Origin of the sequence: Pseudomonas sp. PAMC 25886 (assembly GCF_000242655.1) — a bacterium.
GTDB lineage: Bacteria > Pseudomonadota > Gammaproteobacteria > Pseudomonadales > Pseudomonadaceae > Aquipseudomonas.
Genome location: NZ_AHHC01000036.1, coordinates 1 through 56,762 on the forward strand (window position 1 = coordinate 1; position 56,762 = coordinate 56,762).

The following is a 56,762-nucleotide window of genomic DNA, read 5'->3' on the forward strand; positions in this document are numbered from 1 at the left end:
AGGACGCCGGTTTAGCCGCGACGGGGCAGGGACGCCCCGTCGCGGCGGCCCGCGGGGCAATTCCGGAGTGAGGGAACACCGAGCCTTAGCGAGGTGCCGACAGGCGGGGCAGAGCGTTTTGGTTACTTTGCCGCTTTTGCAAAGTGACTCGCTGTAAGAGCGAAACCATAAGCCGCCGTTACCTAAATAACGGATATGTACTCAGTCACCCCTGAAGGTTTCCAGCAGGCAAAAAAAAGCGGCACACCGACCAAGTGCGCCGCAAAAATGCCGTAGAACACAGCAACAACGATTCGGTAAATCCAATCAGTCCAGCAGGGCCAGCGCCTCGGCGGTGGTTTCCTGGATACGTGCCCAGTCGCCGTTCTTGACCCACTCAGGGTCCAGCATCCAGCTACCGCCCACGCACATCACATTCTTCAAGGCCATGTAGCTCTTGATGTTGGCCGGGCCCACACCGCCAGTCGGGCAGAATTTCACTTCGCCAAACGGGCCGCCCAACGCTTTGATGGCCGCCACGCCACCGCTGACTTCAGCCGGGAACAGCTTGAAGCGGCGATAACCCAGGCCATAACCTTCCATGATCCCGGAAGCATTGCTGATGCCAGGCAACAGCGGAATCGGGCTGTGCACCGAGGCTTCCAGCAGGTCACGGGTAATGCCCGGGGTGACGATAAATTGCGAACCGGCCACTTCGGCCGCTTCCAGCATATGGCGATCCAGCACGGTACCGGCGCCGGTGCACAGCTCCGGACGCTGCTCACGCAGCACCTGGATGGCCTTCAGGCCGAACTGCGAACGCAGGGTCACTTCCAGTGCGGTCAAACCACCGGCGGCCAGGGCATCGGCCAGCGGCAGAATGTCCTGTTCACGGGCAATGGTGATCACCGGCAGGATCCGCGCCTTGGCGCAGAGGCTGTCGATCAAGGCAACTTTGTCCGCCATGGAAACGGTAGGTTGAGGGCTGTTCATCGCGGCTGATCCTTGGCTCATGGGCACCAGTAAATCTCTAAAGTAGGTTGCAAAAACGCGCGTATCGGCATGGCAGCAACGTCGTCACTGGCCAGCGCGGCGCTCAAGGTGGTCAATTTCGAGCTGCCGGAAATCGACAGCACGGTGTAGTGGGCGGTGGCCAGCAATGCCCGACTCATGGTCAGGCGCTGGTGCGGCACGGTCGGCGCCAGCATTGGCCAGCAACGACGGCTGCCATCCGGCTTCAGTGCATCAGCCAGGTTCGGGCTGTTGGGGAACAGCGACGCGGTGTGGCCGTCGTCGCCCATGCCCAGTACCAGCACGTCAATCGCCGGCAACTCGGCCAGCAGGCGATCGGCCTGCTCGGCAGCCTGCTCCAGGGTGGCGGCGACGCTATACAGGCTCAGGAACTTCGCCTTGGCCGCCGGGCCTTGCAGCAAATACTTTTTCAACAGGCCGGCATTGCTGTCGGCATGTTCCACCGGCACCCAGCGCTCGTCGGCCAGGGTGATGGTCACTTTGGACCAGTCCAGGCCTTGCTTGGCGAGGTTCTGGAAGAACGCCACCGGGCTGCGGCCACCGGACACCACCAGGGTCGCTTCGCCACGGGCGCTGATGGCCGTGCGCAGTTGTTCGGCCACGTCATTGGCCAAGCCGTCGGCCAGCAGCGCCGCGGTGCGGTACTCATGGGCAGTGACGCCCTGAGGCAGTTTCAGTTCAGATATCGCCATACCAAGACCTCCCGTCCCGCGTGATCAGTGCAATCGAGCTCATCGGCCCCCAGGACCCCGCCGCGTACGGCTTGGGCGCATCACCGGATTTTTTCCACCCGGCGATCAACTGGTCACACCACTTCCACGCGGCTTCAATTTCATCTTTGCGCACAAACAGGTTCTGGTTGCCGCGCATGACTTCAAGTAACAACCGCTCGTAGGCATCGGGAATCCGCGCGCTGCGATAGGTGTCGGAAAAATTCAGTTGCAGTGGCCCGCTGCGCAGTTGCATGCCCTTGTCCAGGCCCTGCTCCTTGGTCATCACGCGCAAGGAAATACCTTCGTCCGGTTGCAGGCGGATGATCAGCTTGTTGCTGATCTGCAAGCGCTGCTCGGGGGCGAAGATGTAGTGGGACGGTTCCTTGAAGTGGATGACGATCTGCGACAGCTTTTGCGGCATGCGCTTGCCGGTGCGCAGGTAGAACGGCACCCCGGCCCAACGCCAGTTACGGATATCGGCACGCAGGGCGACGAAGGTCTCGGTGTCGCTCTGGGTGTTTGAATTCTCTTCTTCGAGGTAACCCGGCACCGGCTTGCCGGCGCTGTAGCCGGCGATGTATTGGCCGCGCACCACTTGGGTGGTCAGGCCATCCGGGCTGATCGGCGCCAGGGCCTTGAGCACCTTGACCTTCTCGTCACGAATACTGTCGGCAGACAGGTCGGCCGGCGGGTCCATGGCGATCAGGCACAGCAGCTGCAGCAGGTGATTCTGGATCATGTCCCGCAGTTGCCCGGCCTTGTCGAAGTAACCCCAGCGACCTTCGATGCCTACCTGCTCGGCCACGGTGATTTCCACGTGGGAGATGTAGTTCTGGTTCCACTGGGTTTCAAACAGGCTGTTGGCAAAACGCAGGGCGATCAGGTTCTGGACGGTTTCTTTGCCCAGGTAGTGGTCGATGCGGTAGGTGCGGTTTTCCGGGAAAAACTGCGCCACGGCGTCGTTGACCTTGCGCGACGAATCGAGGTCCGAGCCGATGGGTTTTTCCAGGACCACGCGGGTGTTGTCCGCCAGGCCGACCTTGGACAGGTTTTCGCAGATCGCGCCGTACACCGCCGCCGGGGTGGCGAAGTAGGCAATCAGGCGTTGTTCGGTGCCGGCTTTTTCCGCCAGGGCAACATAGTCGTCGGCTTTCAGGAAGTCGACGTGCAGGTACGTCAGGCGAGCCAGGAAGCGCTGGGCGACGGTTTCGTCCAGTTCCTTGCCGACGTAGCTGCGCAATTCTTTTTCGATATGGGCCAGGTGCTGCTGCTCGGAACCCGCCTCACGGGCCAGGGCCAGGATGCGCGTGTCTTCGTGCAGGAGGCCCGCACCATCGAGTTGATAAAGGGCAGGAAATAACTTGCGCAGCGCCAGATCACCCAAGGCGCCAAACAGGGCAAAGGTGCAGGGTTCTACGGTTATCGAAGGCATGATGTTTGTTCTTTTATCAAGTTAAGCTACAAATACCTTTTTTTAAGGCATCACTCAAGGAAAAATGTAGTAATAACCACAACATTTTCCCAAAAAACGTATTCCGAGTGGTGGTGTTCAACTACCCTAAGTAGGATAGGCCACCGCAAAGGGCCGCTCGTCGACTGGTTGACGACCCTTATTTGCATCGTCGCCCTAAGGAAACATGAATGGACCGCGTGCGAAATCTACTGGAACAGATCCAGAAACGCCTCGAAGAACTGAACAAGGCTGAACGTAAAGTCGCCGAGGTCATCCTGCTCAACCCGCAGCAGGCGACCCGCTTCTCTATCGCCGCCCTCGCCCAGGCCGCTTCGGTCAGCGAACCTACAGTGAACCGCTTCTGCCGCTCGTTCGGCGTGAGTGGTTACCCTGAACTTAAATTGCAGCTGGCGCAAAGTTTGGCCAGCGGCGCGGCGTATGTCAGCCGCGCGGTAGGGGCCGATGATAACCCCGAGGCCTACACCCAGAAGATCTTTGGCAGCGCCATCGCCTCCCTGGACAGCGCCTGCCAGGCCCTGGACCCGAACCTGATCAGCAAGGCCGTGGACCTGCTGATCCAGGCCCGGCAGATCCACTTCTTTGGCCTGGGGGCTTCGGCGCCGGTGGCCATGGATGCCCTGCACAAGTTTTTCCGTTTCAACCTGTCGGTCACGGCCCATGCCGATGTGCTGATGCAGCGGATGATTGCTTCGGTGGCCCATACCGGCGAGTTATTCGTGATCATCTCCTACACCGGGCGTACCCGTGAGTTGGTGGAAGTGGCGCGTATTGCGCGGGAAAACGGTGCTTCGGTGCTGGGCGTAACGGCCGAGAACTCGCCACTGGCCAAGGTCAGTACCGTGAGCCTGAACATTCCGTTGCCGGAAGACACCGACATCTACATGCCGATGACCTCGCGGATCATCCAGCTGACGGTGCTGGACGTGCTGGCGACGGGCATGACCTTGCGTCGCGGGGTGGATTTCCAGCCGCATTTGCGCAAGATCAAAGAGAGCTTGAATGACAGCCGGTATCCGGTTGGGGATGAGTTCAACTAGTTCGAAATCTACGCGACTGTGGTGAGCGGGCTTGCCCCGCGCTGGGCCGCGAAGCGGTCCTATTAAGCTCACCGAGTTGATTCAGGTATATCTCGGTGGCTGGTTTCAGGGCCGCTTCGCAGCCCAGCGCGGGGCAAGCCCGCTCACCACAGGCCTCAGGCACCCACCCGCGCCTGCAAACTCAAATGCGCCCTCTCCCCCGGCGCCAGGCTCGCCCCGGCCATCGCCGACTCCACACACACAAACCCCGACGCCTCGTTGAAGCTCACCCCCAGCAACGGCCGGCTGCCCGGGTGCCACACCACCGTGTCGGCACTCTCGCCGGTATCGATGCACAACTCGCGCTGCCAGGCATGGTCCTTGAGGTGCAACTCGCCCTCGTGCTGGAACACCCGCTGACAGCCGCCATCGACCCGCAATTCACCTTCCTGCTGGCAAACCTGGCGATTGAGCTGGTCGTAGCCTTGCGCCCCATCGAGCCCAGACAGCGCTATCTCACCGACGTTGCCAATTCGCCAATAGGCGTGCAAAGCATGGCTCAGCTGGCACGGAAGTTCGTCCTGGTGCTCGGTGGCCAGGCGCAGTTCCAGGGTTTCCCCCAGGTGCGCATGCAGGTCCACCTGCCAATCGCATAGCTGCAATTGCCAGTGCAAACGCACGCCGTCGTCGTCGGTGCTGCTGTCCAGCAGTTTCCAGTCGATCAGCCGTGCCCAACCATGGGACGGCCACGCGTTTTCGCTGGGATGGCGGCCATACCATGGCCAACACACCGGCACGCCGCCACGAATGGCGCCGACCTGCGGCCACTTGGCCGCGCACCACAGCCACGGTTTCTGGCCCTTGGGCTGAAAGTGCAGCAATTGCGCGCCCTGGCGACTGAACACCGCCTGGCAGAGCGGGTGATCGATCACCAACACATCGCGCATCTGAAAGCGTTCCCAGGCGAATACCGGTCGCTCGCGCAGGGATTTGAAAAAGCGTTGCAGCGGATGCTCATGCATGTGCCACGGTCCTGAATATCTTTGAAGGAGCTGGCTTGCCTGCTCCCACACAAAAAAAAGCGGATAGCCATGGCTACCCGCAAAATGCGCACAGAGAGAAGGAGCTTATCGCAACAACGTTAGAACGTAGACTGAATTTTCAGGCCCGCGACTACCGCGTTGTCGACCTGCTTCACGCCGCCTGGGTTGGCGATGTATTGCAGGTTAGGACGCACGGTCAGCCAGTTGGTGACGTGGAAACCATAGTTCAGTTCGACGTTGTACTCAGTGTTACGCAGCGGTGCGTAGCCCGACTGATCGTAATCGGTGAAACCACCAGCGGCATTGAGCAACTCGGCGTTTTTCTTCACGTCACTGTTGGCGTGGATACGGGAGACACCGATACCCACGTCATCTTTGGTACGTGCGTCGAATGGGCCCTTGTACACAAGCATCAGCGACTGGTAGTTGTCGACCAGGTTGGTGTCTTTGTCGTGGAAGGTGACGTTGGCCGCGATGTTCAAGCCGCGGGAAGCGTCGCCATTGTGGGTGGTGAGTTGCTGTTGCAGAACGCCCCAGTAACCGCTTTTGCTGCTGCGAACACGGAAGGCTGCGCCCGTGGTGCCAGCATCGTTGCCGTTGACGTCTTCACGTACGTCGGTGGCATCGGCGGTGCTCTTGTAGTAACCCACACGGTATTCGCCCGGCAGGCCGTTGACCTTAGGCGACCAGACCAATTCCACCGGCAATACGGTGCCCTTGGTGCCGCTGCCGCTGAGTTTGAAGCCGTTGCCGTGCTCAAGCTGCGACGGGTTCTGGTTGTACGCACCGATTTGCGCATACAGCTCAGGCGTGATGTTGTACTTCACGCGGATAGCCGCCTGGCTGACTGGCCAGTTGTACCAGGTGTTTACATAGTTACCGACCTGGGAGCCGCAGAACGACAGGTTCTGGAAGTCGCACGGGAAGGTGTTGAAGTCTTCGCCTTCACCGAAGTAACCGAGTTTCACGTCCAGCTTGTTGTCGAACATCTGGTGCTGAATCCAGAACTGCGTCAGACGCACCATGTGGCCACGGCCGTCGACTTCTTGAGACGAACTCAAGGTGCCGGCACGCGGGTCACCGATACGGTCGTTGGAGATGTTCGCACCATTACGATTGGTCAACTGGATCTTGGCCTGGGTGTTGCTCCAGCCCCACAGCTTGTCCAGGTCCAGTGCTACGCCCAGACCGAACTGGTCAGCGTAACGGGCAGTTTTGTCGTTGTTGTAGCCACCGCTGAGGTTGCCACCGACTTCACCTACGTAATCCGCCTTGATGTCGATACCTTGCTCGATCAGCTTGGTACGCTCACCGCCCCAATCGCCGGTCATCCACTTGGAATCGGAGCTGAATGCATCGGCCGCCATCGCATTGGCGGACAATACCAGGGCTGCTGCTGCTGACAGTTGGCAGATCAGCCGGGTGTTGTTGTGTTGCTTTTTCATCCCTACATCCTCGTCTTTATTGTTATTAACTGTTTTTATCTAACGCGGTTTACTTCTTTGTCCCTGGTTCCCCGACAGGAGCGTGCCCGCTCCTGCCATTCAACGTCCCTTGAATTGAGCGACGTTGTCACTGCGCTCCTGTGCAGGCAACGAAGCGGCAGTGCCCAGACGCTCACCGGTCTTGGCGTCGAACAGCAACACCTTGGCCGGATCGAACTGCAGGGTCAGGGTCTCGCCCACCTGCGGCGCCACATCGGGCGCCAGGCGGCAGCAGACCTTGGTGTCATTGATTTGCACGAACACCAGGGTGTCCGGGCCAGTCGGTTCGGTGACTTGCACCTCGGCCCGAATGGTCGGTGCGCCGGTGGCTTCGGCTGCGGCCAGCACGATCTGCTCCGGGCGCAGGCCCAGGATCACTTCGCGGTCTTCAAGGCCTGCATCGTTCATGCTCAGCGGCAATTCACACCGGGCCTGGCCGCTGTCCAGCAGCGCCACCAGGCGGCCGTCCTTGCGTTGCAGGCGCAGTGGAATGAAGTTCATCGGCGGCGAACCGATAAAGCTCGCCACGAACAGGTTGGCCGGGTCGTTGTAGATCTCTTTCGGCGTGCCGAACTGCTGGATGATGCCGTCCTTCATCACCGCCACTTTGTCCCCCAGGGTCATCGCTTCGATCTGATCGTGGGTGACGTAGACGGTGGTGGTTTTCAGACGCTGGTGCATCAGTTTCATTTCGGTACGCATCTCGACCCGCAGCTTGGCGTCGAGGTTGGACAGCGGTTCGTCGAACAGGTAGATCTTCGGACGACGCGCCAGTGCACGGCCCATGGCCACGCGCTGTTGCTGGCCGCCCGAGAGCTGGCCCGGCTTGCGATTGAGCAGGTGCTCGATCTGCAGCAACTTGGCGACGCGCGCCACTTCTTCGTCGATCGCCGCCTGGGGCATCTTGCGAATCTTCAGGCCGAACTCGATGTTCTCGCGCACGCTCATGGTCGGGTACAGCGCGTAGGACTGGAACACCATGGCGATGTCGCGATCCTTGGGACTCATGCCGCTCACGTCCTGATCGCCGATCATGATCGCGCCGCCGGTGATGTTTTCCAGGCCAGCGATGCAGTTCATCAAGGTCGATTTGCCGCAACCCGAAGGCCCGACCAGGATCAGGAACTCACCTTCCTTGATCGACAGTTCGATATTCTTCAGGGTGTCCGGCAGGCCGGTACCGTAGGTCTTGTTTACGTTACGAAGTTCAAGCGTTGCCATGATTACCCCTTGACCGCGCCGGCCGTCAGGCCGCGCACGAAATACTTGCCTGCGACCACATAGACCAGCAGGGTCGGCAGCCCGGCGATCATCGCCGCCGCCATATCAACGTTATATTCCTTGACCCCGGTACTGGTGTTGACCAGGTTGTTCAGCGCCACTGTGATGGGCTGCGAATCACCGCTGGAGAACACCACGCCGAACAGGAAGTCGTTCCAGATCTGCGTGAACTGCCAGATCAGGCACACCATGATGATCGGTGTCGACATCGGCAGGATGATCAGGCGGAAGATCGTGAAGAACCCCGCGCCATCCAGGCGTGCCGCCTTCACCAGTGCATCGGGAATGCTGACGTAGTAGTTACGGAAGAACAGTGTAGTAAACGCCAGTCCGTAGACGATGTGCACGAACACCAGGCCCGTGGTGGTACTGGCCAGGCCCATCTTGCCGAGGGTGAACGAGGCTGGCAGCAGCACGGTCTGGAACGGCAGGAAGCAGCCGAACAGCAGCAGGCCGAAGAACAACTGCGAACCGCGAAAACGCCACATCGACAGCACGTAGCCGTTCAAGGCACCGATGGCGGTGGAGATCAGCACGGCCGGAACGGTGATCTTGATCGAGTTCCAGAAGTAACCGTCAACCGTGGCCCAGGCTTTCACCCAGCCAATGCCGGTGACAACGGAAGGCCAGCTCAGCAGGTTGCCGGTGCTGATGTCTTCCGGGGTCTTGAAGCTGGTCAGCAACATGACCACCAACGGCACCAGGTACAACAGGACAGCGAGGATCAGCACCGCGTAGATCGCGATGCGGCTCAGGCTGATGGCAGGTTTGCCGACAAGACTAGTCATTGCGCTTGGTCCTTAGCTCGGAGTACAGGTAAGGCACGATGATTGCGAGAATCGCACCGAGCATCAGAATCGCACTGGCCGAGCCCATGCCCATCTGGCCGCGGCTGAAGGTGAAGGAGTACATGAACATCGCCGGCAGGTCGGAGGAGTAACCCGGACCACCCGCGGTCATGGCCGCCACCAGGTCGAAACTCTTGATCGCGATGTGCGCCAGAATCATCACCGCACTGAAGAACACCGGACGCAGGCTTGGCAGCACCACTTTCCAGTAGATGCGCGGCATGCTCGCGCCGTCGATCTGCGCAGCACGGATGATCGATTGATCAACACCGCGCAGGCCGGCGAGGAACATCGCCATGATGAAGCCCGAGGCTTGCCACACAGCGGCGATCACCAGGCAATACACCACACGGTCCGGGTCGATCAGCCAGTCCAGGCGAAAGCCTTCCCAGCCCCAGTCACGCAACAGTTTGTCCAGGCCCATGCCCGGGTTGAGCAGCCATTTCCAGGCGGTACCGGTAACGATCATCGAGAGCGCCATCGGGTACAGGTAAATGGTGCGGATAAAGCCTTCGCGACGGATTTTCTGGTCGAGGAAAATCGCCAGCGTCACGCCGATCACCAACGTGATGCCGATGAACATGCCACCGAACACCGCGAGGTTCTTGCTCGCGACCCACCAGCGGTCGTTGTCGAACAAGCGCGCGTATTGAGCCAGGCCCACGAACTTGTAGGTCGGCAGGAAAGTCGAGTTAGTGAACGACAGCACAAACGTCCACAGGATGTAGCCATAGAAGCCCACCAGAACGATGAACATGCTCGGCGCCAGCACCAGTTTGGGTAGCCAGCGCTGCAGTGCATCGAACGGCGAGGCTTTGCTGAACACAGCAACAGAACTCATGGGAAAATCCAGTACAGGGAAAAAGGACTACAGGAACATGCCTTGCGGGGGTTAGGGGTCCCCCCGCAAGGCCATTCAGTACTAACCGTTACTTGGCCGACTTGACCGCGCTGTACAGTTGCTTCGCGGTGGCTGCCGGATCAGCGGCCGGGTTGTTGATGTAGTTGGTGACTACGTCAAAGAACGCGCCTTGTACGGCCAGCGTGGTCGCCATGTTGTGCGCCATGCTTGGCTGCAGGCCGCCGGTCTGGGCGTCTGCCAGGAAGTCCTTGGCGGCGGTCTGGGCGCAGGAGTCAAAGCCGTATTTGCCCATGTCTTTCAACATGTCGATACGAACCGGGATCGAGCCCTTGTTGATGCTGAAGACTTTCTGGAAGTTTTCGCTCAACACGACTTTGGCGATGTCCTGCTGACCGGCAGCAGTGCCTTTGTCCTTCTGCTTGAACACCGCGAGGGAGTCGATGTTGTAGGTGAACGCCTTGTCGGTGCCCGGGAAGGCTACGCACTCGTAGTCTTTGCCGGCGACTTTCTTGGCGGCGGTCCATTCACTCTTGGCCCAGTCACCCATGATCTGCATGCCGGCCTTGCCATTGATGACTTTGGCCGCTTCGAGGTTCCAGTCCTGGCCCTTGCCGTCGACGTCCATGTAGGTCGCGACTTTCTTCAGCTCGGTCAGGGACTTGATCATTTCAGGGCCGGTCAGGGCTTTTTCGTCCAGGTCGACCAGGGCTTTCTTGTAACCGTCAGCCCCCATTACCGAGAGTACGACTGCTTCGAAAACGGTGCTGTCCTGCCAAGGCTGGCCACCGTGGGCGAGCGGAATGAAGCCGGCTTTCTTCAGCTTGTCGCCAGCGGCGTAGAACTCTTCGAGGGTGGTAGGCGGTTTTTCGATACCGGCTTTCTTGAAGACTTCCGGGTTGATCCACAGCCAGTTGACGCGGTGAATGTTCACCGGCACGGCCACGTAATCACCTTCGTACTTCACGGTATCGGAGACTTTCTTGTCCAGCAGGGAGTCCCACTTTTCTTCTTTGGCGGGAACCTTCAGGACGTCGGTGTCGAGCAGCCCGGTGGACGCCCATTCCTGGATGTCGGGGCCTTTGATCTGGGCCATGCCTGGCGGGTTGCCAGCAACGGCGCGGCTTTTCAGTACGGTCATGGCAGTGGAACCGCCACCGCCGGCGACGGCACCGTCTTTCCAGGTGAAACCGTCTTTTTCAACTTGAGCCTTCAGGACATCTACTGCCGCTTTCTCGCCACCCGAGGTCCACCAATGCACAACTTCAACCGTCCCTTTCGAGTCGGCGGCAAAAGCACTGAGGGGAAACAACGAGGCAACGGAAATAGCTACGGCGAGGCGACTGATCGCTTTCATCTGAGTACCTTTTTTCTTGTTGTTATGCATGCAAGTCGGTGCTTGCGCTGCAAACGAGTTTAAACAGGGATTTTTCAGGTGCAGGTAACAAAGGGACGCCAAAATGTCACCACTTGGTGACATAACGCCCGGCGGCCACGGCACTGGCCATGCTCGGTGACAAGGGTAGACCCGGCAGCAATACAGACTGCCAGGCGTGGTAGAGGTCCGGCTTGCCACCCCAGATCTTGGCGCTGGGCTGGTTTTTCGGGCTCAGTTCGTGATGCCAGCTGCCGTGGGTTCGGTCGATGAAATGACTTTCACAGAACTCCCAGAAGCGCCGGTACCAGGTCTCGTAATGCAGCTCTCCCGTGCGTTTGAGCAACGCCTGGGCAGCGGCGCTGGCTTCGCAATGGGTCCAGTGCAGGCGCTCGCGCACCACTGGGCGCTGGCTCCAGTCGAGGGTATAGACAATGCCGGGGGCACCGTCGACCGCCCAGGCATATTCGCAGGCGCTGGCGAACAGGCCCTTGGCGTCGGTCAACAACCAATCAGGGGTGACGAGCCCGGCGTCCAGGCGCGCGGCCTCAAGGTGCAACACCAGCCGCGCCCATTCAAAGCCGTGGCCGGGGGTGATGCCGTACGGGCGAAAACCGTCGGCCGGGTTGTCTTCGTTGTAACCGCGCAGGGGTTGCCAGTGGCTGTCGAAATGTTCGATCACCATGTCCCGGTTTTCCGCCGCATGGGTATGAATAATCCGTTCGACGATGCGCAGCGCCCGGTCCAGCCAGCGGGTTTCACCGGTGACATCGGCCAGGGCCAGGAAGGCTTCGGTGGCGTGCATGTTGCTGTTGGCGCCGCGATAGGCTTCGACACCGCTCCAGTCCTGGGCAAAGGACTCGAGCATCGCGCCCTCCTCTTCGCTCCAGAAGTACTGGTCGATGATGTGGGTCGCGTCGTTGAGTAAGGTCTGGGCGCCGGGTGCGCCGGCCACTACCGCAGAGCTGGCGGCCAAGGCCACAAAGGCGTGCAGGTAGGCGGCCTTGCCGGTGTTGCCATCGCGGGCATCGGGCTTGGCGAACCAGCCGCCGTGGCGGGCGTCGCGCAGCGGGCCGCTGAGGGCCGCGACACCGTGTTCCACCAGCTCGGCATAACCGGGCAAGCCCAGGCCGTGGGCCATGGCGAAGCTGTGGGTCATACGGGCGGTGTTCATGGTTTCGGCGACGGCATCGGGCGGCAAGACGCCGTGGTCGTCGAGGTTGCCGAAGCCTTCAGGCAGCCTGGACGCCTTGGCGAATGACAGCAGGCGCTGGCCTTCAGTGGCAAGCCAGGCGTGATGGGCAGGTGCGTTCAGCCAACTACTGGCAGGCAGTGGTTGCGTGGTCATGATTAGCCCTTTTTATTATGTGCGGGATGACGGGAGTCTAAACAAGGGCGGGGCGAGGGCAAGTAACGAAGGAGGTAGGAAATGTCACCGAGTGGTGACATTGAGTGTGCTAGGGCCTGTAGGAGTCATGCGCATGACTCCTACAGGGGATCAACATCATGGCTGCCCGAGTGGAGTGATCCGCGCCGGCTGGTTGATCTGCTGCTGCAGGTTCTGCACCTGGCTCTGCAAGGTGGTGACGTTGCGCGTGGTCTGGATGCGGAACACGTCGAACTCCTTGTTGGTCGGGCCGTCGGAGGCGGCCGCGCGGCTGTCCTGTTCGCTCTTGAGGACCACAAGGTCTTGCTCCAGGCGGGCAATCGCGGCCGCAGGGTTGCCCTGCTTTTTCAGCGCGGCGACGTCGGCGGAGAGTTCCTTGAAATCCGCGTCCCGGGACTTGAGGGTTGCCACGGCATCCGTCAGCGCCTGGACCTGGCCCTGCAACTGCGCGTTGGCGCCGGCCAGTTGGGTGGTGCTGGTGGTCATTTGCTCCAGGCGTTTATCGAGGTCAGTCGCCTGGCCCGCCACACCCAACTGCTGCTTGCCCTGCTCCAGCAGCTGGGTTTCCAGCTGTTTGATCTGTAGCTTCAGGGCTTCACTGCCGTTATTCACATTGGCCTCGCTGGCCACCACCTTGCCGGAAATGTCCTGCAGGCGCCCCGCCGCTTCTTCGCTGATGCGCGCGAAGCTTTCCTGGGTCGCCACCAGTTGCTGGCCCATCAGGGAAATCTGCTGGAAGCTCCACCAGGCAAGGCCGGCAAAGGCGAACAGCAGCGCGCCGACCAATGCCCACAACGGCCCGGTACTGGCGCTCTTGACCTTGACGACCGGCGTTGGTCGGGAGCGCACGGACGTGGCTGGCGTAGGCTCAAAATCATCGTCGTCCGAGGTGTCAGCCCGCAGGCTGGGGACGTTGTCAAAGTCGTCGTTAGCATCGTTACGCATGAATCAACCTTAAATCCTTTGAGGTGGCATATGGATAGCCAAGCGCCGGAGTATAAACCCCTGGCCTGCCGCACTGATCGACCCCGGGTCGCAAATTCGGTTCCCGGTGTGTTGCCGGTTATTTAAGCCCCACGTCCTGGGCTTTCCACCAACTGCAAAACTCGTCGAGGGCCGCCCACAGGCTGACCTTGGGCTGGTAGTCGAGATAATGCCGTGCGCGGGTGATGTCGAGGGTGAAATCTTTGTTCATGACCTGCATGCCCAGCCGTGACAAAGCAGGTTCCGGGCGCCCTGGCCACATCGCGCAAAACGCCTCATTGAGCGCCGCAACACTGTAGGACAAGCCGTAGGACCGGTAACGGGTGACCTGAGGCATGTCCATTTGGCGCATCACGTAGTTCACCACATCCCACACCGGCACCGGGGTACCGTTGCTGATGTTGTAGGCCTTGCCCAACGCCGAGCCCGTCGCGAGCAAACCGCTGAGCAGGGCTTCATTGAGGTTGTGAACGCTGGTGAAATCGACCTTGTTCAGGCCATCGCCAACAATTGCCAGGCGGTTTTTGCGCTGCATTTTCAACAGGCGCGGGAAGATGCTCATGTCACCGGCGCCCGTGACAAACCGCGGGCGCAGGGCCAGTACTTCGAGGCCGAACTCCTGGGCGCCGAACACCTTTTGCTCCGCCAGGTATTTGGTGGCCGCATAGGGATGCTTGAAGCGCTTGGGCACTTGCTCTTCGGTCAGCCCCAGATGATCGCGGCCATCGAAGTAGATCGACGGCGACGACAGGTGTACCAGGCGCCCGACCCTTTGTTTCAGGCAGGCCTCCACCACGTTTTCGGTGACGAGCACATTGCCCTGGTGGAAATCCTGGTAACGCCCCCACAACCCCACGGCCCCGGCGCAGTGCACCACGGCTTCGACGTCGCGACACAACTCGCGCACCAGGTCCGGATCATTCAAATCACCCTGGATAAACTCGGCGCCGCGCCGTACCAAGTGTTCCACACCCTCGGCCCGCCGCCCGTTGACCCGCACGTCCAGGCCCTGCTCCAAGGCGAAACGCGCAAAACGCCCGCCAATGAAGCCGCTTGCGCCGGTGACCAGAATTTTCATGACTTACTCCGCATTCTTTCGTTTTTCATCGCTGTTGCCTTGACGCTGGCCATCACCCCAACGGCACCAACCATTGCCCCGTTGTGTGTGCCAGATGATCGGTCAGCAAGCCCAGCAATTGTCCACCACTGCGCCAATGATGCCAGTACAGCGGCACATCGATCGGCTTATCTGGCAATAACTCCACCAGAACGCCCCTTTCCAGCTGGTCACGCACCTGCAATTCGGGCACCAGGCCCCAGCCCAATCCGGCTTCCGTCAGGCGGATAAACCCTTCGGACGATGGGCATAAATGGTGTTCGAAACCACCGTCAACGCCCAGGGAAGCCAGGTAGCGATGCTGCAGGAAATCATCCGGCCCGAACACCAACGCCGGCGTGCGGGCCAGTTGATCGGCGCGTACGCCCTCGGGAAAGTGCCGAGCGACAAACGCGGGGCTGGCCAGCGCCCGGTAACGCATGGCACCGAGCAACAGGCTGCGGGCACCGGCCACCGGGCGTTCGCTGGCGCAAATGCAGGCCGCCACTTCGCCGGCGCGCATGCGCTTGAGGCCGACGGTCTGGTCTTCTACCACCAGGTCCAGCAGCAGGTGCTGCTCGGCGCAGAAGTCACTCACCGCCTCGGCCCACCAAGTGGCCAGGCTGTCGGCATTCAAGGCGATGCGCAGGCGCTCGGGCATGCCCTCTTCATCCAGCGCGGGCACCTGGCTTTGCAGGTCGCGCTCCAGCAGCCGTACCTGTTGCACGTGGTTGAGCAAACGACGGCCGATTTCAGTGGGGGTCGGCGGCGTGGCCCGTACCAGCACCGGCTGGCCGACTCGCGCTTCCAGCAGCTTGATGCGCTGGGAAATCGCCGACTGGGAGATTCCCAGCACCTGAGCGCCCCGCTCAAACCCGGCCTGTTCCACCACCGCTGCGAGGGCGGAAAGCAATTTATAGTCGAACATCAGTTTTCCTAATGAGCGATCAGCAATATTGGTTTTTCTTATACAGCTTTGAACGGGAGAATAGCCAGCATCGCTTCTTCTTATTCAAGGACCCTCCACATGGCTGGCGAAACCGCCCTGGCAACCCTGCTGCGCAGCATGAGCCCACACCTCAACGAGGGCGACTACGTGTTCTGCACCCTGGCCGACAGCCGCATCCCCGAGGGATGCGAGCTGATCGGCAGCTTCCGCGAGCAGGAAGGCCTGACGCTGATCGTCGAGCGCCAACAGGCTGAAAAGGCCGGGCTGGCGTTCGAGTATGTCGCGGCGTGGATCACCCTCAATGTGCATTCAGCCTTGGAAGCCGTGGGCCTGACCGCCGCGTTTGCCACAGCCCTGGGCACCGCCGGGATCAGTTGCAACGTGATTGCCGGCTACTACCACGATCACCTGTTTGTCGGCCGCGCCGATGCCGAGCGCGCCATGACAGTGTTGCGGCAATTGGCGGCGGGCGCGGAGTAAATCCTATGTGGCAAAGCTATATGAACGGCCTGCTGGTGGCCTTTGGCTTGATCATGGCGATTGGCACCCAGAACGCCTTTGTCCTGGCGCAAAGCCTGCGCCGTGAACATCACCTGCCTGTGGCGGCCTTGTGCGTGGTGTGCGATGCCATCCTGGTGGCGGCCGGTGTGTTCGGCCTGGCCACCGTGCTGGCGCATAACCCGGTACTGCTGGCGATCGCCCGGTGGGGCGGCGCGGCGTTCCTGTTGTGGTACGGCACCCTTGCCCTGCGCCGGGCCTGTTCGAAACAAAGCCTGGGCCAGGGCGAGCACCTCAAGGTGCGCTCCCTGAAGGCGGTGATGCTCAGCGCCCTGGCGGTGACCTTGCTCAACCCCCATGTGTATCTGGACACCGTCTTGTTGATCGGCTCCCTCGGCGCCCAGCAAACCGAACCCGGCGCTTACGTGGCCGGTGCCGCCAGCGCTTCACTGCTGTGGTTCATGACCCTGGCACTGGGCGCGGCATGGCTGGCACCGTGGCTGGCGCGCCCCGCCACCTGGCGGATTCTGGACCTGCTGGTGGCCGCCATGATGTTCAGCGTGGCCTATCAATTAATCAGCGCAGCGTAGATATTCCAAAACGCTCTGGAACCTCTATCCCACACAGTTGTTGCGTGGTTTTGCCGCACCCCCGGTGCTATGATCCAGCCCCTGCGCCGCAAAGAGTACAAACTCCCCGGCGCTTGTTTGGCCGCCCGTGATCGGCCTTGCGCTCACCGCAACTGACCTGATTAGGAGAATCATCATGGCTTTCGAATTGCCGCCGCTGCCCTACGCACACGATGCCCTGCAGCCGCACATTTCCAAGGAAACCTTGGAGTATCACCACGACAAGCACCACAACACCTATGTCGTGAACCTGAACAACCTGGTGCCTGGCACCGAGTTCGAAGGCAAGACCCTGGAAGAAATCGTCAAGTCTTCTTCGGGCGGCATCTTCAACAACGCCGCTCAGGTCTGGAACCACACCTTCTACTGGAACTGCCTGGCGCCAAACGCCGGCGGTCAACCTACCGGCGCACTGGCTGAGGCGATCAACGCCGCCTTCGGTTCGTTCGACAAGTTCAAGGAAGAGTTCACCAAGACTTCCGTCGGCACCTTCGGTTCCGGTTGGGGCTGGCTGGTGAAAAAGGCTGACGGTTCCCTGGCCCTGGCCAGCACCATCGGCGCCGGCAACCCGCTGACCAGCGGCGACACCCCGCTGCTGACCTGCGACGTCTGGGAACACGCTTACTACATCGACTACCGCAACGTGCGTCCAAAGTATGTGGAAGCGTTCTGGAACCTGGTCAACTGGAAGTTCGTGGCCGAGCAGTTCGAAGGCAAAACCTTCACCGCTTAAGTACTGCTTGCAGTAGAGAGAGCCCGGCGATTGCCGGGCTTTTTTGTGGGCATAACAATTTGTCATCCCTGCGCCGGAACTCACTAATAGTCTTTTGCCACGTAATCAACGAGAGGAATTGATCTCTCTTACCTGTCGGAGAAATAACAATGACAATAGGCGCACTGGCAGCACTTCCTGTAGTAGGCGACTTGTTAAAAGCAGCGATTCCTGTGGTTGGCGATATCGTCAAGGCGGTCACGCCATTGATCCAACCCTTCGCAGATGCCCTGGCTAAGAAGATAGGAGGCGAGGAGCAGGAGTCCCCAAGCAAGTCCATCGAGTTCTCCAAAGGCTTGGACGCTGAAAAGCTGACGATTACCTTCAAGTCCTAACAGCAACGCCACCCTTTATCCCTGCGCCGGGCCAGAGCGGGATGTTGCATGGCACAAACTGAAAAAAACAGCACGCAAGAGATGGCGGAAAGACCTCTCTCCGCCCCCTCTTGCGACACAGGATCGACAGGGATAAACAAGCCCTCATCAGAACTTGATTTGCTGCTGTTGATTCATAGCGCTCCCAGCAAAATTGCTTACAGCGCCCAACGCCTGTTTTGCGACGTCTGCCGCCATGCCTGCTGCCTGGCCTACCAAGGGAAGGACCACGGGTGCCAACGCTGCGGCGGCCGCTCCTGCTGCGATCATAAGTAAATACTCCGAAATAGAATGAAAGGCGTATTCCTCTCCCGACCTGAGTGAACCGTTGCGAAGATTTAGTTCCACTTTTCGTAACTTTTTGCGCCTGCCGCAATGTCCCTTTGACTGCCCTCACTGGATTGCCAATACTCATGGCATATTGAGGCTACCCGCATGGAACAAGGAATAACCCTTTGAAGCTGGAACTCAAAAACAGCTTGTCGGTGAAGTTGCTACGGGTGGTACTGCTTTCGGCATTGGCAGTGGGCGTGGTACTGAGCGCGGCGCAGATCGTCTTTGATGCGTACAAGACGCGCCAGGCCGTGGCCGGTGACGCCCAGCGCATCCTCGACATGTTTCGCGACCCCTCGACCCAGGCCGTCTACAGCCTGGACCGGGAGATGGGCATGCAGGTCATCGAAGGCCTGTTCCAGGACGATGCCGTGCGCATGGCCTCCATCGGCCACCCCAACGAAACCATGCTCGCGGAAAAAACCCGCGACCTGCAACAATCCCCGAGCCGCTGGCTGACCGACCTGATTCTGGGCCAGGAACGCACTTTCACCACGCCGCTGGTGGGGCGCGGGCCTTACAGCGAGTACTACGGTGACCTGAGCATCACCCTCGACACCGCCACGTACGGCAAAGGGTTTCTCGTCAGCTCAGTGATCATTTTTATCTCCGGGGTGCTGCGAGCGCTGGCCATGGGCCTGGTGTTGTACCTGGTTTATCACTGGCTGCTGACCAAGCCGCTCTCGCGAATCATCGAGCACCTGAGTTCGATCAACCCCGACCGCCCCAGCGAGCACAAGATCCCGCAGCTGAAAGGCCACGAGAAAAACGAACTGGGGATCTGGATCAACACCGCCAACCAGTTGCTCGAATCCATCGAGCGCAATACGCACTTGCGCCATGAGGCGGAAAACAGCCTGCTGCGCATGGCCCAATACGACTTTCTCACCGGTTTGCCGAACCGCCAGAAACTGCAGGAGCAACTGGACAAGATCCTGATCGACGCCGGCCGCCGGCAACGTCGGGTCGCCGTGTTGTGTGTGGGGCTGGATGACTTCAAAAGCGTCAACGAGCAGTTCACCTACCAGGCCGGCGACCAGTTGCTGCTGGCCCTCGCCGACCGCCTGCGCGCCCACAGCGGCCGCCTGGGTGCCCTGGCCCGACTGGGCGGCGACCAGTTCGCCCTGGTGCAGGCCGATATCGAGCAGCCTTATGAAGCCGCCGAGCTGGCACAAAGCATCCTCGATGACCTGGAAGCGGAGTTCGCCCTCGACGATGGGCACGAGCAAATCCGCCTGCGCGCCACCATCGGCATCACCCTGTTCCCGGAAGACGGCGACAGCACCGAAAAGCTGCTGCAAAAAGCCGAACAGACCATGACCCTGGCCAAGAGCCGCTCGCGCAACCGCTACCAGTTCTATATCGCCAGCGTCGACAGCGAAATGCGCCGCCGCCGCGAGCTGGAAAAAGACTTGCGCGATGCCTTGAGCCGTGAGCAGTTCCACCTGGTGTACCAGCCACAGATCAGCTACCTCGACCACCGCGTGGTGGGGATCGAAGCCTTGATTCGCTGGCAGCACCCGGAGCACGGCCTGGTGCCACCCGACCTGTTTATCCCGCTGGCGGAACAGAACGGCACCATCATTGCCATCGGCGAATGGGTCCTGGACCAGGCCTGCCGGCAACTGCGGGAATGGCACGACCTGGGTTTCACCGAGCTGCGCATGGCGGTCAACCTGTCGACGGTGCAACTGCACCACGCCGAGCTGCCACGGGTGGTCAACAACCTGCTGCAAATCTACCGCCTGCCGCCCCGCAGCCTGGAGCTGGAAGTCACCGAGACCGGCCTGATGGAAGACATCAGCACCGCCGCCCAGCACCTGCTGAGCCTGCGCCGCTCCGGCGCGCTGATTGCGATTGATGACTTCGGCACCGGCTATTCGTCCCTGAGCTATCTGAAAAGCCTGCCGCTGGACAAGATCAAGATCGACAAGAGTTTCGTCCAGGACCTGCTGGATGACGACGACGATGCGACCATCGTGCGGGCGATCATCCAGCTCGGCAAAAGCCTCGGCATGCAGGTGATCGCCGAAGGCGTGGAGACCGCCGAACAGGAGGCCTACATCATCTCCGAGGGCTGTCACGAAGGTCAGGGCTACCACTACAGCAAACCCCTGCCGGCGCGGGAGTTGGTGGCCTATTTGAAACAGGCCCAGCGCAACAACGCCGCCATTCTCTGAGGCGATGCCGGCCACCGGGAGCACGCGCACCGGTGGCCGGCAAATCGATACTAAATATTTCCTACTTATAACCCTTTACACAAAATGCAAATCTTTCGCATTATGTCGCAGTTTTGCGCGCCCCCCGCGTGCCCCATCAACAACCGAAGCAGGATGTTCGCCATGATTCGTATGCCCCTGGCCACCGCCAGCCTTCTCGCCATTGCCATTTCGCTCGCCGGTTGCGGTGAAGGCAAAGACAAGGCCGCCGCGCCTCAAGCCCCGGCCGCCGCCAGCACTACCGCCCCGGCGGCTGCCCCGGCAGGCCAGGTTGACGAAGCCGCCGCCAAGGCGGTGGTCGCGCATTACGCAGACATGGTGTTCGCGGTGTACAGCGATGCCGAGTCCACCGCGAAAACCCTGCAAACCGCGATCGACACCTTCCTCGCCAACCCGAACGACGACACCCTGAAAGCGGCCCGTACCGCCTGGATCGCCGCTCGTGTGCCCTACCTGCAGAGTGAAGTGTTCCGTTTCGGCAACACCATCATTGACGACTGGGAAGGCCAGGTGAACGCCTGGCCCCTGGACGAAGGCCTGATCGACTACGTCGACAAGACCTACGAACACGCCCTGGGCAACCCTGGCGCCACCGCCAACATCATCGCCAACAACGAGATCCAGGTCGGCGAAGACAAGGTCGACGTGAAAGACATCACCCCGGAAAAACTCGCCAGCCTGAATGAGCTGGGCGGTTCCGAGGCCAACGTTGCCACCGGCTACCACGCGATTGAATTCCTGCTCTGGGGCCAGGACCTGAACGGCACCGGCCCGGGCGCCGGCAACCGTCCAGCCTCGGACTACATGACCGGTGATGGCGCCACTGGCGGCCACAACGAGCGTCGCCGCACCTACCTGCGCGCCGTGACGCAACTGTTGGTCAGCGACCTGGAAGAGATGGTCGGCAACTGGAAACCCAACGTCGAAGACAACTACCGCGCCACGCTGGAAGCAGAGCCTGCGACCGATGGCCTGCGCAAAATGCTGTTCGGCATGGGTAGCCTGTCCCTGGGCGAACTGGCCGGTGAGCGCATGAAGGTTTCCCTGGAAGCCAACTCGCCCGAAGACGAACAGGATTGCTTCAGCGACAACACCCACAACTCGCACTTCTATGACGCCAAGGGTATCCGTAACGTTTACCTGGGCGAGTACACCCGCACCGACGGCACCAAAATGACCGGCGCCAGCCTGTCGTCCCTGGTGGCCAAGGCGGACCCGGCTGCCGACGCAACCCTGAAGGCTGACCTGGCATCGACCGAAGCGAAGATCCAGGTGATGGTGGATCACGCCAACAACGGTGAGCACTACGACCAACTGATCGCCGCCGGTAACGACAAAGGCAATCAGATCGTGCGTGATGCCATCGCCGCGCTGGTGAAGCAGACCGGTTCGATCGAACAGGCCGCTGGCAAGCTGGGCATCAGCGACTTGAACCCGGATAACGCCGATCACGAGTTCTGATCACTGTAGCGAGCGGGCTTGCCCCGCGCTGGGCTGCGCAGCAGCCCTAATGGCAAACGCCGAGTTCTTCCTGAAAGAACCCGGCGTTTTTTTTGGGGCCGCTATGCAGCCCAGCGCGGGGCAAGCCCGCTCACCACAAAAATCCCACTCACCACCGGGTTCATACGCTGTCAGCTGCGCCCCGGTTTACTTGCCCTGCACCGCAGGTAGAATGGCGCCTTTCCCTGTCACACCGAGCGGACCTCATGGCGTTGCCGACCTTACGGATAATCGGTTTCATTATCGGCATCTTCCTGATCACCCTGGCGATCGCCATGGTCATCCCCATGGCAACCCTGGTGTTTTTCGAACGCACCAGCGACCTGCCATCGTTCCTCTGGGCCAGCCTGATCACGTTCATCGCAGGCCTGGCGCTGGTCATCCCCGGCCGCCCGGAACACGTGCACCTGCGCCCGCGGGACATGTACCTCCTCACCGTGACCAGCTGGCTGGTGGTGTGCATCTTCGCCGCGCTGCCGTTTCTGCTGACCCAGCACATCAGCTACACCGACTCGTTCTTCGAAAGCATGTCCGGCATCACCGCCACGGGTTCCACGGTGCTCAGCGGCCTGGACACCATGTCCCCGGGCATCCTCATCTGGCGCTCCTTGCTGCACTGGCTCGGCGGCATCGGCTTTATCGGCATGGCGGTAGCGATCCTGCCGCTGCTGCGTATCGGCGGCATGCGCCTGTTCCAGACCGAATCTTCCGACCGCTCGGAAAAGGTCATGCCCCGCTCGCACATGGTGGCGCGCCTGATCGTGGCGGCCTACGTGGGCATCACCATCCTCGGCAGCCTGGCCTTCTGGTGGGCCGGCATGGGCCTGTTCGATGCGATCAACCATGCGATGTCGGCCATTTCCACCGGCGGGTTTTCCACCTCCGACGAATCCCTGGCCCACTGGAAACAGCCGGCAGTGCACTGGGTGGCGGTGGTGGTGATGATCATGGGCAGCCTGCCGTTCACCCTGTATGTGGCCACGCTGCGGGGCAACCGCCGCGCGCTGATCAAGGACCAGCAGGTGCAAGGCTTGCTCGGTTTGCTGCTGGTGACCTGGCTGGTACTCGGCACCTGGTACTGGTGGACCACCGACCTGCATTGGCTGGACGCGCTGCGTCACGTGGCGGTAAACGTCACTTCAGTGGTGACCACCACCGGCTTTGCGTTGGGGGACTACAGCATCTGGGGCAATTTCTCGCTGATGCTGTTCTTCTACCTGGGCTTTGTGGGCGGCTGCTCCGGCTCCACCGCCGGCGGCATCAAGATCTTTCGGTTCCAGGTGGCCTACATCCTGCTCAAGGCCAACTTGAACCAGCTGATTCACCCGCGCGCGGTGATCAAGCAGAAGTACAACGGCCATCGCCTCGATGAAGAAATCGTGCGCTCGATCCTGACGTTTTCGTTCTTCTTCGCCATCACCATCTGCGCCATCGCCCTGGCCCTGTCGCTGCTGGGGCTGGACTGGATGACCGCGCTGACCGGCGCCGCCAGTACCGTGTCCGGCGTGGGCCCGGGCCTGGGGGAAACCATCGGCCCGGCCGGCAACTTCTCCACCCTGCCGGACGCCGCCAAGTGGATCCTGTCCCTGGGCATGCTGCTCGGCCGGCTGGAGATCATTACGGTGTTTGTGCTGTGCATTCCGGCGTTTTGGCGTCACTGACGGGCGCTTCCTGCAACCGCGCCCGGTACTCGCCGGGCGTGGCATCGAACCAGCGGCGGAACGCCCGGAAGAAGTTGCTCGGGTCGGCAAACCCCAACAGGTAGGCAATTTCCAGCAGGGTCATGCTCGGCTGCGCCAGGTATTGCTCGGCCAATTCGCGGCGAGTGTCGTCGAGCAGGGTCTGGAAACTGGTGCCCTCCTCCTGCAAGCGGCGCTGCAGGGTGCGCTGGGACAGATGCAGCGTCTGCGCAACCACCTCGCGCTTGGGCTCGCCCTGGGGCAGCAACCGGCACAACACCTGGCGCGCCTTGTGGGTCACGCGGCTTTCGGAAAACCGCGCCAGGTACTCCCCGGCAAAACGATCATGCAGCAACGCCATCGCCTCGTTCGCCGTGGGCAACGGCGCTTCCATGTCCGCCCGCTCGAAGATCAGCGCGTCATAGGGCGCGTTGAACACCAGCGGTGCATGGAAGGCTTGTTTATAAGGCGCCAGGTCCGCCGGCTGATCGCCCTGCACCAGCACCTTGCGCGGCTGCAGGGTGCGCCCGGTCAACCAGCCGCACAACGCCAGCGCACTCGCCAGGGAGGCTTCGGCGCTTTGCCGGGTGGGCGGCAGGTGATCACCGTGTACGGTAAGAATCAGTGCATAGCCTTCAGGTAACAGTCGGAAACTCAGGTCGGCGCTTTCAGCAATGATCCGCTGATAACGCACCAGCCGCATAAATCCTTCGGCCAGGGTGTTGCTGGACATCAAGGCATAGCCGGCCACATGAAACGACGCCGGTCGCACCACCTTCCCCATGTTCAGGCCAATCGCCGGGTTGCCCGACAGCTCTACCGCGCGCTGCCAGAGCCGGGTCATGGAGTCCTGGGGGAAACGCGCATCGGGGTCGTTCAGCGCGGCGTAATCCAGGCCGAGCTGCTTGAACAAGGCACGGCAATCCAGGCCGTCCATCTCCAGCGCCTTGACTATCCCCATCGCCCAGCTTGCAGAAGTCGTTCGTTCGCTCATGGCGTTTTCTTAACAAGGAAGGCTGAAACGACAGCCAGGAATCCGAAGGATACTAAAGTGGCATCTATTGTCACTGGCTGTTACCACTGATGACTCTAGACTCAAATAAGCTCCCCGCCGAACATCTGTCGGGCAGAACAATAACCAGAGGGCCGACCACTGTGGAAAATGTCAGGCAATTCAACAGCTTCGCCGATTTCTACCCGTATTACCTGAGCGAACACGGCAACAGTACCTGCCGTCGCCTGCACTTTATCGGCACCAGCCTCGTTATCTTCATTCTTGCGTTCGCCATTGGCAAAGGCGCCTGGTGGCTGCTGCTGACGCTGCCGGTTGCCGGCTACAGCTTTGCCTGGATCGGCCACTTCTTCTTTGAAAAGAATCGCCCGGCGACCTTCCAGCATCCGCTTTACAGCCTGCTGGGGGATTTTGTGATGTACCGCGACATGATCCTGGGCAAGGTGCCGTTCTAGCCCCGTCCCTCAAAAACAATAAGAGAGGCTTTGATGAACCAGCAGGCCCGCTTCACCCATATGCAAGACGGCACCCAGGAAGACTGGGCGATCATCGCCAAGGATTTCAGCGCCTACGCCCGGCAATTGCCCGGCCGGATCCTCGCGCATCTGCGGTTGCTGGAGGGCGACTTCGGCGGTTTCCCGGTGGACCGCCTGACCCATTCGCTGCAAACCGCCAGCCGTGCCTGGCACGACGGGCGCGATGAAGAATATGTGGTGTGTGCCCTGCTCCATGACATCGGTGACACCCTGGGCTCCTACAACCACCCGGACATCGCCGCCGCGATCCTCAAGCCGTTTGTAAGCCCCGAGAACCTATGGATGGTGGAGAAGCACGGGATCTTTCAGGGCTACTACTTCTTCCATCACCTGGGGATGGACCGCCACCTGCGCGAGCAATTTGGCGACCATCCGCAGTACCGCCAAACCATCGAGTTCTGCGCGCAGTACGACGCGGCAGCGTTCGATCCGGCCTACGACACCCTGCCGCTGAGCTTCTTCGAACCGATGCTGGCACGGGTGTTTGCCCAGCCGAAGAACTCGCTCTACAAGGCCGCGATGGAGCGTCAGGGCTAAACCGGCAGCAACGTGCCGCCCTGGCCGGTCTGGGCGACTGGCTCGGGGCCTTTAACAATCTCCCGGGCCACGGTCAGGATGATGATGGCGGCGATGATGTCGAAAATCGCCAGCACCACAAACAGCGGGCTGTAGCCGACCTTGGTCACCAGCACACCGAACACGGCGGTAAATGCCGCGGCCCCGATAAATCCGCACATCTGCCCACCGCCGGTCGCGGTGGCCACGTCGTTCTTGCCAAACGAGTCCGAGGCGATGGAAAACAGCGCGCCCGACAAGGTCTGGTGGGCGAAACCGCCGACGCACAGCAGGGCAATCGCGGTGTAGGCGCTGTCTACGAGGCCGATGCAGGCCGGGCCGATCATGCACAGGCAGCCGAACAACATCACCAGCTTGCGCGACGTGAACAGCGAGACCTTGAAGTAGCGATGGAACAGCGGGCTCAGGTAGCCGCCCAGCACGCAGCCGATGTCGGCAGCGAGAAACGGCAGCCAGGCGAACAGCGCCATTTCCTTGATGTTCATGTGCCGCTCGGTCATCAGGTACAGCGGAATCCAGGCGTTGAAGGTCTGCCAGGCCGGCTCCGAGAGCATGCGCGCCGAGGCCATGGCGAAAAAATTGCGGCTCTTGAGGATGCGCTTCCAGCTGGCTTTTTTCTGCACGCCCTCCTTGAGGTGGGTTTCCTGGCCGGCCTCGATGTACTCGCGCTCGGCCTGAGCGAGCAGGCGCTGGTCACGCGGGTGTTTGTACAGCAGCAGCCACAGCCCACTCCACACCAGGCCAATGCCGCCAACGATCAGGAACGCCAACTGCCAGCCGCTGTGCAAGATTGCCCAGACCACCAGTGGCGGCGCCAGCAACGCCCCAAACGACGAACCAAAGTTGAACCAGCCGATGGCGACGGAGCGCTCCTTGGCCGGGAACCACTCGGTAATCGCCTTGACGCCGCCGGGGAAGCCCGCCGACTCCGTCAGCCCCAGCGCGCCACGGGCCACCGCCAGGCTCTGCCAACCGGTGGCGAACGCCGCCAGCGCGCACACCACCGACCAGGAAATGGCAAAGATCGCAAAGCCCATCTTGGTGCCAATCGCGTCGATTACATAACCGGCGATCGGCTGCATCAAGGCGTAGCACACCTGCCAGGCAACGACGATATGGGAGTACTGCTCAGTGGAGATGCTCAGGTCGGTCATCAGCGTGGGGGCTGCGACTGAGAGCGTGTTGCGGGCCAAGTAGTTAATAATCAGGCCGACCGTCATCAGCCCGACCATCCACCAACGGATGCCTTTGATTTTCATCGCTTCACCTTAATTATTTTTAGATTTGAGGCGTACGTTCTGCGACCGAGCGCATCCGTATTACGGGCGCTATAAAACTGTAACGTCATATGTCGTCATACAACTATTAGCGTTATATTCAGTCAGCAGCGCGATGTCAATCCGTTAAAGGCGATGTTGTACGATGACAATGGATCCACCTGTGGCGCCACGTCACTTGCGCAGCGGGATGAAGACGGGTTCATTTTCCGAGATAAAATCTTTCTGTCATTTACAGTGCTGTATCCTGCACAGGCTTTTTGAAAGCGCGGAATCACCTGCGATTGATAAAACAGATCTTGCGAGGAGCGACGACGATGCACGAAATCCCTAATCTCCCCTTCCCAAGCCTGCGCGAAACTGAGCAGCCAACCCCGCAACAGGCCGGCGCCAGCAAGCCCGAGCCAAAAGAGGCAAAACCGGTCGACCGCAAAAGCGAAGACTGAGTGCCGTACCCAGACCGTGTGGAAAGCGTGACATTGCGCGCTTTCCACACCGCCTGAACACCGTGAGCCCCGCCATGACCGACACCACCCCCGATACAGCCCTGCTCGACACTGCCCTGCAGATGGTCGATGTCTGGAACCGCCTCACCCCGGAAAAACAGGCACTCCTGCTCAAGCGCTTCGGCACCCAGGAAAACGCCCTCGCCGCGCTGGTGACCACGCAACTGCTCAACCCCGCCGATCGCTAAAAGTTTGGTTTCCTGCCCCCGCGCACGCCCAGCATCGGTATCATAAGCAGCCTATCTTTTCCTGCTGCGACAGTGGACCTCTCCCCATGCCAGATACCCAGCGCCCCATGGCGGTCACGCTGCAAGTCGTTTCCATCGTCCTGTTCACCTTTATCGGCTACCTGAACATCGGCATTCCGCTGGCCGTGTTGCCGGGCTATGTGCACAGCGACCTGGGCTTTGGCGCCGTGATCGCGGGCCTGGTGATCAGCGTGCAGTACCTGGCCACCCTGCTGAGCCGGCCCTATGCCGGGCGCATCATCGATAACCGCGGCAGCAAACGCGCCGTCATGTACGGCCTGGCCGGTTGCGGGTTAAGCGGCGTGTTCATGTTGCTCTCGGCGTGGTTATCGCACCTGCCGGCGTTGAGCCTCACCAGCCTGCTGATCGGCCGCCTGGTGCTGGGCAGCGCTGAAAGCCTGGTGGGCTCTGGCTCCATCGGCTGGGGCATCGGCCGGGTCGGCGCGGCGAACACCGCCAAGGTCATCTCCTGGAACGGCATCGCCAGCTACGGCGCCCTGGCCATCGGTGCGCCGCTGGGGGTGTTGCTGGTCAGTCATTTCGGGCTGTGGAGCATGGGTGTCAGCATCATCCTGCTGGCGGTGCTGGGCCTGCTGCTGGCCTGGCCGAAAGTCGCCGCACCGATCGTGGTGGGCGAGCGCCTGCCGTTCATGCATGTACTGGGACGCGTGCTGCCCCACGGCTGCGGGCTGGCGTTGGGCTCGATCGGGTTTGGCACCATCGCTACCTTCATCACCTTGTATTACGCGACCCAGCATTGGGATAACGCCGTGCTGTGCCTGAGCCTGTTTGGTGCCAGCTTTATCGGGGCGCGGTTGCTGTTCGGTAATTTGATCAACCGGATTGGCGGGTTTCGCGTGGCGATTGCCTGCCTGTCGGTAGAGACCCTGGGCCTGCTGCTGTTGTGGCTGGCGCCGGATCCTCATCTCGCACTGGCGGGTGCGGCGTTGAGCGGGTTTGGCTTTTCCCTGGTGTTTCCGGCGCTGGGGGTGGAGGCGGTCAACCTGGTGCCCGCTTCAAGCCGGGGCGCGGCGGTGGGTGCGTATTCGCTGTTTATCGACTTGTCGCTGGGGATCACCGGGCCGTTGGCCGGGGCGATTGCGGCGGGGTTCGGGTTTGCCTCGATCTTCCTGTTTGCGGCGATCGCGGCGTTTGGCGGGCTGCTGTTGAGCCTGTACCTGTACCGGCAGGCGCCGAAGTATCGCGAAGAACGGGAAGCGAGCTAGAAGTCGACCTTGCCGCGCCCGGCCTTGATGCTGCCGCGTTTGGTCTTGGATTCAAGGCGGCGCTTTTTTGAGCCCAGGGTGGGTTTGGTGGGGCGGCGCTTTTTTTCGACCTTGGTGGCGCTCTGGATCAGCTCGACCAAACGCTCGAGGGCGTCGGCGCGGTTTTGTTCCTGGGTGCGGTATTGCTGGGCCTTGAGGATCAGCACGCCTTCGCTGGTGATGCGGCTGTCGCGCAGGGCCAACAGGCGTTCCTTGTAGAAGTCAGGCAGGGACGAGGCCGGTATGTCGAAACGCAGGTGCACGGCGCTGGAAACCTTGTTCACGTTCTGACCGCCGGCGCCTTGGGCGCGGATGGCCGTCAACTCGATCTCGGCGTCGGGGAGGTGCACGTTGTTGGAAATCACCAGCATTTTTTGATCGGGCCTTGGGGGTGGGGGGTAAGGATACGCCAATGTGGTGGGCTTCTGGGCACCGGGGGTATATCCGTTATTTAGGTAACGGCCGCCTATGGTTCCGCTCTTACAGCGGCTCACTTTTGAACAGCGCAAAAGTAAGCAAAACGCTCTTGCCCCCACCACTCGGCACCTCGCCTAGGCTCGGTGTGCCCTCTCTCCGGTACTACTGCGCGGGCCGCCGCGACGGGGCGTCCCTGCCCCGTCGCGGCTAAACCGGCGTCCTGCCGGTTTACCCGCTCCGTACTACCTGCGTTCGGCCAGCGTGGTTTAACGGGGCGCCTAAGATCAAGATCAACAGCAGATCAACAGCACAGCGGCCTACAGGCCGGCTTGAGTGGTGTGAAACAAAGACAAAATCAAAATCAAAAGCCAGAGCGGGCACGGTCAAATGTGGGAGCTGGCTTGCCTGCGATAGCATCGCCTCGGTGTACCTGAGAGACCGAGTTGTCTGCATCGCAGGCAAGCCAGCTCCCACAGAAAAGCAGGGCTGCATCAGTTTCAGATTTGGTTTTCGCTTTGGCTTTCGCTTTGATCTGGCTTCTACCACTCAAGCCGGCCTGTAGGCCGCTGTGCTCTTGCTTTTGATCTTGATCTGGCTCTGACTGCCCCAATAAGCCCGAGGCCGAACGCAGGGATTGAGGAGCGGGTAAACCGGCAGGACGCCGGTTTAGCCGCGACGGGGCAGGGACGCCCCGTCGCGGCGGCCCGCGGAGCAATGCCGGAGTGAGGGAACACCGAGCCTTAGCGAGGTGCCGACAGGCGGGGCAGAGCCCTTTGCTTACTTTGGGGCTTTTCCAAAGTGAGTCGCTGTAAGAGCGAAACCAATAGCAGCCGTTACCGCAACAACGGATATGTACTCAATCACCCCGGACTCACCACCCCCTCCTCCCGAGCCTTGCGCTTATTCTTGATGCCGTAGCAAACCCACATAAACACCACCCACACCGGAATCGCATACACCGACACCTGAATCCCCGGAATCAGCAGCATCACGCCAAGGATAAACACCACAAACGCCAGGCAAATGTAATTCCCATACGGGTACCAAAGCGCTTTGAACAACGGCACCTGCCCCGTCCGATCCATATGTTGCCTGAACTTGAAATGCGAAAAACTGATCATCGCCCAGTTAATCACCAGGGTCGCCACCACCAGCGACATCAACAGCTCCAGCGCATGCTGGGGAATCAGATAATTCATCAACACCGCCACCAGCGTAATCGCCGCCGACGCCAGGATCGACCGCACCGGCACCCCGCGCGTGTCGATCTTCGCCAACACCCGAGGCGCATCACCCTGCTCGGCCATCCCCAACAACATGCGACTGTTGCAGTAGGTGCCACTGTTGTAGACCGACAACGCCGCCGTCAGCACCACAAAGTTGAGAATGTGCGCCGCCGTGTTACTGCCCAGCATTGAAAACACCTGCACAAACGGGCTGCCGCTGTAGGCGTCACCGGAAGCATTCAGCGTTTCCAGCAAGCTGTCCCAAGGCGTCAACGACAACAACACCACCAACGCGCCAATGTAGAAAATCAGAATCCGGTAGATCACCTGGTTGATCGCCTTCGGAATCACCGTACGCGGCTGGTCCGCCTCAGCCGCAGTAAACCCGAGCATCTCCAGGCCGCCAAACGAGAACATGATGATCGCCATGGCCATCACCAGACCACCGACGCCGTGGGGAAAGAAACCGCCGTGTTCCCACAGGTTGCTCACCGAGGCTTGTGGCCCGCCGGTGCCGCTCACCAGCAGGTAGCTGCCCAGGGCGATCATGCCGACGATGGCGACCACCTTGATGATCGCAAACCAGAACTCGGCCTCGCCGAAGACTTTGACGTTGGACAGGTTGATCACATTGATCAGCACGAAAAAGGCCGCTGCCGACACCCAGGTCGGGATCTCGGGCCACCAGTAGTGCACGTATTTACCGACGGCCGTCAGCTCCGACATACCCACCAGGATGTACAAAATCCAGCAGTTCCAGCCCGACAGGAAGCCGGCGAAACCGCCCCAATACTTGTGGGCAAAGTGGCTGAAGGAACCGGCCACCGGCTCTTCGACGATCATTTCGCCCAGCTGGCGCATGATCATGAAGGCGATAAAGCCGCAGATGGCATAGCCGAGGATCATCGACGGCCCGGCGGATTTCAGCACGCCGGCCGAGCCCAGGAACAGCCCGGTGCCAATCGCGCCCCCGAGGGCGATCAGTTGAATATGGCGATTTTTCAGGCCGCGCTTCAGTTCGCCTGAATGCGAGTTGGCTTCACTCATGGAAAGGGTCTCACGCAAGGTTTGAGGGTGCTCATGGAGGGGTGCTGCTTTGGTAACGGGCTACAGCAGCGCCGATCAAACCTCGGTCCAGCATTTTTTCTTACGGTCATACGTCACCTGTTGTTTTTATCTGTGACGAAATCGAACCCGACGGGCTTGTGGCCAGGCGGAATGAACAAGGCGGATAGCCCTGAAAAAGTGGGATCACAGTAAAACGCGGCGCATTGTACACCGCCAAACCTGTCTGGGCTGACAGGATGCGGTGCGGCAGATAGGAGGGACATTAGGAAAATTCTTTCAGATAACGAGAAATTGACGAAAGGACCATTCCTACAAAACGACGCAACCAACTCGCTGTTTCATCGACATAAACCAAAACGCCAGCAAAACAGAATAAAAAATCCAAATGAAACCGTGTCAATAAAAATTTTGCATTCCCAAACACACTCTTCTAGGTTCATCCACTTGCCCAGCGCAGCCCGCTGGCATGCTCGTTCTCAAACAACGTCATCTAGGAGATTCACCATGCAAGCACTGGAAAATGACCTGGAAACCGAACTGCAACTCGACGATTGGTTTGAAGCGCCGACCCACGAGGCCGCCGTTGAAATGATGCAAGCCGATGCCGTCGTGCCGTTCGGCACCGCGATGTGGCCTTTCTAATCTGATCAGGCACCCCGGCAGGTGCGGGACGCCGCACCTGCCACTGCTCCTACCGAAGGCTTTGAAGGAAGGACGTCATGGACAAGGCCCGCGCCGTCGAACATTTTCTGTATTACCTCGCCCATCACCCGGCCCTCGCCGGCCTGCACCGCCCCACCATTTTGCTTGGCCATACCGAACGCTACGACGCCATCGCCCAGTCGATCATCCAGGGCAGCGCCGCGCGTTTCGACTTCCAGGTACAGCGCCTGGACCAGGCCCCCAGCGAAGCGCTGGCCAAGGCCATCGAAGACTGCGACCTGTACATGTTTCTCTACGATTCCTCGACCTTGCCCAACCCACGCGCCGAAGGCCCGGACTTTATCCGCGCACTGCAGGGCGTGATGGCTGAGCACTGGAAAAAGTCCCTGCTGCTCAAGGACTATGGCGATTACTTCTACGACACCTTCAGCGTCGCCCCCCAGCGAATCGCCGACCTCAACGCCACTTTGATCCGGCGCATGTCCCAGGCCAGCGTGCTGAGCTTCACCGACCAGCACGGCTCGCGCCTTGAAGCGCCCATGAGCAGCATCAAGAAGTGGACCAATATCAACGGCGTCGGCAACCACGACCTGGCGCCCGGCGAGATCGCGACCCACAGCGAGGCCATCAACGGCCAGGTGCGGTTTGTCGGCACCTTCCTCAGCACCATCCCCTTTGCGCGTAAATACGGCGTACTGCAATCACCGCTGGAACTGTGGATCGAGAACTCGACCATCTGCACCGTCGCCAGCGAAGTGCCGGGGCTGGCGGACGACTTCAACAAATACCTGAATGCCAACCCGTCCAACCGCCGGGTGGAGGAACTGGGCATCGGCACCAATGAAGGCGTGAAGGACTTGTATGCGCGCAATGCCGGCTTTGAAGAGCGCCACTGCGGGCTGCACCTGGGCTTGGGTGGCGGGCAGAAAGGCAGCCACCATCTGGACCTGATCTTCGCCAGCGGCGTGTTGGCGCTGGATGACAAGCCGGTGTTTGATGGGGCCTTCATGTTCTGACACGGCCGTCAAAACAAATGGAGCTCCCACAGGAAAGCAGGTTTGCTGTGTAGAGTGCACGCCAAATCCAGACCAAAAAAAAACGCCAACCCGAGGGTTGGCGTTTTTATGCAGCGATTAACGACTCACTGCGGCTTCTTGCGACCAAAACCTGGGCGCTGGCCGGAACCGGCCGGTGCACCACGACGCTTGCCCGATGGCGCGTCATCGACCAGTTTCAAGCCCGGGCGCTTTTTCGGCGCTGGCTTGGCCGGGCGCTTGGTGCTGGCGCTGTCGTCGGAACGGCCGGTAGCCGGAGCACCACGGCCCGACTCGCCACGGTTACCGCGACCGCCTGCCGGTGCATCACCACCACGACCAGCCGGACGCGGCGCGCGCGGAGCACGCTCGCCATCCTGACGAGCCGGTGCCGAAGGACGACGCTCGCCTTCGATGTGCGGCTCGCGGGAGATGCGACCGCCAGTGGCCGGTGCATCCAGCGCAGGGCGCAAGGTGCGGGCAACACGGTCGGTACGCGCAACAGGGCGCGACGATTTACGCTGCATACGCTCAAGTTTGTCTTTGCTTTTGGCGTTCATCTGCGGCATGGCTACCGGCGTCAGGCCGACTTCAGCACTCAGGATGTCGACTTCGTACTGGCTCATTTCGCGCCAGCGGCCCATCGGCAGGTCGGAGTTGAGGAACACCGGGCCGAAACGCACGCGCTTCAGGCGGCTGACCACCAGGCCCTGGGATTCCCACAGGCGACGGACTTCACGGTTACGGCCTTCCATCACCACGCAGTGGTACCAATGGTTGAAGCCTTCACCGCCCGGAGCCTGCTTGATGTCGGTGAACTTGGCCGGGCCGTCTTCCAGCACGACGCCGGCTTTAAGGCGCTCGATCATTTCGTCATCGACTTCACCACGCACACGTACCGCGTATTCACGGTCCATCTCGTAGGAAGGGTGCATCAGCCGGTTGGCCAGCTCACCGTCGGTGGTGAACATCAGCAAGCCGGTGGTGTTGATGTCGAGACGACCGATGTTGATCCAGCGGCCTTCTTTAGGGCGCGGCATCTTGTCGAAGACGGTGGGACGGCCTTCCGGGTCGTCGCGGGTGCAGATTTCGCCATCGGGCTTGTTGTACATGATGACGCGGCGCACCGATTCGGCGGCCTCTTCACGCTTGATGACCTTGCCATCAATGGTGATGGCATCGTGCAGGTCGACGCGCTGGCCAAGGGTGGCTTCAACGCCGTTGACCTTGATGCGCTTCTGGGTGATCCAGGCTTCTACGTCGCGGCGCGAGCCTACGCCGATACGGGCGAGGACTTTCTGCAGTTTTTCACCTGCGGGGCCGATTTCCTGGCTGTCGTTCTGGTCTTGGTCACTCATCTTAAGCACCTCCCGGTGTGTCGATTCAGGCTTGGCCTGAAGATAGTAAAAGCTGGGCTGTTGGCGAACGCATCGCCAAAGGGTCGCGAATCATACGCTCATGGCGCGCGTTGCGCATCAGAGACTAGTCGATAAGTGCAGGTTCATTTGCCTTTCCGCCGACCGGTGGCCCCCAGCGCCAGCAGGCGCAACTCGGCTTCGGCGAGCACCGTGCGCTTGTCGACCTTGTCGAGTTTCTTCCAGGCGCGAATCTCGCGCTTGCTGCGCCCGCAGCCCACGCAGATATCGTCAGTGAATTTGCAGATGCTGATGCAGGGGTCTTTGGTGGAGCTCATTTGAGTTCTTCTGCGTCAGTCTTCGAATTGGCGGCGCTCGTTTTCGATGGCTTCGGCCAGGGCACGGGCTTCGTCTTCTTCGTCGCTCAGCGGCGGTTGTTCGAGAGCGGCGACGGCCGCCAGCAGTTTTGCACGGGCTTCCGCGACGCCGAGAATGTCTTCTTCGGGTTCCGGCTCCGGTTCAACTTCGACTGGCGCCTCAACCTCATCGCTCAGTTGCAGCACGGGCTCCGGTTCCCCATCGCTGGCCGCACCATCACGCAGCAAATCGTCGAAGTCAGTCTTGATGCCCTGCTCCATGTCGTCCAGTTCCAGCAACAGCGTATGGAAACTGGTTTCGTCCTTCGGCTCTTCCGGCTCGGCGCTGGCGTCGGCCAGCTCCTGCAATCCGGCGGGCACGGGCGCGTCGTCGAAGTCCAGTACCGGGTCCGGCTCCATCTCCCGCAGTTCGGCCAGCGGCGGCAAATCGTCGAGGTTTTTCAGGTTGAAGTGGTCGAGGAACACCTTGGTGGTGGCAAACATCGCCGGCTTGCCGGGCACGTCCCGATAGCCGACGATGCGAATCCACTCCCGCTCCAGCAACGTCTTGACGATATGGCTGTTGACCGCCACACCCCGCACGTCTTCGATCTCGCCCCGGGTGATCGGCTGGCGGTAGGCGATCAGCGCCATGGTCTCCAGCATCGCCCGGGAATAGCGCTGCGGGCGCTCTTCCCACAGGCGGCCGACCCACGGCGAGAACTTCTCGCGGATTTGCAGGCGATAACCCGAGGCCACTTCCCGCAGCTCAAAGGCACGGCCGTCGCAGGACTTGCGCAGAATCTCCAGGGCCTTCTTGAACACCGGCGGCTCAGGGCGCTCGGCTTCTTCAAACAGTTCGAACAGGCGTTCCAACGATTGCGGCTTGCCCGAGGCCAGGAGAAAGGCCTCCAGCAGCGGCGCCAGTTCGCGGGGTTCAGTCAAATTCATCGATTCAGCTCTTTATTCGGCTCGCGCCCGCACGTGGATAGCCGCAAAAGGCTCATTCTGGACCAGCTCGACCAAGGATTCCTTGACCAGTTCGAGGATCGCCATAAAAGTCACCACGACCCCCAGGCGCCCTTCTTCTTTGGTAAACAGCTCTACGAACGGTACAAACCCGCCGCCCTTGAGGCGGTCCAGCACATCGCTCATGCGCTCACGGGTGGACAGCGCCTCGCGGCTGACCTGGTGGCTTTCAAACATGTCGCCACGGCGCAGGACTTCGGCCATGGACATCAGCAATTCTTCCAGGCTCACGTCCGGCAACAGCTTGCGCGCCCGGGCTTCCGGGGCATCGAGCTTGGGCACCACCACATCGCGACCCACCCGGCTCAAACCGTCAATGCCTTCGGCGGCGGCCTTGAAGCGTTCGTATTCCTGCAGGCGACGGATCAGTTCGGCGCGCGGGTCGTCCTCTTCCGCCTCGATGGTTTCCGAGCGCGGCAGCAGCATGCGTGACTTGATCTCCGCGAGCATCGCGGCCATCACCAGGTATTCGGCGGCCAGTTCCAGGCGTACCGTCTGCATCAACTCGACATAGCCCATGTACTGGCGGGTGATTTCCGCCACCGGGATATCGAGGATGTTGATGTTCTGCTTGCGGATCAGGTACAGCAGCAAGTCCAGCGGGCCTTCGAAGGCTTCAAGGAAGACTTCCAGGGCGTCCGGCGGAATGTACAGGTCCAGCGGCATTTCCATGACCGCCTGGCCGTAGACCATGGCAAATGGCAGTTCCTGCTGGGCGCCCGCCTGGCTGTCGACGGTTTCCACGGCCGACATTCAGGCCTCGACCATGAACGGTGCCGGGTCGCCGCAACCCACGCGCACCACTTCCGGCTCGCCGTCGGCCAGGTTGATCACGGTGGAAGCCTTGTTGCCGCCGTAGCCGCCATCAATGATCAGGTCGACGTGTTTTTCCAGCAGCCGGCGCATTTCGTAAGGGTCGTACAACGGCTCCTCTTCGCCCGGCAGGATCAGCGACACGCTCATCAGCGGCTCACCGAGTTCGGCCAGCAATGCCAGGGCGATCGGGTGTTCCGGCACCCGCAAACCGATGGTGCGCTTCTTCGGGTGCAGCAGCAGGCGCGGCACTTCCCGGGTGGCGTTGAGAATAAAGGTGTAGGGCCCCGGCGTGTGGGCCTTGAGCAGGCGGAAGGTGCCGGTGTCGACCTTGGCGAACAGCCCCAGTTGGGACAGGTCGCTGCAAATCAGCGCGAAGTTGTGGTTCTTGTCCAGGTCACGCAGGCGTCTTACGCGCTCGACCGCATTCTTGTCGCCGATCTGGCAACCAATCGCGTAGGAGGAATCCGTGGGGTAGATCACCACGCCACCGGCACGGATGATCTCCACGGCCTGTTTGATCAGGCGCGCCTGCGGGTTTTCCGGATGAATCTGGAAGAATTGACTCACGTGTTCTACCTGTTCAGACGGTGGCAATAATGGGGTCATGTTTGAAGCGACACCAAAGGGGCGGCAAATCTTCCGGGACGGCACGGTACTCGCCAATCTCGGACCAGCCGCCAGGGCCATGAAAATCACTGCCGGCGCTGACCAGCAGACCAAATTCGCGGGCAAGAATTGCCAGGCTGCCGACCTGTTCGGCGGGTTGATGCCCGTTGACCACTTCGATTGCGTGGCCGCCCGCTTGAATATAGTCGCCAATCAGCTTGCGGCGCTTGCTGCGGGTGAAATCGTAATGCCAGGGATGCGCCAGGCTGACCCACGCGCCTGCTGCCCGCAGTGTGCCAACGGTGTCTTCCAGGGTCGGCCAGTGTTGCTTGACGTCTCCCAGCTTGCCGGCGCCCAGCCATTTGCGGAACGCTTCGGCGCGATCCTTTACAAAACCTTCACGCACCATCCAGTCGGCAAAATGCGGACGGGCCGGAGCGTTGCCGCTGTCGCCCAGTTCCTGCTGGATGGCGCGGGCGCCCTCAAGGCCGTTGGGCATGCCCTTCAAGGCCAGCTTGCGGCTTATTTCTTCGGACCGCAGCCAACGGCCATCGTGCAATTGGGCGATGGCCGCAACCAGCGGCGGCGCGTTGACGTCGAAACCGTAGCCCAGGACGTGAATGGTTGCGCCACCCCAGGTGCAGGACAATTCAACCCCGTTGACCAGTTGCATACCCAGCGCATTCGCGGTCTCGCGGGCCTCTGCCAGGCCTTCGAGGGTGTCGTGGTCGGTCAACGACAGGACTCGCACGCCTTTTTCAAACGCACGCGCAACCAGGACCGCGGGCGCCAGGGCGCCGTCGGAGGCTGTGCTATGGCAGTGCAAATCAACATTCACGGGAGTGTGTAACCTCAAGTCAGCTGGCGCTTTCGCTACCAAGGATGTTTGTTATTATGCCGCCACATCCAGCTTCTGGCTCTTACTGTGAAACAATTCATCGACTTCATCCCGCTGTTGCTGTTTTTCATCGTTTACAAAATCGACCCTCGCTCAATCGATATTGCCGGCCACGAGCTGACAGTCGGTGGCATCTACAGTGCCACCGCCGTGCTGATCATCAGCTCCGTGGTGGTCTACGGCGCGCTCTTCATCTCCCAGCGCAAGCTGGAAAAAAGCCAATGGCTGACCCTGATCGCCTGCCTCGTCTTCGGCAGCCTGACCCTGGCCTTCCACAGCGAAACTTTCCTTAAATGGAAAGCCCCGGTGGTCAACTGGCTGTTCGCCCTGGCCTTTATCGGCAGCCACTTCATCGGTGACCGCCTGCTGATCAAGCGGATCATGGGCCACGCGCTGAGCTTGCCGGACCCGGTCTGGGTTCGCCTGAACATCGCCTGGATCGTGTTTTTCCTGTTCTGCGGCGCCGCCAACCTGTTCGTCGCCTTTACCTTCCAGAGCTACTGGGTGGACTTCAAGGTCTTCGGCAGCCTGGGCATGACCGTGCTGTTCCTGGTCGGCCAGGGTATCTACCTGTCGCGCCACCTGCATGACACCGACCCTACCACGCCGAAAACCGAGGACTGACATGCTCTACGCAATCATTTCCACCGACGTCGCCAATTCCCTGGAAAAACGCCTGAGCGTGCGCCCGGCGCACCTGGAGCGCCTGAAACAGCTGCAAGCCGAAGGCCGCCTCGTGTTGGCCGGCCCGCACCCGGCGGTCGACAGCAATGACCCGGGAGACGCCGGTTTTACCGGCAGCCTGGTGGTTGTCGAGTTCGCCTCCCTGGCGGCGGCACAAGCCTGGGCCGACGCTGATCCGTATGTGGCGGCCGGCGTGTACGCCCAAGTGCTGGTCAAACCGTTCAAACAAGTCCTGCCTTGATTCGTTGTGCGCTGAACCAATTGGCTTCGGCGCACTCCTAAACGCTCATTATTCCCGGTAACCTGCCGACAACGTTCTGAATATTCGTGTGGAATCAGGAGTTCCGATGCGCTTACGTCAGTTGTGTCTGTTGGCAGTGTTAATGATCGGGGCTACGGCCCACGCTGAAGAAACCTCGAACACCGGCAGCTCTACGCCCCTGTCCTTGAGTGCCGGCAGCCAGATCACCGATTTGCAGCAACGTTTGAAAGAAAGCGAACGGCAGCGGGAAGAACTGAGCAAGCAATTGCAAAGTGCTGACGCCACCCGGGAAAGTACCCAACTGAGTAAACTGCGCCAGGAGAACCAACGCCTGGCCCAGCAACTCAAAGAAGCACAGGGCAGTGCCTTGCCACGCTGGCTTACCGAACAACAGCAATGGTTCGTGACCGGTGGAGCAGTCGCGCTGATCGCCCTGTTGTGCGGGATCTTCGCCAGTGGCGGGCACCGGCGCCGTCGACAATGGCTAAATTGAGTGAGTCATGAGCGAGCTGTTACTGATAGATGATGACCAGGAGCTCTGTGAGCTGCTGACCAGTTGGTTGAGCCAGGAAGGTTTCCAGGTGCGCGCCTGCCATGACGGCTTGAGCGCCCGCAAGGCATTGGCCGAAGCCGCCCCGGCGGCGGTGGTGCTCGACGTGATGCTGCCCGATGGCAGCGGCCTTGAGCTGCTCAAGCAATTGCGCAGCGATCACCCGGAGTTGCCGGTGCTGATGCTCTCGGCCCGCGGCGAACCGCTGGACCGGATTCTCGGCCTGGAACTGGGCGCCGACGACTACCTGGCCAAGCCCTGCGACCCTCGCGAACTGACTGCCCGGCTGCGCGCCGTGCTGCGTCGCAGCCACCCGGCTGCCGTGTCCACCCAGCTGGAGCTGGGCGACCTGTGTTTCAGCCCGGTGCGTGGCGTGGTCACTATCGATGAACAGGAATTTGCCCTGACCGTCTCCGAAAGCCGCCTGCTGGAAGCCTTGCTGCGCCAGCCGGGGGAGCCACTGGACAAACAGGAACTGGCGCAAATCGCCCTGGGCCGCAAGCTGACCCTATATGACCGCAGCCTGGACATGCACGTCAGCAACCTGCGCAAGAAGATCGGCCCGCACCCGGATGGCCGGCCACGGATCGTGGCGCTGCGTAGCCGCGGCTATTACTACAGCCTTTAACACCCATTTTTGTAGGAGCCCGGCTTGCCGGCGATGGCGTCAGAAAGCGAGACGCAAGATCCGATAACGCCATCGCCGGCAAGCCGGACTCCTACAAGGATGGCGTGAGTTTTGTCAGCCCCGCCCAAAATCCTCTTTACCCAAGCTTTACCCTCCCCTGACTGCCGCTGACCTTGTTCTCCGTAATCTACTCACATCCGGACTCACCGGAATAGAGACAGGAGAATCACCATGCGCAAGACCCTTATCGCTCTGATGTTCGCTGCTGCCCTGCCAACCGTTGCCATGGCCGCTGCACCTGAAGGCCCAGGCCCGATGGGCGGCCCGGAAGGCCACATGATGGGCGGCCCAGGCCACGGCGGCGAACACGGCATGCGGGGCAAAGGTGGCCCTTTCAGCCAGCTTGATCTGACCCATGAACAACGCCAGCAGATCGGCAAATTGATGGGCCAGCAATGGCACGCTCGCAAAGAGCTGGTCAAGAAGTACCTGGATAAACTCCCGGCCGCTGACCAGAAAGCCATGCAAGACGAAATGGCCGCCGGCAAACAGAAAACCCAGGCCGATATCCGTGCCGTGCTGAAACCCGATCAACAGAAGAAATTCGACGAGATCGTGAAGAAACAAGCCGAGCGCCGCGCCGAGTGGAAGGAATTCCAGGCCTGGAAAGCCCAGCAGCCGCAAAAAGCGCAATAATGATCTAGCTTCACTCCCACAGCCCAGTGGCCACCGCCGCTGGGCTTTTCCTGTTTGAGGATTTCTTGTGCGTTCATTGTTCTGGCGTGTCCTTGCCAGCTTCTGGCTGGCCATCGCCCTGGTTGCCGGGTTGTCGATCCTGCTGGGGCATATGCTCAACCAGGATGCGTGGATTCTCAGCCGCCACCCCGGGCTCAATAACCTCGCGCAGGAATGGACGCAGCTCTATGAGGCTCAGGGCGAGGACGCCGCCCAGGACTTGCTGCAGCAGCGCAAGCGCCAGTACCACATCGACGTGCAAGTGCTTAACGAAAGTGGCGAGCCCGTGGTACGCGGCACCTTCCCGCGCCGCGCCGCCGCCCTCGAAGCCCGGCAAAACGACAGCCAGGACCGCCACCTGCCGTGGCGCCGCCTGACCGCCGAATACACCAGCGAAAAAACCGGCGACACCTACCTGTTGATCTACCGCATCCCTCACCCGGAGCTGGACGCCTGGCACCGCAGCAGTCTGCTCTGGCCGTTGAGTGCCCTGGCGATCGCGCTGGTGGTGCTGACCCTGTTCAGCCTGCTGGTGACGCTGTCTATCACCCGCCCCCTCAGCCGCCTGCGCGGCGCGGTGCACGACCTGGGCCAGACCACCTACCAGCAAAACAGCCTGGCGCGACTGGCCAACCGTCGCGACGAATTCGGCGTGCTCGCCACCGACTTCAACCGCATGGGCGCGCGCCTGCAAAGCCTGATCGGCAGCCAGCGCCAATTGCTGCGGGACGTGTCCCACGAACTGCGCTCGCCCCTGGCCCGCCTGCGAATCGCCCTGGCCCTGGCAGAACGGGCCACGCCCGAGGCACGGGAGAAACTCTGGCCCCGCCTGACCCGTGAATGCGACCGCCTGGAAGCACTGATCAGCGAAATCCTGGTACTCGCCCGGGTGGACGCCGACAACGCCAGCGCCGAAGACATCGACCTCAATCCGTTGCTCAGGACCCTGCAAAAAGACGCGCTGCTGGGTGCGCCGGACCAGCCCGTGCAGCTCGATGCCGAGGCCGGGCTGCACCTCAAGGGCTGGCCGACCATGATCGAACGCGCGGTGGACAACCTGCTGCGCAATGCCCAACGCTTCAACCCGCCCGGCCAACCGATTGAAATGGACGCCAAACGCCAGGGCGAACGCATTGTGATCAGCGTGCGCGACCACGGCCCCGGCGTGGACGCCGAACACCTGAGCCAGTTGGGCGAGCCGTTTTACCGGGCCCCGGGGCAAACCGCCCAAGGCCACGGCCTGGGCCTGGCCATTGCCCGGCGCGCGGCGGAGCGCCATGGCGGCAGCCTGATCCTGGCCAATCATCCCGATGGCGGCTTTATCGCCAGCGTGGATTTGCCGCTGGAACCCGGGGTTGTCATTCAACCCTGATGATCTTCTATGATGGCCCTTCTCATAAGGAGGGCCTTTGATGACTGATCTGCTCACTCCCATCCAGGAAGCACTCGACTTACCCGTCACCGCGCTGGCCTTCACCGAGGCCGGCGCCCTGCCCTCGACCTTTGCCGTCACCGAACTGGCCAGCGCCAGCATCGGCGCAGCCGGCCAGGCGGTTGCCCAGTTACTGTTGCAGCAAACCGGGCGCTTGCCCTCGGTGACCGTCGATCGACGCCTCGCTTCATTCTGGTTCTCCTCGTCCCTGCGTCCCGACGGCTGGGCCACACCGCCGCTGTGGGACCCGATTGCCGGCGACTACGCCTGCGCCGATGGCTGGATTCGCCTGCACACCAATGCGCCGCACCATCGCGCCGCCGCCGAGCGTGTACTCGGGCAGGCCGCTGACCGTGACGCAATGGCCGCGAAGGTTGCGCAATGGAACGCTGCCGAACTGGAACAAGCAATTGTCGAGGCGGACGGCTGTGCCGCGCAGATGCGTTCGTGGCAAGACTGGCAAGCTCATCCTCAAGGGTTGGCGGTCAATCAGGAACCGCTGGTTCATCGCCAGACCTTTGCAACCCTCAGCGACAAACCCTGGCTGGGCTCGGTGGCGCGGCCACTGGCGGGCATCAAGGTGCTGGACCTGACCCGCGTGTTGGCCGGCCCTACCGCCAGCCGATTTCTCGCCGGGCTTGGGGCCAACGTACTGCGCATCGACGCCCCGGACTGGAACGAACCGGGCGTGGTACCGGAAATGACCCTGGGCAAACGCTGCGCCCGCCTGGACCTGAAAAACCCCGACGACCGCAGCATCTTCGAGCGCCTGCTCAAGGACACTGACATCCTGCTGCACGGCTACCGCGCCGATGCCCTGGAGCAATTGGGCTACGGTGAGGCTGCGCTGCAAGCCCTGGCGCCCGGCCTGATCGATGCCAGCCTCAATGCCTATGGCTGGAGCGGCCCGTGGCGCAATCGCCGGGGCTTCGACAGCCTGGTGCAGATGAGCACCGGAATTGCCGAGGCTGGCCGGCAGTGGAAAAAGGCCGAAAAACCCGTGCCGCTACCGTTGCAGGCGCTGGACCACGCCACCGGGTATTTAATGGCAGCCAGTGCGATCCAGGCATTGAGTGAGCGATTGAAGTCCGGGCGCGGCGGGTCGGCGCTGCTGTCATTGGCGCGCACGGCAAAGCTGTTGGTGGACGCCGGACACGCTCAGGAACAACCGCCCTTGCGAGCCGAAGAACCGGGTGATCAGGGCCTGGTGGTCGAGCAGACCGCCTGGGGCCCGGCCCATCGGTTACTGCCCCCGGTGACCCTCAGCGGCACACCGTTGCAGTGGGATTTGCCCGCAGGTGAATTGGGTTCACATCGCCCTCAATGGTGACCGAAGATCCTGTGGCGAGGGAGCTTGCTCCCTCGCCACAGGTACGCAGAATCAATCTGCCCGGCTTAATGATGCCCACAAATGCTGCGCCGCGTACGCCCGGAGCGGTCGCCAGGCTTCAGCCCGTGCCAGCAACTGGCGCGGACTCACCGGCCCGCCTTCCAGCGCGGCCAACGCATTGATCAACCCGATATCGCCCGAAGCAAACGCATCCTGCTCGCGCATCTGGCGCATGGCGATGTACTGGGCCGTCCAGTCACCAATCCCCGGCAATGCCACCAGCCGCGCCACGCTCTCCTTCAAGCTCGCTTTCGGCTGGAAGATATGGGGGTCATCCAGCAACGCCTGGGCCACACCCGACAAGGTCCGCCCGCGGCTTTTCGGCATGCCCAGGCTCGCCAGGTCCGCCGCCGCCAACACCTCGGCGTCGGGAAACACATGGGTCACGCCGGCATGGGGTGTCACCAACGGCGTGCCGTATTGCGCCACCAACTTGCCTGCCAATTTGATTGCCGCCACTACGGTGATCTGCTGGCCCAGTACCGCCCGAATCGCCAACTCCAACCCGTCCCAGGTTCCCGGCACACGCAGGCCGGGCCGCGCCGCCACCAACCGTGCCATCAAGGGATCCGTCGCCAGTTGCCGCTGGATCAGCTGCGGGTCAGCCGCCAGGTCAAACATATCGCGCAACCGTCGCTCAATCTCAGGCAACGCGTTCGGGTCGGGAAAACCCACCGTTACCTCAAGCCACTCCCCCGTGCCGGGCGTTACACTGAGCCAGCCATACTGACCGCCGACACTGATACTGCGCGAGTACACGCCGCCGTCCACTGTCTCCAACCCGCTGATCGCACGGGCCGACAGAAAACCCAGCATCGCCGCCCAGTCATAGGGCGCCTGATACCCCAGTTGAATCCTCACAACGACAACACCCCGCTGTACAACCCATACGCCGCCAGGCTCGCCCCGGCGATCACGCAGGCGAAAATGCCTTTTTCCAGGTGGGTAAACAAGGGCTGGCCCTGCTCACGCTTGGCCAGGGCAAACAGGATCACCCCCGGCGCATACAGCAGCGCCGACAACAGCAGGTATTTCAAACCACCGGCGTAAAGCAGCCACACCGCGTAAGCCAGGGCAATCAGGCTCACCAGCAAGTCCTTCATGCGTTCGCCGTGGGCGCCTTCGTAGGTTTCGCCGCGTCCGCTCAACAACACCGCATAAGCTGCCGACCACAGGTAAGGCACGAGGATCATCGACGACGCCAGGTAGATCAGGGTGGTGTAGGTGCTTTCCGAAAACAGCGTGATCACCAGGAACAGCTGGATCATCACGTTGGTCAGCCACAGCGCATTGACGGGCACCTGGTTGACGTTTTCCTTCTTCAGGAACGCGGGCATGGTCTTGTCATGGGCGGTGGCGTAGAGGATTTCGGCGCAAAGCAACGCCCACGACAGCAGCGCCCCCAGCAGCGAAACCGCCAGCCCGATGCTGATCAACAACGCGCCCCAGGGCCCGACGATATGTTCCAGCACCCCGGCCAGGGACGGGTTTTGCAGGTTGGCCAATTCCGGCTGGCTCATGATCCCCAGCGACAGCAGGTTGACCAACACCAGCAGCGCCAGCACGCCCAGGAAACCGATCACCGTGGCCCGGCCCACGTCCGAGCGTTTCTCGGCTCGCGCCGAGTAGACGCTGGCGCCCTCGATGCCGATAAACACAAACACCGTGACCAGCATCATGTTGCGCACCTGGTCCACCACGCCGCCGAAATTCGGGTTGCTCAGGCCCCAGATGTCGCGGGTAAAGATATCGGCCTTGAACGCCACGGCGGCGATCACGATAAACATCACCAACGGCACGATCTTGGCCACGGTGGTGATCTGGTTGATGAACGCCGCCTCCTTGATCCCGCGCATCACCAGAAAATGCACGGCCCACAGCAGCACCGACGCGCAGGCGATCGCCACCGGGGTATTGCCCTGGCCGAACACCGGAAAAAAGTAACCGAGGGTACTAAATAGCAACACGAAGTAACCGACATTGCCCATCCAGGCGCTGATCCAGTAACCCCAGGCGGAGGAAAAGCCCATGTAGTCGCCAAACCCGGCCTTGGCGTAGGCGTATACGCCGGAATCCAGCTCGGGCTTGCGGTTGGCCAGGGTCTGGAACACGAACGCCAGGGTCAGCATGCCCACGGCGGTAATTGCCCAGCCAATCAACACCGCGCCCACCTCGGCCCGCGCCGCCATGTTCTGCGGCAACGAGAAAATCCCGCCGCCGATCATCGAGCCCACCACCAAGGCGATCAAGGCATTGAGGCGCAGCTTTTCCGAGGGTTGGGACATGGACACTCCTGAAAAAAACAACAATCGAGCCAACAACTGTGCACTCAACTAATTTATTAAGCCGATCTAGCGTTTATTAGATATAGCTAATAAAGACGCAAGCTTCATAACTTAAAGGCATGACAATAAACAGCGTTAAGGCAAATTTATAATTTAAATAACGCTGTTCTGGAAAAGTTTGCATATCTGGAAATACGGGCTAGCTTCAAAGGTCCATACTAATGAGAAATCCTGTTGTTTGAAACGCAGAAACGCTCTACGACGAGCCTCTGCGGGGCACTTCAGCGCCCGTAGCTTTCATCATAAGTCATTAATTCACAATGGAATGTGCCAATGAAGTGATCTGAGTCAGCTGTTTGATTAGCGCACGGATTTATTCTGTGGTCTCTCTTCTCCTGCATTGGAGTCATGCGATGTCTGAATCTCCCGGAAAACTTCGATTAGGCGCACTGGTTGCACTTGTCGTGGGTTCAATGATTGGTGGCGGGATCTTCTCACTGCCGCAAAACATGGCGGCCAGCGCCGATGTGGGCGCGGTACTGATTGGTTGGGTGATTACCGCCGTGGGCATGTTGACCCTCGCCTTCGTCTTCCAGACCCTGGCCAATCGCAAGCCTGACCTCGACGGTGGGGTGTATGCCTACGCCAAGGCCGGGTTTGGCGACTACATGGGTTTCTCGTCGGCCTGGGGTTACTGGATCAGTGCCTGGCTGGGCAACGTCGGCTACTTCGTGCTGCTGTTCAGCACCCTCGGTTACTTCTTCCCCATCTTCGGTGAAGGCAACACCCCGGCGGCGGTGATCGGCGCATCGGTGCTGTTGTGGGCCGTGCACTTCCTGGTGCTGCGCGGGATCAAGGAAGCGGCGTTCATCAACCTGGTGACCACCGTCGCCAAGGTGGTGCCGCTGGTGCTGTTCGTGTTGATCGCGCTCTTCGCGTTCAAGCTGGACATCTTCACCGCAGACATCTGGGGCGTGAAAAACCCGGACCTGGGCAGCGTAATGAACCAGGTGCGCAACATGATGCTGGTCACCGTCTGGGTGTTCATCGGCATCGAAGGCGCGAGCATCTTCTCGTCCCGCGCCGAAAAACGCTCCGACGTCGGCAAGGCCACCGTGATTGGTTTCATCACTGTGCTGCTGTTCCTGATGCTGGTGAACGTGCTGTCCCTGGGGATCATGACCCAGCCGGAACTGGCCAAGCTGCAGAACCCGTCGATGGCCGCGGTGCTGGAGCATGTGGTGGGGCATTGGGGCGCGGTGCTGATCAGCGTCGGCTTGATCATTTCCTTGCTGGGGGCGTTGCTGTCGTGGGTGCTGCTGTGTGCGGAGATCATGTTCGCCGCGGCCAAGGACCACACCATGCCGGAGTTCCTGCGTAAGGAAAACGCCAACCACGTGCCGGTCAACGCCCTGTGGCTGACCAACGCCATGGTGCAGATTTTCCTGGTGATCACCCTGTTCTCGGCCAGCACTTACCTGTCGCTGATCTACCTCGCCACCTCGATGATCCTGGTGCCTTACCTGTGGTCGGCGGCCTATGCGCTGTTGCTGGCGGTGCGCGGTGAGACCTACGAAAACGCCCTGGCCGACCGCAAGAAAGACCTGTTTATCGGTGCGATCGCGCTGATCTACGCGGTCTGGCTGCTCTATGCCGGCGGCACCAAGTACCTGCTGCTGTCCGCCCTGCTCTACGCCCCCGGCGCGATCCTGTTCGCCAAGGCCAAGCACGAGTTGGGCAAACCGATTTTCACCAATGTCGAGAAACTGATTTTCGCCGCAGTAGTCATCGGCGCCCTGGTGGCGGCCTATGGGCTCTACGACGGTTTCCTGACCCTGTAATTATTGTTCACTGGAGGATCTGTAATGACCACGGAAAAAGTGAAGTACGGCGTACATTCCGAAGCCGGCAAACTGCGCAAAGTCATGGTGTGCTCCCCAGGTTTGGCCCACCAGCGGCTGACCCCCAACAACTGCGATGAATTGCTGTTCGATGATGTGCTGTGGGTGGCCCAGGCCAAGCGCGACCATTTCGACTTCGTGACCAAGATGCGCGAGCGCGACATCGATGTGCTGGAAATGCACAACCTGCTGACCGACATCGTCGCCATCCCCGAAGCCCTGGACTGGATCCTGGAGCGCAAGATCACCGCCAACCAGGTCGGCCTGGGCTTGGTCAATGAAGTCGGCTCGTGGCTGCGCAGCCTGGAGCCGCGCAAGGTCGCCGAGTTCCTGATCGGCGGTGTGTCGGCCGATGACCTGCCGAGCAGTTTCGGCGGCAAGACCATCGAGATGTTCCGCGACTTCCTCGGGCATTCGAGCTTCATCCTGCCGCCACTGCCGAACACCCAGTTCACCCGCGACACCACCTGCTGGATCTATGGCGGCGTGACGCTGAACCCGATGTACTGGCCGGCGCGACGCCAGGAAACCCTGCTGGCGAGCGCCATCTACAAATTCCACCCCGAGTTCACCAACGCTGACTTCCAGGTGTGGTACGGCGACCCCGACCAGGAACACGGCAACGCCACGCTGGAAGGCGGCGACGTGATGCCGATCGGGAACGGCGTGGTGTTGATCGGCATGGGCGAGCGCTCCTCGCGCCAGGCCATCGGCCAACTCGCGCTGAACCTGTTCAAGCACAAAGCCGTGGAGCGCGTGATCGTTGCCGGCCTGCCGAAATCCCGCGCGGCGATGCACCTCGACACGGTGTTCAGCTTCTGCGACCGCGACCTGGTCACCATCTTCCCGGAAGTGGTGAACCAGATCGTCGCCTTCACCCTGCGCCCGGACGAGACCAAGCCCGGCGGCATCGATATCCAGCGCGAAAAAACCAACTTCCTCGACACCGTCGCCGCCGCCCTGAACCTCAAGGCCCTGCGCGTGGTGGAAACCGGCGGCAACAGCTTCGCCGCCGAACGCGAGCAGTGGGATGACGGCAACAACGTGGTGGCCGTGGAGCCTGGCGTAGTGATCGGCTACGACCGCAATACCTACACCAATACCCTGCTGCGCAAGGCCGGCGTGGAAGTCATCACCATCAGCGCCGGTGAACTCGGCCGGGGCCGTGGCGGCGGCCACTGCATGACCTGCCCGATCATTCGCGACCCAATCGACTATTAATTTTTTGGCCTTGGCCGCTGCTTATCCAGCAGTGGCCAAGGGGATAACCGAAACCTAAGGAGATCCACCATGGCTTTTAACATGCGCAACCGCAGCCTGCTGTCGCTGATGCACCACACCACCCGCGAGCTGCACTACCTGCTGGACCTGTCCCGCGACCTCAAGCGCGCCAAATACACCGGCACCGAGCGTCCGCACCTGAAGGGCAAAAACATCGCGCTGATCTTCGAAAAAACCTCGACCCGCACCCGTTGCGCCTTCGAAGTCGCGGCCCACGACCAGGGTGCGCACGTCACCTACATCGACCCGGTGTCGTCGCAGATCGGCCACAAGGAAAGCATGAAAGACACGGCCCGCGTCCTCGGCCGGATGTTCGATGCCATCGAGTACCGTGGCTTTGAACAGGAAATCGTCGAAGAGCTGGCCAAGTTTGCCGGCGTGCCGGTGTTCAACGGCCTGACCGCCGAATTCCACCCCACCCAAATGATCGCCGACACCCTGACCATGCGCGAGCACAGCGACAAGCCGCTGCATGACATCAGCTACGCCTACCTGGGCGATGCCCGCTACAACATGGGCAACTCGCTGCTGATGATCGGCGCCAAGCTGGGCATGGACGTGCGCATCGGCGCGCCGAAAGCCCTGTGGCCGCATGCTGATTTCATCAAGCAGTGCCAAGAGTTCGCTGAAGAAAGCGGCGCGCGCATCACCATCACCGAAGACCCGAAAGAAGCGGTCAAAGGCGTGGACTTCATCCACACCGATATCTGGGTGTCCATGGGCGAGCCGGTGGAAGCGTGGGACGAGCGCATCGAGCAACTGCTGCCGTACCAGGTCAACGCCAAGATGATGAAGGCCTCGGGCAACCCACGGGTGAAATTCATGCACTGCCTGCCGGCGTTCCATAACAGCGAGACCAAGGTCGGCAAGGACATCGCCGCGCGTTATCCGAACCTGGCCAACGGCGTGGAAGTGACCGAAGAAGTGTTTGAGTCCCCGGCCAACATTGCCTTTGAGCAAGCCGAGAACCGCATGCACACCATCAAGGCGATTCTGGTGTCGGCGTTGGCGGATATCTGACCCAACACCGCTCCCACTGTCGGAACACAGTCAATGTGGGAGTGCTTTTGTGGGAGCTGGCTTGCCTGCGATGCAGACGCCTCGGTATTTCAGATGCACCGAGGTGATGCCATCGCGGGCAAGCCCGGCTCCCACACAAGCCCGCTCCCACAGTTTGCCCTGTGTTCACAAGGTCGAATTCTAGAAGGATTGCATTATGCGTATCGTCGTTGCACTGGGCGGCAACGCCCTTCTGCGCCGTGGTGAACCCATGACCGCAGACAATCAACGGGCCAATATCCGCATCGCCACCGAACAGATCGCCAAGATCCACAGCGGCAACGAGCTGGTGATTGCCCACGGCAATGGCCCGCAAGTGGGCCTGCTGTCGCTGCAGGCTGCCGCCTACACCCAGGTTTCGCCGTATCCGCTGGATGTGCTGGGCGCTGAAACCGAAGGCATGATCGGCTACATCATCGAACAGGAACTGGGCAACCTGCTGGACTTCGAAGTGCCGTTCGCCACCCTGTTGACCCAGGTCGAAGTGGACGCCAAGGACCCGGCCTTCCAGAACCCGACCAAGCCCATCGGCCCGGTCTACTCCAAAGCCGAGGCAGAAAAACTTGCCGCTGAAAAAGGCTGGGCGATTGCCCCCGATGGCGACAAGTATCGCCGCGTAGTGGCCAGCCCACGGCCAAAGCGGATCTTTGAAATCCGCCCGATCCAGTGGCTGCTGGAAAAAGGCAGCATCGTGATCTGCGCAGGCGGCGGCGGGATTCCGACGATGTATGGCGAAGACGGCAAGCTCAAGGGCATTGAAGCCGTGATCGACAAAGACCTGTGTTCCTCCCTGCTGGCCGGGCAACTGGACGCCGATTTGCTGGTGATTGCCACCGATGTCAACGCGGCATTTATCGACTTCGGCAAACCGACGCAGAAAGCCATCGGCCAGGCGCACCCGGACGAAATGGAAAAGCTCGGCTTCGCCGCCGGCTCCATGGGGCCGAAGGTCCAGGCGGCGTGCGAGTTCGCCCGCCAGACTGGCAAAACCGCAGTGATCGGTTCACTCTCGGACATCGAAGCGATCGTCCAGGGCAGCGCCGGCACTCGCATCAGTACCGCAAAACCTGGCATCACCTACCTGTGAAGTAGAGGAGAAACGCCTATGGCTACCTTTGAACCTGGTCACTTGCACATCGAACGCCACGCGCTGAACAAGGATGACTACAGCTACAACCTGTGCATCGACTACGAAGTCAGCCAGGACCCAAAGGAAGGCAAGGGAATGCTCTTCAAGATGCACGGCTCGGTGCAGGGCAAGGACCTCAAGGAAGAGTTTTTCCTGCCCAAGGACCAGTCGTTCGACTTCGCCCGGCAGGCGATGAACATCGCGCAGAAGTACGGCATGCCGAAGATTGCCGTGCTCAATGGCCAGATGCACAAGCAGTACGACTTGATGTTTGAGGATGTGCGGCATCAGCTGGATGTGAAGCCGGGCGACCCGATCAAACCTGAACACCTGGAATAACCCGATTTCATTAACACCGGCGATCCCCTGTGGGAGCTGGCTTGCCTGCGACAGCGGACTGACAGTTAATATTTTTCACTGACTGATCCACCGCTATCGCAGGCAAGCCAGCTCCCACATTTTTGATCTCCACCACCTGTCAGGCATACTTGCCACCTCTCGCCCGCCAGAACCGCTAACCGCCCCATGCGTATCCACGTCAGCTTCATCGACCGCGTCGGCATCACCCAGGAAGTCCTGGCCTTGCTCGGTGGGCGCAATCTCAACCTGGATGCGGTGGAAATGGTGCCGCCCAACGTCTACATCGACGCGCCAACCCTGAGCGCCGAAGTGCTGGAAGAACTGCGCGATGCACTGTTCAGCGTGCGCGGCGTGCAAGCGGTGACCGTGGTCGACATCCTTCCCGGCCAGCGCCAGCACCTGCAACTCGACGCCCTGCTGGCCGCGATGACCGACCCGGTATTGGCCCTGGACAGCGCCGGCAAGATCCTGCTGGCCAACCCGGCGTTGATCGCCCTGTACGGTCGCGAGCCCGCCGGGGAAAGCATCAACGAACTGTTCGACGACCCATCACTGCTGGCCACCTTGCTGGAACACGGTTTTCGCCTGGCCCTGCGGGAAATCAGCGTCAACGGCCAGACCCTGCTGCTGGACGCCACGCCGATCACCGACGCCGGTGCCCTGCTGACCCTGTACCAACCCAACCGCATCGGCGAACAACTGTCGGCGCTGCACCATGACCATGCCGAAGGGTTCGACGCGCTGCTGGGCGAGTCCCCGGCGATCCGCACCCTCAAGGCGCGGGCGCAACGGGTGGCGGCGCTGGATGCACCGTTGTTGATCCAGGGCGAGACCGGCACCGGCAAGGAACTGGTGGCCCGCGCCTGCCACGCCATCAGCGCCCGCCACAGTGCGCCTTTCCTGGCCCTGAACTGCGCGGCCCTGCCGGAGAACCTGGCCGAGAGCGAGCTGTTCGGCTACGCCCCCGGCGCCTTCACCGGCGCCCAGCGTGGCGGCAAGCCGGGGCTGATGGAACTGGCGAACCAGGGCACGGTGTTCCTCGACGAGATCGGCGAGATGTCGCCGTACTTGCAGGCCAAGCTGCTGCGGTTTCTCAACGACGGCAGCTTCCGTCGCGTGGGCGGCGACCGTGAGGTGAAGGTCAATGTGCGGATCCTCAGCGCCACCCACCGCGACCTGGAAAAGATGGTCAGCGAAGGCACCTTCCGCGAAGACCTGTTCTACCGCCTCAACGTGCTCAACGTCGAAGTGCCGCCCCTGCGCGAGCGCGGCCAGGACATCCTGTTGCTGGCCCGTTACTTCATGCAGCAGGCCTGCGCCCAGATCCAGCGCCCGGTCTGCCGCCTGGCGCCGGGCACCTATCCGGCACTGCTCGGCAACCGCTGGCCGGGCAACGTGCGCCAGTTGCAGAACGTGATTTTCCGCGCTGCCGCCATTTGCGAAAGCAGCCTGGTGGACATTGGCGACCTGGACATCGCCGGCACCTCCGTTGCGCGCCAGAGCGATGGGGAAATCGACAGCCTGGAGCAGGCGGTGGAAGACTTCGAGCGCACCTTGTTGGAGAAGCTGTACGTCAGCTACCCGTCCACACGCCAACTGGCCAGCCGCCTGCAAACTTCCCACACCGCCATTGCCCACCGCTTGCGCAAGTACGGCATTCCCAACAAGCCCTGACTGCACGCGGTCAACATGTGGGAGCTGGCTTGCCAGCTCCCACATTGATTGCATTCCAACGTTGATATCAAAAGCGACCTCCACCTGTACTGAAAGCGCTACAGTGGAACGATATCGATACAGACCCCTTCAACCGTCGCCATGCAAGGCTTTGATCCTCATAGGCTTTTTTTCGTGCGTCGAGCTGTAGCGATATCGCTACAGCCTCGGTTCGAACCTCGCCAACCAAAATCAATAACCCCTTGTTTTATAAAGACAAAAAAACATTGGCCGCGTTTTTGCTAAGCAACTCCCCATTATTCCAATCCCGTCCACCAGACGAATCTGGCCCTGAGGAGTTTCCATGAGCGAGTTGCGCTTTACTGAAGATCACGAATGGCTGCGCGCCGAAGCCGACGGCAGCGTGACCGTGGGCATTACCGCTTTTGCGCAGAACGCGCTGGGTGATGTGGTTTTCGTGCAACTGCCGGAGCTGCAGTCCTACGACAAAGGGGCAGAAGCCTCCACCGTTGAATCGGTCAAGGCCGCCAGCGGCGTGTACATGCCGCTGGATGGCGAAATCCTCGAAGTGAACGACAAGCTGGACGGCAGCCCCGAGCTGGTCAACGAAGACCCGATGGGCGAAGGCTGGTTCTTCCGCTTTAAGCCGGCCGACGCCGGTGCAGTAGCTAAGCTGTTGGATCAGGATGCGTACGACCGCCTGATCAAAGCCAACGCCGAAGCCTGAGGAGCGCGCCATGACCGTTAATCTGACCACCGCCAACGAATTCATCGCCCGCCACATCGGCCCGCGCCAGGACGACGAGCAACACATGCTCTCCACCCTGGGCTTTGATTCCCTGGAAGCCCTGAGCGCCAGCGTGATCCCGGAAAGCATCAAGGGCACCGCCGTACTGGGCCTGAGCGACGGCCTGAGCGAGGCCGATGCACTGGCTTCGATCAAGGCGATTGCCGCCAAGAACGAGCTGTTCAAGACTTACATCGGCCAGGGCTATTACAACTGCCACACGCCGTCGCCGATCCTGCGCAACCTCCTGGAAAACCCGGCCTGGTACACCGCCTACACGCCTTACCAGCCGGAGATTTCCCAAGGCCGCCTGGAGTCGCTGCTGAACTTCCAGACGCTGATCAGCGACCTCACTGGCCTGCCGATCGCCAACGCATCCTTGCTGGACGAAGCCACCGCCGCTGCCGAAGCCATGACCTTCTGCAAACGCCTGAGCAAGAACAAAGGCAGCAATGCGTTCTTCGCCTCCGTACACAGCCACCCGCAAACCCTCGATGTGCTGCGCACCCGTGCCGAACCACTGGGCATTGACGTGGTGGTAGGCGACGAGCGTGAACTGACCGACGTCAGCGCCTTCTTCGGCGCCCTGCTGCAATACCCGGCCAGCAACGGTGACGTGTTCGACTACGTTGAGCTGACCGAACGCTTCCACGCCGCCAACGCCCTGGTGGCCGTGGCCGCCGACCTGCTGGCCCTGACCCTGCTGACCCCGCCGGGTGAATTCGGCGCCGACGTGGCCATCGGCAGCGCGCAACGCTTCGGCGTACCGCTGGGCTTTGGTGGCCCGCACGCGGCGTACTTCTCTACCAAGGATGCGTTCAAGCGCGACATGCCGGGCCGCCTGGTCGGCGTGTCCGTCGACCGTTTCGGCAAGCCGGCCCTGCGCCTGGCCATGCAGACTCGCGAGCAACATATCCGCCGCGAGAAAGCCACCAGCAACATCTGCACCGCCCAGGTGCTGCTGGCCAACATCGCCAGCATGTACGCCGTGTACCACGGCCCTAAAGGCCTGACCCAGATCGCCAACCGCATTCACCACCTGACCGCGATCTTCGCCAAAGGCCTGAGCGCGTTGGGCCTGAAGGTTGAGCAAGAAAACTTCTTCGACACCCTGACCATCAAGACCGGCGCACACACCGCCGCCCTGCACGACAAGGCCCGCGCCCAGCGCATCAACCTGCGTGTGGTCGATGGCGAGCGCCTTGGCCTGTCGGTAGACGAAACCACTTCGCAAGCCGACATCGAAACCCTGTGGAGCGTGTTCGCAGGCGGTAAAGCCCTGCCGGACTTCGCCGCACTCGCCGCCAGCGTTGAAAGCACCCTGCCCGCCGCACTGCTGCGCCAGTCGCCGATCCTCAGCCACCCGGTGTTCAACCGTTATCACTCCGAAACCGAGCTGATGCGCTACCTGCGCAAGCTGGCCGACAAGGACCTGGCCCTGGATCGCACCATGATCCCGCTGGGCTCGTGCACCATGAAGCTCAACGCCGCCAGCGAAATGATCCCGGTGACCTGGGCCGAGTTCGGTGCCCTGCACCCGTTCGCCCCTGCCTCGCAAAGCGCCGGCTACCAGCAACTGACCACCGAACTGGAAGCCATGCTCTGCGCGGCCACCGGTTACGACGCGATTTCCCTGCAACCGAACGCCGGTTCCCAGGGCGAGTACGCCGGCCTGCTCGCCATTCGTGCCTATCACCAGAGCCGTGGCGAAGAGCGCCGCGATATCTGCCTGATCCCGTCGTCGGCCCACGGCACTAACCCGGCCACCGCCAACATGGCTGGCATGCGCGTGGTGGTGACTGCATGCGATGCGCGCGGTAACGTCGACATCGAAGACCTGCGCGCCAAGGCTATCGAACACCGCGAGCACCTCGCTGCGCTGATGATCACCTACCCGTCGACCCACGGCGTGTTCGAAGAAGGCATCCGCGAAATCTGCGGGATCATTCACGACAACGGCGGCCAGGTGTACATCGACGGCGCCAACATGAACGCGATGGTCGGCCTGTGCGCCCCGGGCAAGTTCGGCGGCGACGTGTCCCACCTGAACCTGCACAAGACCTTCTGCATTCCCCACGGCGGTGGCGGCCCGGGCGTTGGCCCGATTGGCGTGAAATCCCACCTGACGCCGTTCCTGCCGGGTCATGCCGCGATGGAACGTAAGGAAGGCGCGGTCTGCGCCGCACCGTTCGG

Annotated in this window: 55 protein-coding genes (1 of these 55 running past the window's edge); 30 read left to right on the plus strand and 25 right to left on the minus strand. The window is 61.2% G+C overall.

The features are described 5' to 3' along the window. Positions 1-306: 306 nt before the first annotated feature. Genes MUM_RS0111480 through zwf form a run of 3 tightly spaced genes read right to left on the minus strand, consistent with a single transcriptional unit; the run spans position 307 to position 3,156 of the window. A complete protein-coding gene (locus tag MUM_RS0111480) occupies positions 307-972 on the minus strand; it encodes a bifunctional 4-hydroxy-2-oxoglutarate aldolase/2-dehydro-3-deoxy-phosphogluconate aldolase (RefSeq protein ID WP_010169858.1) in 666 nt (221 codons plus the stop codon). A gap of 17 nt (positions 973-989) precedes the next feature. Continuing rightward, complete coding sequence (pgl, locus tag MUM_RS0111485) at positions 990-1,703, minus strand: 6-phosphogluconolactonase (RefSeq protein ID WP_010169859.1); 714 nt, start codon at positions 1,701-1,703, stop codon at positions 990-992. Continuing rightward, positions 1,690-3,156, minus strand: a complete 1,467-nt coding sequence (zwf, locus tag MUM_RS0111490; protein ID WP_010169860.1) for a glucose-6-phosphate dehydrogenase — start codon at positions 3,154-3,156, stop codon at positions 1,690-1,692. The genes pgl and zwf overlap by 14 nt, the downstream gene beginning before the upstream one ends. Positions 3,157-3,374: 218 nt before the next feature. Here zwf and MUM_RS0111495 point away from each other — a divergent pair, with 218 nt between their 5' ends. After that, positions 3,375-4,235, plus strand: coding sequence for a MurR/RpiR family transcriptional regulator (locus tag MUM_RS0111495; RefSeq protein ID WP_177090645.1), 861 nt, complete (start codon positions 3,375-3,377; stop codon positions 4,233-4,235). A 155-nt stretch (positions 4,236-4,390) separates the two neighbouring features. Here MUM_RS0111495 and MUM_RS0111500 read toward each other — a convergent pair whose 3' ends face one another. The 10 genes from MUM_RS0111500 to MUM_RS0111545 form a co-directional block, all read right to left on the minus strand. Further along, positions 4,391-5,236, minus strand: a complete 846-nt coding sequence (locus MUM_RS0111500) for a D-hexose-6-phosphate mutarotase (protein ID WP_010169862.1) — start codon at positions 5,234-5,236, stop codon at positions 4,391-4,393. 119 nt (positions 5,237-5,355) lie between these two features. Continuing rightward, positions 5,356-6,702, minus strand: coding sequence for a carbohydrate porin (locus MUM_RS0111505; RefSeq protein WP_010169863.1), 1,347 nt, complete (start codon positions 6,700-6,702; stop codon positions 5,356-5,358). 99 nt (positions 6,703-6,801) lie between these two features. Beyond that, positions 6,802-7,962 (minus strand): ABC transporter ATP-binding protein, encoded by a 1,161-nt coding sequence (locus tag MUM_RS0111510; protein WP_010169864.1) that lies wholly within the window; start codon positions 7,960-7,962, stop codon positions 6,802-6,804. Positions 7,963-7,964: 2 nt separating this feature from the next. Next, on the minus strand, positions 7,965-8,810 hold the full coding sequence (locus tag MUM_RS0111515; protein WP_010169865.1) for a carbohydrate ABC transporter permease: 846 nt from the start codon (positions 8,808-8,810) through the stop codon (positions 7,965-7,967). Continuing rightward, positions 8,803-9,711: a carbohydrate ABC transporter permease gene (locus MUM_RS0111520; protein WP_010169866.1), complete on the minus strand. Its 909-nt coding sequence runs from the start codon at positions 9,709-9,711 to the stop codon at positions 8,803-8,805. Before MUM_RS0111520 ends, MUM_RS0111515 begins: the two co-directional genes overlap by 8 nt. Before the next feature lie 88 nt (positions 9,712-9,799). Beyond that, positions 9,800-11,086, minus strand: coding sequence for an ABC transporter substrate-binding protein (locus tag MUM_RS0111525; RefSeq protein ID WP_010169867.1), 1,287 nt, complete (start codon positions 11,084-11,086; stop codon positions 9,800-9,802). A 106-nt stretch (positions 11,087-11,192) separates the two neighbouring features. After that, a complete protein-coding gene (locus MUM_RS0111530; RefSeq protein WP_010169868.1) occupies positions 11,193-12,452 on the minus strand; it encodes a D-mannose isomerase in 1,260 nt (419 codons plus the stop codon). Positions 12,453-12,608: 156 nt separating this feature from the next. After that, positions 12,609-13,436: an ATPase gene (locus MUM_RS0111535; protein WP_010169869.1), complete on the minus strand. Its 828-nt coding sequence runs from the start codon at positions 13,434-13,436 to the stop codon at positions 12,609-12,611. Between the two features lie 118 nt (positions 13,437-13,554). Continuing rightward, a complete protein-coding gene (locus MUM_RS0111540) occupies positions 13,555-14,553 on the minus strand; it encodes an NAD-dependent epimerase/dehydratase family protein (RefSeq protein ID WP_010169870.1) in 999 nt (332 codons plus the stop codon). Positions 14,554-14,605: 52 nt separating this feature from the next. Continuing rightward, on the minus strand, positions 14,606-15,499 hold the full coding sequence (locus MUM_RS0111545; protein WP_010169871.1) for a LysR family transcriptional regulator ArgP: 894 nt from the start codon (positions 15,497-15,499) through the stop codon (positions 14,606-14,608). 99 nt (positions 15,500-15,598) lie between these two features. Between MUM_RS0111545 and MUM_RS0111550 the strand changes: the two genes are divergently transcribed. From MUM_RS0111550 to MUM_RS0111585, 7 genes are all read left to right on the plus strand, one after another. Next, the gene (locus MUM_RS0111550) at positions 15,599-16,000 is read left to right on the plus strand and encodes an ACT domain-containing protein (RefSeq protein ID WP_010169872.1); all 402 of its coding nucleotides are present in this window, start codon (positions 15,599-15,601) and stop codon (positions 15,998-16,000) included. A gap of 5 nt (positions 16,001-16,005) precedes the next feature. Beyond that, on the plus strand, positions 16,006-16,608 hold the full coding sequence (locus tag MUM_RS0111555) for a LysE/ArgO family amino acid transporter (protein ID WP_010169873.1): 603 nt from the start codon (positions 16,006-16,008) through the stop codon (positions 16,606-16,608). Positions 16,609-16,783: 175 nt separating this feature from the next. Beyond that, positions 16,784-17,380, plus strand: a complete 597-nt coding sequence (locus MUM_RS0111560) for a superoxide dismutase (protein WP_003212997.1) — start codon at positions 16,784-16,786, stop codon at positions 17,378-17,380. A gap of 149 nt (positions 17,381-17,529) precedes the next feature. Beyond that, entirely contained in the window at positions 17,530-17,754 is a 225-nt protein-coding gene (locus MUM_RS0111565) for a hypothetical protein (RefSeq protein WP_010169874.1), read from the plus strand. A gap of 494 nt (positions 17,755-18,248) precedes the next feature. Next, on the plus strand, positions 18,249-20,306 hold the full coding sequence (locus MUM_RS0111575) for a putative bifunctional diguanylate cyclase/phosphodiesterase (RefSeq protein ID WP_010169875.1): 2,058 nt from the start codon (positions 18,249-18,251) through the stop codon (positions 20,304-20,306). 162 nt (positions 20,307-20,468) lie between these two features. Further along, positions 20,469-21,806, plus strand: coding sequence for an imelysin family protein (locus MUM_RS0111580; protein WP_010169876.1), 1,338 nt, complete (start codon positions 20,469-20,471; stop codon positions 21,804-21,806). A 245-nt stretch (positions 21,807-22,051) separates the two neighbouring features. Then, the gene (locus MUM_RS0111585; protein ID WP_010169877.1) at positions 22,052-23,506 is read left to right on the plus strand and encodes a TrkH family potassium uptake protein; all 1,455 of its coding nucleotides are present in this window, start codon (positions 22,052-22,054) and stop codon (positions 23,504-23,506) included. On the opposite strand, the gene MUM_RS0111590 is transcribed toward MUM_RS0111585, so the two are convergent. Then, positions 23,463-24,518, minus strand: coding sequence for an AraC family transcriptional regulator (locus MUM_RS0111590; RefSeq protein ID WP_010169878.1), 1,056 nt, complete (start codon positions 24,516-24,518; stop codon positions 23,463-23,465). The two genes, MUM_RS0111585 and MUM_RS0111590, sit on opposite strands and share 44 nt — an antisense overlap. A 161-nt stretch (positions 24,519-24,679) precedes the next feature. Between MUM_RS0111590 and MUM_RS0111595 the strand changes: the two genes are divergently transcribed. Continuing rightward, complete coding sequence (locus MUM_RS0111595) at positions 24,680-24,991, plus strand: DUF962 domain-containing protein (protein WP_010169879.1); 312 nt, start codon at positions 24,680-24,682, stop codon at positions 24,989-24,991. Positions 24,992-25,024: 33 nt separating this feature from the next. Next, on the plus strand, positions 25,025-25,609 hold the full coding sequence (locus MUM_RS0111600) for an HD domain-containing protein (RefSeq protein ID WP_010169880.1): 585 nt from the start codon (positions 25,025-25,027) through the stop codon (positions 25,607-25,609). On the opposite strand, the gene MUM_RS0111605 is transcribed toward MUM_RS0111600, so the two are convergent. Beyond that, the gene (locus MUM_RS0111605) at positions 25,606-26,880 is read right to left on the minus strand and encodes an MFS transporter (protein WP_029615855.1); all 1,275 of its coding nucleotides are present in this window, start codon (positions 26,878-26,880) and stop codon (positions 25,606-25,608) included. The genes MUM_RS0111600 and MUM_RS0111605 overlap by 4 nt on opposite strands. Positions 26,881-27,242: 362 nt before the next feature. Here MUM_RS0111605 and MUM_RS1000000134875 point away from each other — a divergent pair, with 362 nt between their 5' ends. The 3 genes from MUM_RS1000000134875 (at position 27,243) to MUM_RS0111620 (ending at position 28,905) form a co-directional block, all read left to right on the plus strand. Continuing rightward, entirely contained in the window at positions 27,243-27,371 is a 129-nt protein-coding gene (locus MUM_RS1000000134875) for a hypothetical protein (RefSeq protein WP_010169882.1), read from the plus strand. 74 nt (positions 27,372-27,445) lie between these two features. After that, positions 27,446-27,619 carry a hypothetical protein gene (locus tag MUM_RS1000000134580; RefSeq protein ID WP_010169883.1) on the plus strand — a complete coding sequence of 58 codons (174 nt, stop codon included), beginning with the start codon at positions 27,446-27,448 and terminating at the stop codon, positions 27,617-27,619. A gap of 86 nt (positions 27,620-27,705) precedes the next feature. Beyond that, entirely contained in the window at positions 27,706-28,905 is a 1,200-nt protein-coding gene (locus MUM_RS0111620; protein ID WP_010169884.1) for an MFS transporter, read from the plus strand. Here the strand turns inward: MUM_RS0111620 and arfB are convergent. Continuing rightward, complete coding sequence (arfB, locus tag MUM_RS0111625; RefSeq protein ID WP_010169885.1) at positions 28,902-29,315, minus strand: alternative ribosome rescue aminoacyl-tRNA hydrolase ArfB; 414 nt, start codon at positions 29,313-29,315, stop codon at positions 28,902-28,904. The two genes, MUM_RS0111620 and arfB, sit on opposite strands and share 4 nt — an antisense overlap. 906 nt (positions 29,316-30,221) lie before the next feature. Continuing rightward, on the minus strand, positions 30,222-31,634 hold the full coding sequence (locus MUM_RS0111630; RefSeq protein WP_010169886.1) for an amino acid permease: 1,413 nt from the start codon (positions 31,632-31,634) through the stop codon (positions 30,222-30,224). Between the two features lie 525 nt (positions 31,635-32,159). Between MUM_RS0111630 and MUM_RS1000000134585 the strand changes: the two genes are divergently transcribed. Then, positions 32,160-32,297: a hypothetical protein gene (locus MUM_RS1000000134585; RefSeq protein WP_003175756.1), complete on the plus strand. Its 138-nt coding sequence runs from the start codon at positions 32,160-32,162 to the stop codon at positions 32,295-32,297. Positions 32,298-32,374: 77 nt separating this feature from the next. Then, a complete protein-coding gene (locus MUM_RS0111640) occupies positions 32,375-33,334 on the plus strand; it encodes a hypothetical protein (protein WP_010169887.1) in 960 nt (319 codons plus the stop codon). 125 nt (positions 33,335-33,459) lie between these two features. On the opposite strand, the gene rluB is transcribed toward MUM_RS0111640, so the two are convergent. The 6 genes from rluB to MUM_RS0111670 all read right to left on the minus strand — a co-directional run bounded on the left by rluB (position 33,460) and on the right by MUM_RS0111670 (position 38,352). Further along, positions 33,460-34,710: a 23S rRNA pseudouridine(2605) synthase RluB gene (rluB, locus tag MUM_RS0111645; protein ID WP_010169888.1), complete on the minus strand. Its 1,251-nt coding sequence runs from the start codon at positions 34,708-34,710 to the stop codon at positions 33,460-33,462. 143 nt (positions 34,711-34,853) lie between these two features. Beyond that, entirely contained in the window at positions 34,854-35,045 is a 192-nt protein-coding gene (locus tag MUM_RS0111650; RefSeq protein WP_003220079.1) for a DUF1289 domain-containing protein, read from the minus strand. A gap of 15 nt (positions 35,046-35,060) precedes the next feature. Further along, positions 35,061-36,014, minus strand: coding sequence for an SMC-Scp complex subunit ScpB (scpB, locus tag MUM_RS0111655; RefSeq protein WP_010169889.1), 954 nt, complete (start codon positions 36,012-36,014; stop codon positions 35,061-35,063). Between the two features lie 12 nt (positions 36,015-36,026). Next, positions 36,027-36,725, minus strand: coding sequence for a segregation and condensation protein A (locus MUM_RS0111660; protein WP_173406103.1), 699 nt, complete (start codon positions 36,723-36,725; stop codon positions 36,027-36,029). A 120-nt stretch (positions 36,726-36,845) separates the two neighbouring features. After that, positions 36,846-37,475, minus strand: coding sequence for an L-threonylcarbamoyladenylate synthase (locus tag MUM_RS0111665; protein ID WP_003220075.1), 630 nt, complete (start codon positions 37,473-37,475; stop codon positions 36,846-36,848). Between the two features lie 13 nt (positions 37,476-37,488). After that, complete coding sequence (locus MUM_RS0111670; RefSeq protein ID WP_010169890.1) at positions 37,489-38,352, minus strand: PHP domain-containing protein; 864 nt, start codon at positions 38,350-38,352, stop codon at positions 37,489-37,491. Between the two features lie 87 nt (positions 38,353-38,439). Here MUM_RS0111670 and MUM_RS0111675 point away from each other — a divergent pair, with 87 nt between their 5' ends. From MUM_RS0111675 to MUM_RS0111705, 7 genes are all read left to right on the plus strand, one after another. Further along, positions 38,440-39,036 carry a septation protein A gene (locus MUM_RS0111675; RefSeq protein ID WP_010169891.1) on the plus strand — a complete coding sequence of 199 codons (597 nt, stop codon included), beginning with the start codon at positions 38,440-38,442 and terminating at the stop codon, positions 39,034-39,036. Position 39,037: 1 nt separating this feature from the next. Continuing rightward, positions 39,038-39,337 carry a YciI family protein gene (locus MUM_RS0111680; RefSeq protein ID WP_010169892.1) on the plus strand — a complete coding sequence of 100 codons (300 nt, stop codon included), beginning with the start codon at positions 39,038-39,040 and terminating at the stop codon, positions 39,335-39,337. 106 nt (positions 39,338-39,443) lie between these two features. Next, positions 39,444-39,851 (plus strand): translation initiation factor 2, encoded by a 408-nt coding sequence (locus MUM_RS0111685; RefSeq protein WP_010169893.1) that lies wholly within the window; start codon positions 39,444-39,446, stop codon positions 39,849-39,851. A 7-nt stretch (positions 39,852-39,858) separates the two neighbouring features. After that, positions 39,859-40,536 carry a response regulator transcription factor gene (locus MUM_RS0111690; RefSeq protein ID WP_003220065.1) on the plus strand — a complete coding sequence of 226 codons (678 nt, stop codon included), beginning with the start codon at positions 39,859-39,861 and terminating at the stop codon, positions 40,534-40,536. A 231-nt stretch (positions 40,537-40,767) separates the two neighbouring features. After that, positions 40,768-41,232, plus strand: a complete 465-nt coding sequence (locus MUM_RS0111695; RefSeq protein WP_010169894.1) for a hypothetical protein — start codon at positions 40,768-40,770, stop codon at positions 41,230-41,232. A 67-nt stretch (positions 41,233-41,299) separates the two neighbouring features. After that, positions 41,300-42,643 (plus strand): sensor histidine kinase, encoded by a 1,344-nt coding sequence (locus tag MUM_RS0111700; protein ID WP_010169895.1) that lies wholly within the window; start codon positions 41,300-41,302, stop codon positions 42,641-42,643. A gap of 40 nt (positions 42,644-42,683) precedes the next feature. Continuing rightward, on the plus strand, positions 42,684-44,033 hold the full coding sequence (locus MUM_RS0111705) for a CoA transferase (protein WP_010169896.1): 1,350 nt from the start codon (positions 42,684-42,686) through the stop codon (positions 44,031-44,033). 51 nt (positions 44,034-44,084) lie between these two features. On the opposite strand, the gene MUM_RS0111710 is transcribed toward MUM_RS0111705, so the two are convergent. Both MUM_RS0111710 and arcD (MUM_RS0111715) read right to left on the minus strand, forming a co-directional pair. Beyond that, positions 44,085-44,948 (minus strand): DNA-3-methyladenine glycosylase family protein, encoded by an 864-nt coding sequence (locus tag MUM_RS0111710; RefSeq protein WP_029615856.1) that lies wholly within the window; start codon positions 44,946-44,948, stop codon positions 44,085-44,087. A gap of 2 nt (positions 44,949-44,950) precedes the next feature. Next, complete coding sequence (gene arcD / locus MUM_RS0111715; RefSeq protein WP_010169898.1) at positions 44,951-46,378, minus strand: arginine-ornithine antiporter; 1,428 nt, start codon at positions 46,376-46,378, stop codon at positions 44,951-44,953. 413 nt (positions 46,379-46,791) lie between these two features. On the opposite strand from arcD (MUM_RS0111715), the gene arcD (MUM_RS0111720) reads away from it, so the two are divergent. The 8 genes from arcD (MUM_RS0111720) to gcvP all read left to right on the plus strand — a co-directional run. Further along, positions 46,792-48,219 (plus strand): arginine-ornithine antiporter, encoded by a 1,428-nt coding sequence (gene arcD, locus MUM_RS0111720; RefSeq protein WP_010169899.1) that lies wholly within the window; start codon positions 46,792-46,794, stop codon positions 48,217-48,219. A gap of 24 nt (positions 48,220-48,243) precedes the next feature. Further along, entirely contained in the window at positions 48,244-49,500 is a 1,257-nt protein-coding gene (arcA, locus tag MUM_RS0111725) for an arginine deiminase (protein ID WP_010169900.1), read from the plus strand. A 69-nt stretch (positions 49,501-49,569) separates the two neighbouring features. Next, complete coding sequence (locus tag MUM_RS0111730; RefSeq protein WP_010169901.1) at positions 49,570-50,580, plus strand: ornithine carbamoyltransferase; 1,011 nt, start codon at positions 49,570-49,572, stop codon at positions 50,578-50,580. Positions 50,581-50,776: 196 nt separating this feature from the next. Next, positions 50,777-51,706, plus strand: a complete 930-nt coding sequence (gene arcC / locus MUM_RS0111735; protein ID WP_010169902.1) for a carbamate kinase — start codon at positions 50,777-50,779, stop codon at positions 51,704-51,706. 18 nt (positions 51,707-51,724) lie between these two features. Continuing rightward, complete coding sequence (locus MUM_RS0111740) at positions 51,725-52,087, plus strand: DUF5064 family protein (protein ID WP_010169903.1); 363 nt, start codon at positions 51,725-51,727, stop codon at positions 52,085-52,087. A 186-nt stretch (positions 52,088-52,273) separates the two neighbouring features. Further along, positions 52,274-53,782: a sigma-54-dependent transcriptional regulator gene (locus MUM_RS0111745; RefSeq protein WP_010169904.1), complete on the plus strand. Its 1,509-nt coding sequence runs from the start codon at positions 52,274-52,276 to the stop codon at positions 53,780-53,782. 343 nt (positions 53,783-54,125) lie between these two features. Next, complete coding sequence (gene gcvH / locus MUM_RS0111750) at positions 54,126-54,509, plus strand: glycine cleavage system protein GcvH (RefSeq protein ID WP_010169905.1); 384 nt, start codon at positions 54,126-54,128, stop codon at positions 54,507-54,509. 10 nt (positions 54,510-54,519) lie between these two features. Then, on the plus strand, positions 54,520-56,762 hold the 5' portion of the coding sequence (gcvP, locus tag MUM_RS0111755) for an aminomethyl-transferring glycine dehydrogenase (protein ID WP_010169906.1). Its footprint extends 607 nt past the window's final position; 2,243 of the gene's 2,850 nt are visible here — the first part of the coding sequence; the start codon lies at positions 54,520-54,522; its stop codon lies beyond the right edge, outside the window.

Bases quoted from the DNA above. Each gene is read 5' to 3' on its own strand.
- MUM_RS0111480 (WP_010169858.1), bottom strand. From the start codon at position 972: ATGAACAGCCCTCAACCTACCGTTTCCATGGCGGACAAAGTTGCCTTG.
- pgl (WP_010169859.1), bottom strand. From the start codon at position 1,703: ATGGCGATATCTGAACTGAAACTGCCTCAGGGCGTCACTGCCCATGAG.
- zwf (WP_010169860.1), bottom strand. From the start codon at position 3,156: ATGCCTTCGATAACCGTAGAACCCTGCACCTTTGCCCTGTTTGGCGCC.
- MUM_RS0111500 (WP_010169862.1), bottom strand. From the start codon at position 5,236: ATGCATGAGCATCCGCTGCAACGCTTTTTCAAATCCCTGCGCGAGCGA.
- MUM_RS0111505 (WP_010169863.1), bottom strand. From the start codon at position 6,702: ATGAAAAAGCAACACAACAACACCCGGCTGATCTGCCAACTGTCAGCA.
- MUM_RS0111510 (WP_010169864.1), bottom strand. From the start codon at position 7,962: ATGGCAACGCTTGAACTTCGTAACGTAAACAAGACCTACGGTACCGGC.
- MUM_RS0111515 (WP_010169865.1), bottom strand. From the start codon at position 8,810: ATGACTAGTCTTGTCGGCAAACCTGCCATCAGCCTGAGCCGCATCGCG.
- MUM_RS0111520 (WP_010169866.1), bottom strand. From the start codon at position 9,711: ATGAGTTCTGTTGCTGTGTTCAGCAAAGCCTCGCCGTTCGATGCACTG.
- MUM_RS0111525 (WP_010169867.1), bottom strand. From the start codon at position 11,086: ATGAAAGCGATCAGTCGCCTCGCCGTAGCTATTTCCGTTGCCTCGTTG.
- MUM_RS0111530 (WP_010169868.1), bottom strand. From the start codon at position 12,452: ATGACCACGCAACCACTGCCTGCCAGTAGTTGGCTGAACGCACCTGCC.
- MUM_RS0111535 (WP_010169869.1), bottom strand. From the start codon at position 13,436: ATGCGTAACGATGCTAACGACGACTTTGACAACGTCCCCAGCCTGCGG.
- MUM_RS0111540 (WP_010169870.1), bottom strand. From the start codon at position 14,553: ATGAAAATTCTGGTCACCGGCGCAAGCGGCTTCATTGGCGGGCGTTTT.
- MUM_RS0111545 (WP_010169871.1), bottom strand. From the start codon at position 15,499: ATGTTCGACTATAAATTGCTTTCCGCCCTCGCAGCGGTGGTGGAACAG.
- MUM_RS0111550 (WP_010169872.1), top strand. From the start codon at position 15,599: ATGGCTGGCGAAACCGCCCTGGCAACCCTGCTGCGCAGCATGAGCCCA.
- MUM_RS0111555 (WP_010169873.1), top strand. From the start codon at position 16,006: ATGTGGCAAAGCTATATGAACGGCCTGCTGGTGGCCTTTGGCTTGATC.
- MUM_RS0111560 (WP_003212997.1), top strand. From the start codon at position 16,784: ATGGCTTTCGAATTGCCGCCGCTGCCCTACGCACACGATGCCCTGCAG.
- MUM_RS0111565 (WP_010169874.1), top strand. From the start codon at position 17,530: ATGACAATAGGCGCACTGGCAGCACTTCCTGTAGTAGGCGACTTGTTA.
- MUM_RS0111580 (WP_010169876.1), top strand. From the start codon at position 20,469: ATGATTCGTATGCCCCTGGCCACCGCCAGCCTTCTCGCCATTGCCATT.
- MUM_RS0111585 (WP_010169877.1), top strand. From the start codon at position 22,052: ATGGCGTTGCCGACCTTACGGATAATCGGTTTCATTATCGGCATCTTC.
- MUM_RS0111590 (WP_010169878.1), bottom strand. From the start codon at position 24,518: ATGAGCGAACGAACGACTTCTGCAAGCTGGGCGATGGGGATAGTCAAG.
- MUM_RS0111600 (WP_010169880.1), top strand. From the start codon at position 25,025: ATGAACCAGCAGGCCCGCTTCACCCATATGCAAGACGGCACCCAGGAA.
- MUM_RS0111605 (WP_029615855.1), bottom strand. From the start codon at position 26,880: ATGGTCGGGCTGATGACGGTCGGCCTGATTATTAACTACTTGGCCCGC.
- MUM_RS1000000134875 (WP_010169882.1), top strand. From the start codon at position 27,243: ATGCACGAAATCCCTAATCTCCCCTTCCCAAGCCTGCGCGAAACTGAG.
- MUM_RS1000000134580 (WP_010169883.1), top strand. From the start codon at position 27,446: ATGACCGACACCACCCCCGATACAGCCCTGCTCGACACTGCCCTGCAG.
- MUM_RS0111620 (WP_010169884.1), top strand. From the start codon at position 27,706: ATGCCAGATACCCAGCGCCCCATGGCGGTCACGCTGCAAGTCGTTTCC.
- arfB (WP_010169885.1), bottom strand. From the start codon at position 29,315: ATGCTGGTGATTTCCAACAACGTGCACCTCCCCGACGCCGAGATCGAG.
- MUM_RS0111630 (WP_010169886.1), bottom strand. From the start codon at position 31,634: ATGAGTGAAGCCAACTCGCATTCAGGCGAACTGAAGCGCGGCCTGAAA.
- MUM_RS1000000134585 (WP_003175756.1), top strand. From the start codon at position 32,160: ATGCAAGCACTGGAAAATGACCTGGAAACCGAACTGCAACTCGACGAT.
- MUM_RS0111640 (WP_010169887.1), top strand. From the start codon at position 32,375: ATGGACAAGGCCCGCGCCGTCGAACATTTTCTGTATTACCTCGCCCAT.
- rluB (WP_010169888.1), bottom strand. From the start codon at position 34,710: ATGAGTGACCAAGACCAGAACGACAGCCAGGAAATCGGCCCCGCAGGT.
- MUM_RS0111650 (WP_003220079.1), bottom strand. From the start codon at position 35,045: ATGAGCTCCACCAAAGACCCCTGCATCAGCATCTGCAAATTCACTGAC.
- scpB (WP_010169889.1), bottom strand. From the start codon at position 36,014: ATGAATTTGACTGAACCCCGCGAACTGGCGCCGCTGCTGGAGGCCTTT.
- MUM_RS0111680 (WP_010169892.1), top strand. From the start codon at position 39,038: ATGCTCTACGCAATCATTTCCACCGACGTCGCCAATTCCCTGGAAAAA.
- MUM_RS0111685 (WP_010169893.1), top strand. From the start codon at position 39,444: ATGCGCTTACGTCAGTTGTGTCTGTTGGCAGTGTTAATGATCGGGGCT.
- MUM_RS0111690 (WP_003220065.1), top strand. From the start codon at position 39,859: ATGAGCGAGCTGTTACTGATAGATGATGACCAGGAGCTCTGTGAGCTG.
- MUM_RS0111695 (WP_010169894.1), top strand. From the start codon at position 40,768: ATGCGCAAGACCCTTATCGCTCTGATGTTCGCTGCTGCCCTGCCAACC.
- MUM_RS0111705 (WP_010169896.1), top strand. From the start codon at position 42,684: ATGACTGATCTGCTCACTCCCATCCAGGAAGCACTCGACTTACCCGTC.
- arcD (WP_010169898.1), bottom strand. From the start codon at position 46,378: ATGTCCCAACCCTCGGAAAAGCTGCGCCTCAATGCCTTGATCGCCTTG.
- arcD (WP_010169899.1), top strand. From the start codon at position 46,792: ATGTCTGAATCTCCCGGAAAACTTCGATTAGGCGCACTGGTTGCACTT.
- arcA (WP_010169900.1), top strand. From the start codon at position 48,244: ATGACCACGGAAAAAGTGAAGTACGGCGTACATTCCGAAGCCGGCAAA.
- MUM_RS0111730 (WP_010169901.1), top strand. From the start codon at position 49,570: ATGGCTTTTAACATGCGCAACCGCAGCCTGCTGTCGCTGATGCACCAC.
- arcC (WP_010169902.1), top strand. From the start codon at position 50,777: ATGCGTATCGTCGTTGCACTGGGCGGCAACGCCCTTCTGCGCCGTGGT.
- MUM_RS0111740 (WP_010169903.1), top strand. From the start codon at position 51,725: ATGGCTACCTTTGAACCTGGTCACTTGCACATCGAACGCCACGCGCTG.
- MUM_RS0111745 (WP_010169904.1), top strand. From the start codon at position 52,274: ATGCGTATCCACGTCAGCTTCATCGACCGCGTCGGCATCACCCAGGAA.
- gcvH (WP_010169905.1), top strand. From the start codon at position 54,126: ATGAGCGAGTTGCGCTTTACTGAAGATCACGAATGGCTGCGCGCCGAA.